Raw genomic sequence first — 57,671 nt, 5'->3', positions numbered from 1 at the left:
GCGCTCACCGGCTTGACGTTTTACGACGAGCCGGTTGCTTCGCGCATGCTGCTCGGCACTGCGCTCTATCCCTCACCCCAAGTCATGGCTGATGCCGTCGAAGCATCAGCGTGCGGTATCGTCACCGTTTCTTTGCGCCGAGAGGCCGCACGTGGCCGCATGGGCGAAAGGTTCTTGGAGCTTATTAAGCGTCTGGGTGTTCACGTACTCCCGAACACGGCTGGGTGTCGCACAGCGAAAGACGCCGTGACCACGGCGATGATGGCGCGCGAGCTCTTTGGCACAGATTGGATCAAGCTCGAGGTCATCGCCAACGATGACACGTTGCAGCCGGACCTCTTCGGACTCGTGGAAGCGGCAACCACCCTCAATGCCGAAGGCTTCAAAGTCTTCCCCTACACCACGGAAGATTTAGGCGCAGCCGATCGCCTAGTCGCTTCTGGCTGCCGCGTTCTGATGCCATGGGGTGCCCCGATTGGTACTGGCCGAGGGCTGGCCAATCCGTACGCCTTGAGAACTATGCGCAATTATTTCCCGGATATTCCGCTGGTCGTGGATGCCGGAATTGGGGCTCCATCTCATGCCGCTCAGGCCATGGAGATGGGGTTCGACGCCGTCCTTCTGAATACCGCCGTCGCCAAGGCTATCGATCCGGTACGCATGGCGCGCGCCTTCGCCCGTGCCATAGAATGTGGTCGGGAAGCTTACGAGGCCGGGCTGATGGAGATGCGCGACATGGCCGCCCCCTCAACGCCCGTCGCAGGAACAGCTTTTTTTGATTTGGAGCCTTCCGGTTCCTTGCCGCGCGGAGCTGGTAACAACTGATGACGCGTGAATCCGCTGCAGGGCTGGATGCCTTCTATCCGATCGCACCTGATGTTCATTGGCTGCGCAGGCTGGTACCTCTAGGGGTGCGCACAATTCAGCTCCGTCTCAAGGATACTGCGCCCGACGAAGTAAAGCGGCAGATTGCAGAGAGCATCGAAATCACCCGCCAATACGCGTGCCAGCTGATTGTCAACGACTACTGGGCGGACGCGATCGCGTTGGGCGCCGATTATGTTCACCTAGGTCAGGAAGACTTGGCGGTCGCGGATATCGCTTCCATTCGTGCCGCCGGCCTCCGAATTGGAATTTCGACACACGATCATTCCGAATTGGAAACGGCATTGCGTATAGAGCCGGATTATGTGGCGCTGGGGCCGATATACGAAACCAAGCTCAAAGTGATGAAATGGGCCCCGCAGGGATTGGATCGCATCACGGAATGGCGCAACCGTATCGGTGATGTTGCACTCGTCGCCATTGGTGGTTTGACGCCGGAGCGCGCGACACTCGCGCATAAGCAGGGCGCCGACAGTATTGCAGTCATTACCGATTTCATCACACATCCGGATCCGGAAGACCGTGTCCGAGAATGGCTGAGCTGGTCACAGCGGCTGGGATCTGTACTTTCATCCAATTAATAGCGATATTACTTTTTGCGATGCACCTGCGAAAACGCAGGCATATCTATAACTTGGCAAACGTTGATTTAGAGCAGAAATGGCATTTTGCTTCCGGACGAAAGAAAGCGCCGCGGCAGGTTTCCGGCGTCTCGCCATAAGCCAGATTAGCCGCGCCCGTCGAGAACTCGCTGAAGGTCAGGATCACGGCGTTGCCGTCCATGAGGCGCGCAAATGCCTGAAACGCGTGCGAGCCCTTCTTCGGCTTGTGCGCCCGGCGCTGAGCGACGAGCGATATCGTCGGGAAAACGCCCGCTTCCGCGATATCGGCCGCATGCTGTCGGCTTCGCGCGATCGGCAGGTTATGCGCGAAACTGTGGCGAGCCTTGCGGGAGATTCTGATGTCCAACATCAAAAGGCGCTTCAAGCTTTGGCCGAAGTGCTCTCCAAAGACATGGAGGACGGCACAGACACGGTAGCGGATCAGTCAGTTGCCACAGCCATCGCCGCGCTGGATGAGGCGAAGAAAGACCTAAAGGGCAAGAGCGTCCAGTTCCGGATTAAGGACCCGCTTCCGGTCGGTTTGAAGCGCAGTTACAAGTCGGGCCAGCGCGCACTGGCGGCCGCTAAGGAGCGGCCCAACGATGACGCGATGCACGACTGGAGAAAGACCGTTCAGGCTCACTGGCGGCACGCTCTTCTGCTCTCGGAAGCGTGGCCGGCCTACTTAACCGTACGCGCGAATTTGGCCAAGGAGCTCTCAGATTTGCTGGGACTGGATCATGACCTTGCCGTCCTGATCGCCTTTGTTGAGAAGGGTGAAGGAAATGCTATCGGTGCGCGTCGAGTTGAATTGATCTCGGCGCTAGCTAGCGCTCGCCAGCAGGAATTGCGTGCGAAGGCCTTCGCGAAGGGTGAACTCCTTTTCGCGGATGGTGCGAAAGAGTTGGCGGAACGGGTGCAGCGCTACCGGGCAATTTCTGCCCGACGAGCGCAAGTTGAGCAAGAAACTGGCGAGGCGGCCGCCCCAAGCGACCAGAACGCGAGTTCAACGTCAAACCGTACGCTGGCGAAACGCTTAGTCGTATCATAGTCCTGCTTTTGCGAGCCAAAGGCTTCATTATAGGAGGCCTAAGCCTGATCCGGGCACGCAGCTCGTTTCCGCAATGCTGTTTTGATTGAGAAATGGGTACGTTGATGAACGAGATGACCAAGGCCGTTGCGCCGAAGCCTGACCGCGCCACGTGGCCGGCCGGTCACCCCAAGACAAACTGCGGTCGCATTGGTGTTTTGCTTCTCAATCTCGGAACGCCAGACGGCACCGACTATTGGTCGATGCGCCGTTATCTGCATGAATTCCTATCCGACCCACGCGTTATCGAAGTGCCACGCTGGAAATGGTGGCCAATTCTTAATCTAATTATTTTGACGCGCCGGCCCTCCACCAAGGGCAAAGACTACGAGACTATTTGGAACAAAGAACGCGACGAAGGTCCGCTTAAGACGATCACTCGAAATCAGGCAACTGTCCTGGCCGAGCGTCTGTCCGGAGATCCCAGAATTATTGTCGATTGGGCGATGCGCTATGCAAACCCGTCGACCGAAAGCCGCCTAAAGTGGCTGCAGGAGCAAGGTTGCGAGCGCATTCTGCTTGTTCCTCTATACCCGCAGTATGCGGCGGCAACCACCGCGACGGCATGCGATCAAGCTTTTCGCGCCTTGATGAAAATGCGATGGCAGCCGTTTGTGCGGGTTGCGCCCAGTTATCACGACGACCCTGTCTATATCGAGGCGCTCGCCACCAGCATGCAGCGCCATCTCGACGGCCTCGATTTCAAGCCCGAAAGGATCATCGCGACATTCCATGGTATGCCGCAGGAATATCTGGAGAAGGGTGATCCCTATCACTGCCAATGCCAGAAAACATCGCGGCTGTTGCGCGAGAAGATGAATTGGCCCGCGGAGACTTGGCTGACCACATTTCAATCCCGTTTCGGAAACGATCCCTGGCTGCAGCCCTATACGGACAAAACGGTTGAGGCGTTGGCAAAGGAAGGCGTGAAAAACATTCTGCTCATCGCCCCCGGATTTTCTGCTGATTGCCTCGAAACCCTGGAAGAACTCGAAGTCGAAAATCGTGACATCTTCCGCGAGAATGGTGGGCGACGCTTCTCTTACGTTCCTGCGCTCAACGACAGCGAAGAAGGCCTGAAGGTCATCGAAGCGGTCGTGCGTCGTGAATTGATGGGCTGGATCTAAACAAAAGCGCCTTAATTCATGAGCCGGCCGCTGGGACCGGGGGGCTACCCCCCAGAGAGAGGGAATTTTTATCAGGAATTTAATAGCTTATAGACGCTTTATTAACCAAGACTTTGCACGCCGTGCCGTAAAAAAGCTCTGACTGCAGAGCTAAAGTCGCCTCACGACGCCTCGTTTTGGAGAAAAAGCATGTTGGACGGACTGGGCCTCCTTGGAGCCCTTTTGATCTTGGCGGCCATTGCGGCGCTTTGGTCGACTGTGAAGATCGTACCTCAGGGGTACAATTATACTGTCGAGAGTTTTGGACGTTACACCCGCACGCTACAGCCGGGACTGCATATTCTGGTTCCGGTTATGGAGCGTATCGGTACCCGTATGAATATGAAGGAACAGGTGCTCGATATTCCTTCGCAGGATGTCATCACCCGCGATAACGCTATGGTGCGCGTCAACGGCGTCACGTTCTATCAGGTCATCAACGCTGCTAACGCCGCATATGAAGTCGATATGCTCGAACATTCGATCATCAATCTGACGATGACGAACATTCGTACCGTTATGGGTTCGATGGACCTCGATGAGCTCCTGTCCAACCGTGACCACATCAACGCGCAGCTACTCCACGTCGTGGACGCGGCGACTGAATCTTGGGGCATCAAAGTCACCCGCATCGAAATCAAGGATATCGATCCCCCGCGTGACCTCGTCGACTCGATGGCCCGCCAGATGAAAGCCGAACGCGAAAAGCGGGCCCAGATTTTGGAAGCTCAAGGCGCACGGGAAGCCGCCATCCTTGAAGCCGAAGGCGAGAAGCAAGCAGCGGTGCTAGAGGCGGAAGGACGCCGTGAGGCTGCATTCAAGGACGCCGAGGCACGCGAGCGCCAAGCCGAGGCCGAAGCCAAGGCCACGCAGATGGTGTCTGAAGCGATTGCCAATGGGAACGTCCAGGCCATCAACTACTTCGTCGCCAACAATTACGTGAAGGCGCTGGAGAAGTTGGCGGCCTCTCCGAACCAGAAAGTGATCATGATGCCGTTAGAAGCGTCATCGGTGATTGGCTCCATCGCCGGGCTCGCGGAGATTACAGGACAGGCCTTCAAGAAGGATCAGTCTCCTCCGTCCACGCCTGCGTCACGCGGCTCGGTGCCCCGCACCTGAGGCTAAGCAGGCTCGCGCACGGACGAAGGAGATTGTGCCTTCGTCCGTTTGATCTAGACTTGTGTTCGGGTGCAATGGGGGTAACCCAAGATGGCTGGATTAACAGATTTCTTCGGCAGCCTTGGTCCTTGGAATTGGGTGATACTCGGCGTTGCGTTGTTCGTCATGGAAACCCTTCTGCCAGGGGTCTATTTGATCTGGTTCGGGCTCGCCGCGATGATTATCGGCGCGGTCACGTTGGCATTTGCTAATTTTGTTCCAGAAGCCGCCGAGCTTTTTACCTGGCAACTTCAACTCGTTGCGTTTGCATTGTTGTCAATGGCAGCCGTACTTTTCGTCCGGCGCTATTCGAGTCCCGATTTGGACCCTAGCGATGAGCCTGGCCTTAATACGCGCGCGCTTCGTTACGTAGGACGCACCTTCACTGTCGTCGAACCCATCGTTGATGGGCGCGGCAAGGTCCAGGTGGGAGATAGCTTGTGGCAAGCGGAAGGCCCAGATTTACCTGCCGGAACCAGAGTGAAGGTTGTCGGCGTCAATGCGACTGTTTTGATCGTACAGCGCACCGCCGAGTAGCCCTCGCAAAATTAATTAGTCTCCGCAAAAATCACGGTGCGTCACACCCCGGTGAAACGCGCGTATTCGCTCTTGGCGGATCATCTCCACTGCCTAAATCCAGATAAGCGTCAGAATAAAAGGCGCTTTTAAAAAGTGGAGATGATGATGAAAGCCATCGCAAAGACACTGATCGTAGCAGCTGCCATAACGACGATGTCGCTGGGCGTCATGGGGGCTGCTCAAGCGCATACCAAGCACGCACCCTTCGGAAGCCAGGGCATCGATAGTCCTGTTTTCCAGGGCAACTGATCCCTGACTTCGCATAAATCGATCGGAGACGGTACGGCGGTTCCATTGGGACCGCCGTATTCATTGAGAATGACGTTGGAGTTGGGCGGCATACGTCACACTCTCGTGAACCTACCAGAGAATGTTCCCTGAGAAACATGCGAATGGCGGAGCTCGGAGCATTGTCCCTTCAGTCACAACGGGTGACGTAAACACATGGAGACAATGAGATGAACATGATCGCAAAGACCTTCGGACTGGCTGCCCTTTCCCTCGTAGTTCTCGCTGGCGCATTCGGTGCAGCGCAAGCAGCTCCACTGTCGTACAGCGGTCAGGGATGCGATAACCCCATCTTCCAGGGCGACTGAGTTTAGAGACACAATAGAACGAATTACCGAACGGCGGTCCCCTGCGGGCCGCCGTTATTGCGCTCAGACAACGCCTGCGCGCAGCATGTCGTGGACATGCACGATCCCGACCGGCCGTCCCTTCTCGACGACGAACAATGCCGTAATGCGTTTTGAGTTCATAAGCTCAAGCGCGGCAGAGGCCAACATCCCTGGTTCGACGGTCTTGGGGTTTTTAGTCATCACATCGCGGGTAACCGCATCGACCAGACTTGCCCCCATGTGGCGCCGCAAATCACCATCGGTGACGATACCGACCATTTTACCCTTCCCGTTCACGATCCCAAGGCATCCGAACGCCTTGGCTGTCATCGTAACGAGAGCGGCGGCCATCGGCTCGTCACTGCGGGCCAGTGGAAGCTTTTCGCCGCTGTGCATCAGGTCGCCGACGTATTTCAACGACGCACCGAGCGAACCACCCGGGTGAAACACCTTAAAGTCATGGGCCGTAAAGCCCTTGGCCTCCAAGAGCGCAACCGCCAGACAATCACCCATCGCCAGTTGCATGGTCGTGGACGTGGTTGGAGCCAATCCGTGTGGGCAGGCTTCTTTAGCCCGCGGCAACTCCAGGCAGACATCGCTTTGCCCGCCGAGCGCCGAAGTTTTCCGTGATGTAATTGCGATCAACGGCACGGAAAAGCGCCGCGAATACGTAATGATATTCTTGAGTTCGACGGTCTCGCCAGACCATGAGATCGCGAGGATCACATCATCTGGCGTAATCATCCCAAGGTCACCGTGGGAGGCTTCGCTCGGATGCACGAAGAACGATGGCGTACCAGTCGAGGCAAACGTCGCGGCAACTTTCTGGCCGACATGCCCTGATTTGCCGATGCCGGAAACGATCACGCGGCCACGTGCGGCGGCGAGCAGCTTAACCGCTTGGCTAAACGGCTTTCCAAGTCCGTTCTGCAGCGCTTCATCAAGAGCGGCAAGCCCTTCGACTTCTAGCCGCACCGTGCGTGTAGCGGCTTCCACCGATGCCAAGGTCTTGGATTTCGACTTGGTCGGCTTTTTCGCAGGTGCGCGCCCGGCGCCGCCCTCGATAGCCCTCAGCTTGACCCGTTGTTGCGCCATCCTATCCGCCCCCGTGGCGGCTCCCTCTTTCGCAGCCGATGGTTGCCCGCGGCTGCAGCCCCTTGTAGGTCCCAATCCCTCTGGGTCATGTCTGTGTATCAGACACATTTTGATCCGCCAATGCGGGCGGTGATGTGACCAACGCTAAACGGATGGTTAACCACAACCTCCTAGCTTTGGCGCTGGCGTATTGCGTTTTTCGTTGCTTGATCCAGGAGCGTTGCTGCAGTGCGTCATTTTGCACAGGTCGTCCGACCTCGAGCCGGTCGTGCGCTAGTCGCCTGTGCGGCTGCGATGGTGCTTGTCGCCACGCCAGCGTTCGGCCAGGCGCCGAATGTCGATTCCCGAGATCAAACTGCGGGTGATCCCAGCGACACAATTATTCCAAGTGCGGGATTACGCGGCACAATTCCCTCCGGCAGGCCTATCGTACAAGATGGTGATCTTAACTACCCGCCCGAGCCCCAAGATGTTCAAGATGGCATCTTAACGGCGCCTGCGCCCGAGGAGGCTGGCGCTGTTGACGACCCAGCCCTTGTGGATCAGCGTGCGCCGGAAGCTATAGCGGCATTTGAAAACCCGCCGGCTGGCTACGATCCGCTATTGTTTCAGATTGAGGACATCGCCCCCTCAAACCCTATCCTCAACCGGCGGCCTCGCCGCTTGTTCGAGATCGAGCCTTACGATCCCATCGGTATCCGGCTGGGATCTTTCGTGCTGTTCCCGGAGGTAGAGCTCAGCGGCGCAAGATTTTCCAACGTATTCGCCTCGCCCAACGCAGAGTCGGACTGGGCTCTCGACATTCTGCCGACAGGGCGCCTGGTGTCCGATTGGTCCAACCACGCGTTGGAACTGCGAGCAGCTGGTGATTTCAGTTTTTACAACGAGTTCACGAGCGAGAACGACCGTGGCTATCTCTTAGAGGGACGTGGTCGCCTGGATGTCACACGTCGGACGAACCTGCAGGCCGTCCTGACCCGGCAACATGCAAAAGAGAGCCGGTCTGCCATCGACGCTTCGTCGGTCGGTCCCGCTTCTTACGTCACGCAGGACCTGGCGGCTTCGACACTCACCCACCGGTTCAACCGCCTGACCGTTCAATTGAACGGAACGCTCACCGATACTCAGTACGACACGCCCGGCATAAGCAATCCTGACGATCGTGACTTTACGGAGCGAGCCGCGGGCGCGCGTGTATCATGGGAGTTCAAACCGACGCTGTCCGTGTTTGCCGCGGTTGACGGCAATACGCGCAAGTTCGAACAAGTCGCGACGACCGACGGATTGAGCCGGGATTCCCATGGTAGCCGTTACCGCGGCGGTATTTCCTTCGGTGAGACGGGGCAGGTTCTGCGCGGCGAGGTCAGCGTCGGATACGGCAGCCAGGATTTTGACGCCGCAGATCTCGCAGATGTTGACGGTACGATCCTGGAAGCCAACCTCGCTTACCGTTTCAACGCACTAACGTCTTTCCTCTTCACGGCGGGAACCAATTTTTCGGAAACCACGACCGTTGGCTCCGGCGGCGTCCTGGAACACCGTGCGGGCGTAGAAATGCGTCATGCCTTCATGACAAGCCTCGTTGGTTCAGCGGGTATCGAGGGAACCCGCCGAAGCTACGCCGGTATAGATGTCGATGAGCGCCAATTGGCACTGAGGCTGGGGCTTGAATATTTCATGACCCGAGAAGCGATTGTCTTCTCGCGCTATGAGCACGTCGCGTTCCGCTCGGATTTCCCCGATAGCAACTACAATTCTGACGAATTCCGGATTGGCTTGCGGCTGAGGCGTTAGAGGTTGATCAGCCGTCAGATCATATGAACTTTTTGAGCTCTGCGCGGAACGTATCGGCGAGATCTTCACGCTCCAGGGCGTAGGCGACGTTGGCGAGCAGAAAGCCCATCTTCGAGCCGCAGTCGTAAATCGTCCCGTCGAAGCGCACGGCGTGGAAAGACTGTTCGTGTTGCAACTTTATCATCGCGTCCGTGAGCTGAATTTCGTTGCCGGCGCCGCGTTCCTGATCGGCGAGAATGCTGAAAATTTCCGGCTGCAGAATATAACGGCCGGTGATGTGCAGGTTGGAGGGCGCAGTCCCCGGCTTGGGCTTCTCGATCATTGCGGTGATTTCGCTCACGGGAGCCGATGCGTCTTTGACACCGACGATGCCGTAGTTTTGCGTCTGGTCCTCGGGGACTGGCGACACCGCGATATGGTTCCCGCCGCACGCGTTATAGGCTGTGATCATGTCCGCGAGGCATGGCGTATCGGCCAGATGAAGCATGTCCGGTAAGAGCAAAGCGAAGGGTTCGTCGCCGACGATGTTCCGTGCACACCATACGGCATGGCCAAGACCCAGAGGCGCTTGTTGGCGCGTAAAGCTCGTCTGTCCGGGCTTGGGCATTTCCGCGCGCAATTTCTCCAGTTCGCGCTCTTTACCGCGATCCTGTAGCGTCCATTCCAGCTCGAACTGGCTGTCGAAATGATCCTCGATAACTGCTTTATTGCGACCAGTTACGAAAACCAGATGCTCGATGCCCGCCGCGAGAGCTTCGTCCACCACGTGTTGGATAACGGGACGATCGACGACCGTCAGCATCTCCTTTGGAACCGCTTTCGTAGCCGGTAGGAATCGGGTTCCAAGTCCAGCGACAGGGAGTACGGCCTTTCGGATTGGGCGGTGTGGTGAAGCCATTCGCGGATTCCCGTAGTTCTGTTAATGAGTTGAAAAGGACAACCGAAGCGCTGATATCACGTTAATTCGGAATTTGCTGCGCCTTGATATCAAAGGCTAAAGGACGCCGGCGGTTACTAGGCGGGACATTGTGTCGATTTTTTTGCACTTCCTGATCGCCGGGAACATAGTCCTTAATTAGCAAGAGGATTGAGTCGAAAATGACGATTTTGGTAACAGGCGGGGCGGGTTACATCGGGAGTCACATGGTTCTTGAGCTGCGCGACGCGGGCGAAAGCGTCGTTGTACTCGACAACCTTTCAACCGGGTTCCGCTGGGCCGTTCCCGACGACGTACCTTTGATCGTCGGCGATGTCGGCGACATGGATCTCGTTTGCCGGATCGCGAAAGAGTGGAACGTAGAAGCGATCATCCACTTCGCTGGATCCATCATCGTTCCTGAATCCGTCAGCAATCCTCTGAAGTACTATCAGAATAATACTGGCAACTCGCGCAATCTCATCGAGGCCGCCGTACGTTCAGGGATCGACAAATTCATCTTCTCCTCGACAGCAGCCGTATACGGCATGCCGGAAGAAAACCCTGTAAGCGAGACCGCGACGCTGCGGCCGATGTCGCCCTACGGCACGTCCAAGATGATGACGGAATTTATGCTCGCTGATGTTGCGCGGGCTCACGATTTCAACTACGTGGCGCTGCGCTATTTCAACGTGGCTGGTGCGGACCCGGACGGCCGCACTGGCCAATCCACTCCGCAGGCGACGCATTTGATCAAGGTCGCCTGTGAAACGGCGTTAGGTATGCGTCCCTACATGCAAGTATTTGGAACGGACTATCCGACCCCAGATGGCACTTGCATCCGCGATTTTATCCATGTGAAGGATCTGGCGCGCGCTCACATGAAGGCGCTCGCGCATTTGCGGAGCGGCGGCGCGTCGGAAATCTTCAACTGCGGCTACTCGCGCGGCGCTTCGGTGCTCGAGGTGGTTGAGGCCGTAAAGCGTGCATCCGGAGCGAACTTCGACGTGCGAATGACCGCGCGGCGTCCCGGAGATCCCGCGGCGATCGTTGCGGCATCCGCCAAAATCCGCGAAGCACTCGGCTGGCAGCCCGAATATGATGACCTCGATGTGATTGTCGCCCAGGCCTTCGCCTGGGAACGCCATCTCGTTGGGCTCCGCGAGGCCTCGTAGTTGGGCTCAAAAGTCCTAAAATCGCCGCGAATCCTCGCAGACTGCCTAGCCAGTAGGAGTGCCCGAAAGCGTTTTTGAAACTGGGCCCGACAAATAAAGGCAGATGCGGTGCAACGCATGACAATCGGTAGGCCGGCAGACAAGCTTGGCGCGCGCCCCTTCGCGTTCCAAGCTTTGGTCGTATGCATGATGCTCGCCAGCTTCTGGAGCTGGTCAGCTCCGGCTCAAGCTCGTGAGGATTTCAAGACCTTCCTGGAGAGCCTCTGGCCGGAAGCGCGCGATAAATACGGAGTTTCGCGACAGACCTTCGACAAGGTGGTCAAAAGCCTGAAGCCGGATCTGTCCCTGCCCGATTTGGAGATCCCAGGCCGCCAGAAAACGCAGGTGCGCCAGTCTGAGTTCACCAGCGAACCAAGCGACTACATCGATGCGGCCTATCTTGCCCGTCTCGCCAACACGGGACAGAGGCTAGCCTCTGAACACAAGGCCGCGCTTGACCGCATTGAGCAGGAATTCGGTGTCGATCGCTATTCGGTGCTGGCGATTTTCGGCCGCGAAACAGCATTCGGCGCGTACACACCAAAACATGATGCGATCACTGTGCTTGCCACCCAAGCCTGGACCGGCCGGCGCAAGGAAATGTTTCGCGACGAGTTCCTTTACGCTTTGAAATTGCTGGAAAAGGGCGTGCCCCGGAACAAAATGCGCGCTTCTTGGGCTGGCGCGATGGGGCTGACTCAGTTCATGCCCTCGGAATTCTTCGCGCATGTGCATGACATGGGCGGCGATGGTTATGCAGATCTTTTCGATTCCGTTCCCGACGCCTTAGCTTCCGCTGCACGCCAGCTAAAGAACAAGGGCTGGCAGCGTGGTCAGACGTGGGGCTATGAGGTCGCCATCCCAGAAACGTCAGATTGTTCCCTCGAAGGCCCTCCAGGCCTGCGTCCGCTGCGCGAGTGGGTGGCGTTGGGATACCGCCGCACGGGCGGCCGCGAATTTCCAGACGCCATGCTGAATGAAAATGCGTATCTCATGTCACCGGCGGGCGCTCATGGCCCGTCCTTCCTGGCGTTGGAAAATTTCCAGGTAATTCGTCGCTACAACACATCGGACCTCTACGCGACATTCGTCGGTAATTTGGCCGACCGCATTGCTGGAGGCGGCGATTTCCATACGCGGTGGGAAGCGATCGGACCGCAACGCACGGCATTGATCCGTGGTATACAGCAGGGATTGAAAGACCGCGGCTATGGCATCGAGATCGTCGATGGCTTTATCGGCTCCAATACGCGGCGTCAGGTTGGGCGATACCAGAAAGACAATGGCCTGCGCGTTGATTGCTGGCCGTCCGATGCTGTTTTGAACCACCTGCAAAAGACTTCCGGATGACGCGCAGAGTTGGCTAACATCCAGCTTTAACGCGAGACGACCACGCGGTATCTTACCCGCGATCCGCCGGTTCCGTCCCAACCCGTGCCGGGTCAGGGACACAGGTGGCGCATGCGCCGATTCGATGGAGCAACTCCGACGTGACAATGTCGAAGCGTTTGACTTGGGCACTGACGTTTTGCGTGACCATTGCGGTCATGACGCCGATGGCGGTGCGTGCGCAAATGGGCGCAGGGGCGAGCTACATCACGCCGTTTCCGGAAGGCGACACGTATCAGATCCGGGTTGTGGGAGACACGCTCGCAGAAGGGCTGTTGGGAGCCATGGTCGACTCCGACACCCTGGCGAGGGAAGCGCGCGTAAACGTCAACCGTAAATTGTGGACCCTGAGTCGAATAACGACCAATCGCTTCCCGTCCGAGTTGAAGGAGCTGGTCTCTGATCTTGAGCGAGACAAGGTGCACATCGCGGTCATCATGCTCGGCGTGAACGACCGCCGGTCCGTCCGCGCGCCAAATGGCAATAGCTATCGGTTCGGTTCGCAGGATTGGCGCACAGAGTACGGCCGCCGAGTTGATCAACTCATGAAAGAGCTGAAAAACAAGAGTATCGCTGTCTATTGGATGGGTGCGCCGACCATGCGCTCCACGAGTGCCGATGCTGAAACCCAGATCATCAACGAAATCATTCGTGAGCGGGCCTACCTCAACAGCCTGAAATTTATCGACACGGTCGCAAATTTCTCAGACGGTGAAGAAGGCTATAGCGCTTATGGGCCCGACCTTAGCGGTAAGATCAGCTTGTTGCGTTGGCGCGATGGCATCCATTTTACCTACCGCGGTTATGAGAAGCTCGCGCACTTCTTGGAGCGCGAACTCAAGCGGGATCTGGCGCAGGCCAAAGCTGATCGGTCCATTCCACTTGCGGGCGCTGAGGAAGAGCAAAAGCGCGTGAGCGCCATGGTCAAACAGGACGAGCAGGCCAACCTGACAGGGTGGCGCGCTTCTATTGATCGGGCAAAGGCCAAAGCCGCCACGCAAAGCAGCGAAGGCTCATTTTTCCTGCGCGCCGGGGGCGGCGAACAGAAGGAAGACAACAGCCGCATCAACTTGAAGACCATCGGACCCAACGGTCGCGAAAACATCGTGCCGTTGGAGATCGTGCGTCCCGCTATTCCAGGCTCCGTGGTTGCCCTTGTCACCCGCAAGCAGAGCCCGGATCGTCCGACTCCTATGGGTGCGGTGCTCGTCGATCAGATCGCCGGAGGCCTCAACATCATGAGCTCCGTGACAGCTGCCAGCGATGCTTCGATCGACGGTCAAATGCGGAAGTTCTCGCCGGCGCAAGCCCCCTTCTTCCGTGTACTCGTTAAAGGAGAACGGCTCGAAGCGCGTGCGGGTCGCGCCGATGACTTTGCATGGCCGCGCCCTGAGCCGCCACCTTTGAAGCGCCCAAGCGATTCCAAACCGGACCAAGACGGAGAGAATGGCGGAACGCCGCTGCCGGACGTCAGCCCGTTCCGGCCCAGGGCTTAACCCAGGCCGGAATATCTCGGCATAAATCCTAAAATCAGGACGCTGCGTTTAGCGCGGCAGGACCGTTGAGCCCATCAGGAACTTGTCGATGGCGTGCGCGGCCTGGCGGCCTTCGCGGATCGCCCAGACGACCAGAGACTGACCGCGGCGAATATCCCCGGCAGCAAACAGAGCATTGTCGCCAGGAAGCTTGTAGTTCTGTTCGTCGGCATCGAGGCCTTTGAAGCGGCCGCGCGGCACGGCAGAAAGCTCAAGTTCGTTGACGAGACCGTCCTCGATGGGGCCGGAAAAGCCCATCGCGAGCAACACGAGATCCGCATCGAGTGAAGCTTCGCTGCCCGGGATCGGCTGCAGTTTTTCGTCCACTTGGACGTAGTTGAGTTTCTTCACCTTGCCGTCTTCGCCGGAAAACCCGGTCGTCGAAACGGAGTAAACGGTTTCCGCACCTTCCGCCTGACTGCTCGATATCCGCAACTTCATCGGCCAGTTGGGCCAGCTCATCGCCTTGTTCTCCTTCACAGGAGGCTTCGGCATAATTTCAAGCTGAGTGACGGACTTCGCACCTTGACGGATCGACGTGCCAATGCAGTCCGAGCCCGTGTCGCCACCGCCAATAACGATCACATGCTTATCCTTCGCCGAGATTTCGTTGATCGTCGGCGGGATAGTCTCGCCGGCAACGCGCCGGTTCTGCTGAGGCAGGAAATCCATGGCGAAGTGGATGCCGTCGAGGTTCCGGCCGGGCGCATCCGCGAAGAAATCAAACGGGCGCTCCGAGCCAATGGCGAGCAGGACGGCGTCGTGCGAACTATCCAGGCTCTTCGCCGTCACGTCGACGCCAACATTGACGTTGCAGTGAAAGGTGACACCTTCGGCTTCCATCTGGCGAACGCGTCGGGCGATCACGCTCTTTTCCATTTTGAAATCGGGAATGCCGTAAACGAGAAGTCCGCCGGGGCGAGCGTTCTTCTCATAGACATGCACATCATGACCCGCACGCGCCAGCTGCTGCGCGGCAGCCAGCCCAGCCGGACCGGAGCCGATAACAGCAATTTTCTTTCCGGTTTTCTTGTCGGCCGGCTTCGGTACGATCCAACCTTCCTCAAAGCCGCGATCGGCAATGGCGCACTCGATCGCTTTGATCGTGACCGGCGTGTCATCGATGTTAAGCGTGCAGGCTGCTTCGCAGGGTGCCGGGCAAACGCGTCCCGTCACTTCAGGGAAGTTATTGGTTGAGTGCAGGTTGACTGCCGCCCTCTGCCAATCGCTATGATAGACGAGGTCGTTCCAGTCAGGGATCTGGTTGTTGACCGGGCAGCCCGTCTGACAATACGGAATCCCGCAATCCATGCAGCGTGCGGCCTGAGTTTTGGTTTCGTCCTCAGCCATCGGCAGCACGAATTCATGCCAATGCTGTATGCGCTCTTCGACTGGCGCATATTTCCGCTCAGCGCGCGCAAATTCCAGAAAACCCGTAACCTTGCCCATTCTTCAGTCCGTTTCTCTGCCCTGTCGTGGCGTTCTATTTACTGCCTGCGTCGAACATTCGAGGAGCCGGCCGGGATCATTTCCAGCCGGCCCTAGCCGTGTAACGGCTTAATCCGCTTTGGCGCGTGTTACACCGATCTCAAGCACACCAAGTCCCGTCTTATCGGCTTGCTGAGCCTTGGCCATATCGGCCAGAGCGCGGCGATATTCGACGGGCATCACCTTGCGGAACTTAGGCAGATACTCGGACCACTTCGCGAGGATCTGCTGAGCCTTCTGCGAGTTCGTGTAGTGTGCGTGCCGCGTGATGAGCTGATGTAGCCGTTCGACGTCGTGGCTGGTCATGTCTTCCATGACCTCGACGAGGCCGTGGCTCTCAAGTTCACCCTTCTGATCTGTCAGGCGTGCCATCACGGCATCTTCTGCGGTGACGGGTTCCAGATCGACCATGGCCAAATTGCATTTCGCTTCGAAGTCGCCAGCCTCGTCAAGGACGTAGGCGATGCCGCCGGACATGCCCGCCGCGAAGTTACGCCCCGTCGGACCAAGGACCACGACCACGCCACCCGTCATGTATTCGCAGCCATGATCGCCCGTGCCTTCAACAACCGCATAAGCGCCCGAGTTGCGCACGGCGAAGCGCTCGCCCGCAATGCCGCGGAAATAGCATTCACCTTCGATTGCGCCGTAAAGCACGGTGTTGCCGACGATGATCGACTCTTCCGGAATGATGCCTGAGAGCGCATCCGGACGTACGATCAGCTTGCCGCCCGACAACCCCTTGCCGACATAGTCGTTACCTTCGCCGATAAGATCTAACGTCACGCCACGGGCAACCCACGCGCCGAAGCTCTGTCCGGCGGTGCCCTTGAGTGTTAGCCAGATGGTGTCTTCCGGCAGGCCTGCATGACCATACGCTTTCGCGATGACGCCCGAGAGCATCGTGCCGACAGACCGGTCCGTGTTCTTGACCGCGATCTCCTTCGACACCCGTTCCTTGGAGTCGATAGCAGGGCGGCAGAACTCGATAAGCTTGTTGTCCAACAGCTTCTCAAGCCCGTGGTCCTGTCGCTCACAATTGTAGATCGCGACGGACTTCGGCACGTTCGGCTTGTGGAAGAGCTTGGTGAAGTCCAGGCCCTTGGCCTTCCAATGCGCAATCGCTCGTTCTTTATCGAGGAGGTCAGATTGCCCGACCAGTTCGTTGAACGTCCGCACACCCAACGCCGCCATATACTCGCGCACTTCCTCAGCGACGAAGAAGAAATAGTTGATGACGTGCTCTGGCGTGCCCGTGAACTTCGCGCGGAGCCGCTCATCCTGCGTGGCGATGCCGACCGGGCAGGTGTTGAGATGGCACTTGCGCATCATGATGCAGCCCGCCGCGATAAGCGGAGCCGTGGCGAAGCCGAATTCATCCGCGCCCAGAAGTGCGCCGATGATAACGTCCCGGCCTGTCCGCAAGCCGCCATCAACCTGCACCGCGATACGCCCGCGCAACCGGTTGCCAACGAGAGTCTGATGCGTTTCCGCCAGGCCGATTTCCCATGGCGACCCCGCGTGCTTGATAGACGTCAATGGCGACGCGCCGGTGCCACCTTCGAAGCCCGAGATAGTGACGTGGTCGGCACGTGCCTTAGCCACACCAGCCGCCACCGTACCCACACCGACTTCCGAGACCAGCTTGACGGAGACGTCCGCTGCCGGGTTGGTGTTCTTCAGGTCGAAGATGAGCTGAGCCAAATCTTCGATCGAATAGATGTCGTGGTGTGGTGGTGGAGAGATCAGGCCGACGCCTGGGGTCGCGTGCCGGACCTTGGCGATAGTCGCATCCACCTTGTGACCAGGCAGCTGACCGCCTTCACCGGGCTTAGCACCCTGCGCCATCTTGATCTGAATCATGTCCGAGTTGGCGAGATACTCGGTCGTCACGCCAAACCGGCCGGAAGCCACCTGCTTGATGGCTGAGCGCATGGAGTCGCCGTTCGGCATTGGCTTGAACCGATCCGGTTCCTCACCGCCTTCACCGGTGTTCGACCGTCCGCCAATTCTATTCATGGCGATCGCGAGCGTCGTATGAGCCTCGCGTGAGATGGAGCCAAAGCTCATCGCGCCTGTCGCAAACCGCTTTACGATTTCGGATGCAGGCTCAACTTCATCCAGCGGCACGGGCTTGCGTCCCGCTTCATCGGCAGACTTAATGCGGAATAGACCCCGCATAGTCAGAAGCTGCTCCGACTGCTCGTTCACGGCCTTCGCGAAGGAGCGATACTTATCGGGCAGGTTGCCGCGTACGGCGTGCTGCAGGTCGGCAACCGTACCAGGACGCCACATGTGTGCTTCGCCACGCGTGCGGTAGGCATATTCGCCGCCAACATCGAGCATGCTGGAAAGCACAGGAGAATCGCCGAATGCAGACGCGTGCCGTTCCACTGTCTCCCGCGCAATTTCCCTCAGGCCTACACCCTCGATCTGAGTATGCGTACCGGTGAAATAGCGATCCACGAACGAAGACTTGAGGCCCACGGCATCGAAAATCTGCGCGCCGCAGTACGACTGATAGGTGGAGATACCCATCTTCGCCATCACCTTGAGCATCGCCTTGCCGATGGCCTTGATGTAGCGGTTCTTGACTTCCTTCTCGGTCAGTTCCTCGTCGAGATCTGGCAGCATTGCTTCCAGCGTCTCAAACGCGAGATAGGGGTTGATGGCTTCTGCGCCATAGCCGGCGAGCGTGCAGAACTGGTGGACTTCGTGGGCTTCACCCGTTTCCACCACGAGCCCGACGCGGGTCCGCAGGCCTTGGCGGATCAGGTGGTGATGTACCGCCGAAGTCGCCAGCAGAGACGGCACCGGAATCCGGTCACGTCCGGCGCTGCGGTCAGACAGAATGATGATGTTGTACTCGCCGGAGCGAACGGCTTCCTCAGCTTCCGCACAGGCGGAATCGACAGCCGGCCCCATACCCGCGGCACCGCGTTCGACCGGGTACGTAATATCGATTGTGATCGATGAGAAGTTGTTGTCCTTGACCTCGCCGATACCTCGAATGCGCTCAAGGTCCTCGTTGGTAAGGATCGGCTGGTAGACCTCCAGCCGCTTCTGGCGTGATGTCCCCTCGAGATCGAGAATGTTCGGGCGAGGTCCAATGAACGAGACGAGGCTCATCACTAGTTCCTCGCGGATCGAATCGATCGGCGGGTTAGTCACCTGTGCGAAGTTCTGCTTGAAGTAGGTGTGCAGCAGTTTCGACTTCGATGACAGAGCCGAAATAGGCGTATCGGTTCCCATCGAGCCAATGGCTTCTTGTCCCGTAGCCGCCATCGGCGACATGAGGAACTTGGCGCTTTCTTGCGTGTAGCCGAACGCTTGCTGCAGGTCGAGGAGGGCGACGTTGGTGCGGCGCGCAACGACCGGCCTCTGCGGCAGAGGGAGGTCCGACACCATGATCTGGGTGCGCTTGAGCCAGCCTTCATACGGATGGCTGCCGCAGATCTCGGCCTTGAGTTCGTCATCGGAGATGATGCGTCCTAGCTCAAGGTCGATCAGAAGCATTTTGCCGGGCTGCAAGCGCCACTTGCGTACAATGTTTTCCTCAGCCACGGGCAGCACGCCCGACTCCGAAGACATAATGACGATATCGTCCTTGGTGATGAGATAACGTGCGGGCCGCAGACCGTTGCGGTCGAGCGTCGCGCCAATCTGCCGGCCATCGGTAAAGGCGACGGCGGCGGGGCCGTCCCACGGCTCCATCAGCGCGGCGTGATACTCATAGAAAGCGCGCCGCTTCTGATCCATGAGGGGATTGCCGGCCCAGGCTTCAGGAATCAACATCATTGCTGCGTGGGCGAGGCTGTAACCTCCCATCACCAAAAATTCGAGCGCATTGTCGAAGCAGGCCGTGTCGGATTGCCCTTCATAAGAGATGGGCCAGAGCTTCGTAATGTCGTCGCCAAAGTGCGTGCTGGAAACGGAAGCTTGCCGCGCCGCCATCCAGTTCACATTGCCCCGCAACGTGTTGATCTCGCCGTTATGCGCGACCATTCGATAAGGGTGTGCGAGCTTCCAGGACGGGAAGGTGTTCGTCGAAAAGCGTTGGTGAACCACCGCCATCGCACTGGTGAAGCGCGGGTCGGAAAGGTCGTTGTAGTAGGCCTTCACCTGATACGACAGGAACATGCCCTTGTAGACGAGCGTGCGCGTTGAAAGCGACACGGTGTAATGACCGATGTCACGGCCCTTGTACGCGTTCTCGATCGCGTTCGACACGCGCTTGCGCACCAGATAAAGCCGGCGCTCGAAATCGTCTTGATCGCCGCTGAACGAACCGCGCCCGACAAACACCTGACGGTGTACCGGTTCGGTCCCGACGACCATTTCGGACAGGCATGAATTGTCGACAGGAACAGAGCGCCAGCCAAGCAGGCTGAGCCCTTCTTCCTTTATGATGCGGGCCCAGACCCTCTCGCAATGCGCGCGCAGCCGCTCGTCGCGTGGCATGAAAACATGGCCAACGGAGTAGTTGCCGGGTTGCGGTAGCGAAAAGCCCTGGAGCTGGCATTCCTGCGCGAGAAAGGCATGCGGAATCTGTACGAGGATGCCACCGCCATCACCAGCCAGAGGATCGGCGCCTGTTGCGCCGCGATGCTCGAGGTTAGCGAGGATCTGTAGCGCATCCTGTACGATTTTATGCGAGCGGCGGCCTTTCATGTCGGCGATGAAACCAACGCCGCATGCATCGAACTCGCGTTTGGGATCAAACAAGCCCTCGGCGTCTGGAGGCGCGAGCTCAATTTGTCTCGTCGCGCTGCTCTTTGCCAGGGTGTGTTCGTTCATGGTTCGGCCTTGTCTCTCGTGGCGTTATTGAGAAGGCTTACGTCGGCTGCGGCAGCCGAAACGTAAGAGGCCACAGGCATGACAACACCGGCGGCCACCCGAGTACCGGCCTCAAAAAGGTCACGGCACACGTCGCCCGTATTTGACGATAGTCAGAGTGGAGGAGTAAGCCGGAAACGGCAAGCGTGTCGCCGCATTATAATGGTCTGAGGTCATCCAACATGACGACCGCGACCACCGCCCGGTTTCCCCTGGTTACTGCCCCTCGAACTTCCCTGGTCGTACGGCACAAACCATGCTCGGGTTCACCGCAACAGCCCTTGGAAAGCACGCAAAACAATCTCCACTCAGGTCGCACACTCTCTGCAAAAGAAGGACAGGAGTGCTGACCTAATGCACTTATGTTGCAGATTTCGGAAAATCGCACAAGAAAAAATCTAACTGCCCAAACCTTCCGGACGCGCTGTGCCCGCCGGCATTGGGCTAAGGCCGTTTACGATAAAAAAAAATCGGCCGCCACTGATGACGGTGGCGGCCGAGTTGGGAAGATAGGGGAACGAACGGAAGAACCAGATTTAGGCGTGAGCCTCAATCTGCTTTGCGGTGTCACCGGTATTGCCGTCCGATATGCTGATGGTACGCGGCTTCATCCGCTCCGGCAGATTGCGGACAAGGTCAACGTGCAGCATGCCATCCTTCAGATCGGCCCCGGTGACCTCAACATGGTCAGCAACCTGGAAACGGCGCTCAAAGGACCGGGCGGCGATGCCGCGATGTAGGAATTGTCGTTCTGTACTCTCCGCAGCCTTTTGGCCACGCACACTAAGCGTCTGTTCCTTGACCTCTACTTCCAATTCATCGCGCGTAAAGCCGGCGACCGCCATCGAGATGCGGTACTCATTCTCGGCGAGACGTTCGATGTTGTAAGGGGGGTACCCGCTGTCCTCTCCGGAAACCTGGTCTAGCAACTGTGCGAGCCGGTCAAAGCCAACGGTAGAACGATAAAGAGACGGAAAATCGATGTGTCGCATGACATATCCTCCTGAAGAAGCGACATGTGAACTCCCGGCCGCATTTGCTTTTGCCGGCCGGAGACATAACCGTGCACACCCAACAAGCGGCGAGCGCACGAGCTTGATTTAGGAGGCCATACGCCCCTTTCAAGAGGGGTGAAGCACACATGCCTCTCTTTCCTGAGATTTAACCCAGGGCACTGTTTTCATTGAAAGTATACGGATGCGATCCCGGGTAAGCCGTGTTACGGTCAACGCTTCTGTAGACGGATTTGATGGGGCCGTTTGCAGTTAGTCCGGGCTATAGTCCGGAGAGTTTGGCGGATGGAGCGCTAAGGGGCCGGGGGGACGCGCGCCTCAGTTTATGGAGTGACCTGAACATGACGCACTTAACGCGTTTCTTCCTCCCGCCCGTGATGTTGGCCGCTGCCGCGGTGGGCACCGTGCCAGCCACTGCCGCAGACTTATATGATGGTGGCGAGCGCAGGCCGTACGCTTACGAAGATCAGCGCTATCGTGAGATCTATGAGTACCCCCCGCCTAGAGCTCAAGTTCGCCATTACGAGGAGCGAGAGGAGCGGCACTACCGCGTGCGCGAGCGCTATGTCAGCGAGCCAGCGCCCTGTCTGAGCCCTCAAGAGATCGAGCGGGTGCTGTATGAGGATGGCTGGCACGACATCGAAGATGTCGAGTTCGAGGGCCGGTTCATGCAGCTGGAGGCCCGGCGCGTGGACACCGATCGAGAGTTTGATTTGGTGCTCGACGCCTGCTCAGGAAACATCGTCGATGCGAAACCCGAAGACCGCCGTTGGGCTCGGCGGTATGGCTCTCGCTACTAAGATCTCATGAGTGGCGAGCGCTGCGCTATCAGGCAGCGGCGCTCGCCACTCCAAGATATGCATCAAAGGCAGCCCAGAATTTCTGACGGAAGCGGTCTTGCTCCTGCAAAATCTCATGACGTGATCCGGCAATGAGAATATGGCTGCCCATCTTCAGCCGCACGCCAAGCTCCTCGATAGCCCGAGTTGAGACAACGGTGTCTTCACCGGCCGCAAACATCAAAATCGGAAGATTAATCCGCCGAATGTAATCTGGGTTGGAGATTTTGGCGCAAGAGCGCAAAGCAGCGCGCAGCCAGCCGTTGGTGGGAGAGCCGAGCCCAAGCTGCGGAGCAACTTGGATGATAGCTTTGTTGCGCGACCACCGCTCCCGGTCCGAGGTCAGCGGATTGCCTTCAAACCTCTCCGTTCCGACGATCGCGTCGCTGCCGCCGTAGATATATGATGTCGAAAGGCCAGCCAGCACGCTGAGTTCGGCATAAAGGCGTACCAATCGGCGCCTGTGGCGTAGTTCTTCCTCTGAAATGGCAATCATGGGCGCGGCAAGGACCATCCGCTCGAACCACGAACCCTGCATGCTCGCCATACGCATCATGACGTTGCCACCCATGGAATGAGCCAACGCGATGTAAGGCGGTGGACAGTCCGGCAGCACAACATCCTTCATGAACCGCAGAACATCTCTTTCATATTCGGAAAAGTCGTTGATATGGCCCTTCCTGAAATTGTCGAGGCTGCGATAGGAAGCGCCTTGGCCACGCCAATCGAAGGTCGCGACGGCAAAGCCGCGGCGCCGGAGATCGGCAACCGTCTCGAAGTACTTCTCTATGAATTCGCTACGGCCATGGAATAGGCAAACAGTGCCACGTCGCGGCCCTTGGGTTGCGTCCCAGCGGGCAAAGCGCAGGGGCTGTCCGTCATATCCCCGAAAGGCGCCGACGACGGGACCGCTTGGGACCGGGTTCTTTGCTTGGGACTTAAGCTCCATCCTGCCCTCGCGGATTGCCACGCTGTGATTCGGGATCGCCGAGCGCCACCTTATGACATGGAGTTTGTGTGAGCCACGTGGCGTTGCATCCAGAGCCCAGCGTTGGAGCGGTCAGCGCGACAATAGGGCCACGGCTTCTGCATGCACTTTTGCATCTCCGGCAGCGACAATGTTGCCGCCGTTGCTGGCTGGATCACCCGCCCACGTCGTGATCACCCCGCCGGCCCTTTCTATGATCGGAATAAGTGCGGCGATATCGTGCGGTTTCAGCCCCGCCTCGACAACGAGATCGCAATGACCTGCCGCCAGCATCGCATAGGCGTAGCAGTCTCCCCCGAAACGAGTCATGCGGACTTCAGACTTGATCCGTCCAAAACCATCGGCCTCTTCTCCGGGGGCGAACAGGTCTGGGTGCGTGGTGGAGAGTACTGCGGTTCCCAGTCCGCCGCAGGCCCTCGTTCTCAGTTCGCCGGTCGTCCCGTCGCCATAGCGAAAGTGTGCCGCGTCCTTCGTGGACCAAAAGCGTTCTTTGGTGAACGGCTGATCCATGAGGCCCAGGTAGGGCATGTCGTCATGCATAAGTCCGATCAGCATGCCCCACATTGGCCAACCCATAATGAAGGCGCGGGTGCCATCGATCGGATCTATAACCCAGCGAAATCGCGCCTCGATGCCTGTGTCGGCAAACTCTTCTCCGATAACCCCGTGGCTCGCAAAGCGCCGGGAGATTTCCTGGCGCATCACCTCTTCCGCTGCCCGATCGGCGGCCGTCACAGGGTCAAAATCGCTCTCGCTCGCCTTGTTGTCGATCGACATAGGGGTACGGAAATACTGGAGGGTGAGCGGAGCAGCGAGGTCCGCAAGGCTATGCGCACAGGCTAGTAATTCCAGAAATTCATCTGGGGAGGGTGCAGTAGAGTGTGTTGTTATGGGCACAGCGATAAAGTACCTGTGGATGAAGCTAGAGGAGGTGAAAGCGGATTAGGCGCTACATCGGTGCTTGCGTAGCCGGAAAGTCTACGAAAGTCACGAGGATGATCGGATTTGCTCATACGCAACGGCGGAGTGGCTCAACGGCAACGAAATCCTGCGTGTTAGGCAAAGATGGAATGACCGAATTGCGCGATCCCACGAATAAGCGCATAACAGCATGCAACGGCAAGCTGAACTTTTTCGCATCTGCCGTTTTTGCCCGCTTCGGGTGCTTCCTCCCTAGACTTGGGCCGCTGCGGCGTCGCACGGCCCCTTTTACGCTGCGTATAGCCTGTTTAATTGGCTTGGATCGCGTAGGCGGAAGCTGATCACTTCTTAAACCTTATAAATTTCAGCCTGCGGCAATTCGGCCCGACTTTATCGTCAGCGATCGAGCTCGGCAGCGATAGCTAGCACCTTGCAGACGTTCAAAAACGCCCCATATCTCAAAGCGCTCAAGGCGTTTCGTGACACTGCGGTTCATTGATGAGCTTTACCGGTCACGAGATGCCCGCGCTCCGCAGGGCAGCAATGCAAAAAAGGCGCTTGATTGTTGTGCGGTGCAGCGCTATTTGTGCAATGCGACATCGATGACATATGCTCTCGATGCCGCAGCCCTCCTTGGGCGTTTCCTCCCTAGACTTGGGCCGTTCGTTTTCGAGCGGCCCCTTTTCTTTTTGGGGCGGACATCGACGCTACGGCGCAACCCAAAGCCGACAAAGCGCACTAAACCCGGGTGATTTCAGAAAATTACTGCTCGCTGGTATGCCAACGCGCTGGCGTAGGCAGACTTATGCGTGCCGTCTGAGTTCTGATGTTGCGCTGCAGCATATTATTGCCGCGGTGCAGTTATTCGGCCGCCTGCCGGCTTTCGAGCAGGAGCGGCAACGCAAAGAGAAGCCGCGACGTCACCACCTCGAGATCCCGACGCAAGGCTTCGAATCCGCTCGTGGGCGATAGCTTCGCCTCGTCGCAATAAAGGCCGCGATTGATCTCTATCTGCAACGCATGAGAGCGCTGCAACGGTTGGCCGTAGTGTTCGGTAATGAACCCGCCGGCATAAGGCCGATTGATCTGTACGTTATACCCAAGGTTGGCAAATGTTTCCTTGGTAAAGGCCGTGATACGACCGTCACAAGACGCGCCAAAGCGGTCGCCAAGAACGATGTCCGGTCGGCGTCCAGAGACGGCTGTCATCGAAGAAGACGGCATTGAATGGCAATCAATCAGGATTGAGTGCCCAAACTTTTCCCGCGCATCGTCGATAAGGCCGTTCAATGCACGGTGAAATGGCTTGTACAATCTTTCGATCCGCTCAAGCCCTGCGGCGAGCGACATCCGCTGTGCATAGATCTCTTCGCCGTCAGCGACGATACGTGCGATAGTGCCCAGCCCGCCGACAACCCGTGTTGACTGGCAGTTGGCATAATCGGGTACGGGTTCGGTAAACAGGTACGGATCAAGCTCATACGGCTCACGGTTAACGTCCAGATACGCACGCGGGAACCGCGCAGCGATCAGCGGCGCACCATGCCGGGGGACCCCAGCAAACAACTCATCGACATAGTAATCTTCGGACTTGCGTAATGCGTGAGGGCTGAGCCGCGACTGCCGCAGGAAGTTGCGCGGATACACGCGCCCCGAGTGCGGTGAGCAAAATACGAACGGCGAATTCAGTTCCTGCGGCGGATCAATAGTGAATGCAGGCGTCAATTCGGCCAGAATTGCGTTCCGTTCGTTTGCGGGCATCGTAGGCGTAATTCCGTGTTGTTCGATTGAAGCAGGGTGGCGGGTTGCGGCCGCCCACACTCTGCCAACGCCATTGCGGTATGTCTATGCTCGTTGAGCCCGCTGGGCAAAGCTATGCACGTTCAAGTGTCTTTACCGTGCCACGCTCGTCGCGGAAGTGTCTCCGCCTCAACCTTACCTTTACCAAACTCGCGACAAGTTGGCAGGTAACGCGCTATTGGTTCTGAATGCGAGACGCTGTGGACATTTCCCGATGCCGGGAAAAATGCGAGCTGCGTGGCCGTAATTTCGACCGATGGCGGGTATGGACTGTCGCCTGTCCGAGCATCGGATGCCTTACAAACGTAGCAGATTAGTCTGGTAAAATCGAACATGACCGCCAAGCCATCGCGCCTTCCCCTGAGCCGCATTCTTCTCGCTGAAGACGATGACTCTATGCGGGGCTTTCTCGAACGCGCATTGACGAAAGCCGGCTACGACGTCGCCTCATTCGCAAACGGCGCCGAGGCGTATGAGCGTTTGAAGGAAGAGCCATTCTCTCTGCTGCTGACCGATATCGTGATGCCGCACATGGATGGGATCGAGCTGGCCCGCCGTGCCAGTGAACTGGATCCCGACCTAAAAATTATGTTCATCACGGGCTTTGCTGCCGTCACGCTGAATAATGCAGCGGATGCGCTTGAGGATGCCCGCGTCCTCTCCAAGCCGTTTCATCTCAAAGACCTGGTCACGCAGGTCGAGACGCTGTTGGAGGCTTGATCTTTCTTCGGCTGCGATCTCAGATCTATTTGCCGCCATCGAAATGTCTATGATTGGCTTGCCTCCCGGCCGCAATGTCGATATAGGAGGCCTTCCTCAGGCGCCGAGCGCCAACGGGCACTTAGCTCAGCGGTAGAGCACTACCTTGACATGGTAGGGGTCAGAGGTTCGATCCCTCTAGTGCCCACCATCCCAACCGCGGCCAACAGTAGGGCGGCACGAAGCAACCGAGGCGGTAACAGCCGTCCGGAAAGCATTGCCACTGTTGACATATGCGCTGGGATGAATAGGGTCGCGCAATCTTTCGAAAGGGCGCGCGGCTGACTACACCGCATCGGTTGATGTATCGGTGCGGCGGTCCTTTCCTGATGGCCCCGTAGTAAGGCCATATCGAAGAGCAGCTTTTATAAATATACCGGTGTCACCATGAAGGTCCGCAATTCTCTGAAATCGCTTCGCTCGCGTCATCGCGACAACCGTCTTGTTCGCCGTAAGGGTAAGCTTTACGTGATCAACAAGACGCAGCGTCGGTTCAAGGCGCGTCAGGGCTAAGCCACTGATCTCCTGCATGTCGCGCGAGCTAGATTTCGCGTATACGCTGGCGAGAAGCCGGCGCGATTAAGGCTGAAATATCAGCTTTGACATCGCGCATGGTGCAAGCCTATCGTGGCGGGATGCATATCAAAACCTCCACATTCTTCGCGGTGATCCTGCTCGCCTTTTCAGGCGTTACAGCCTCGGCGCAGGAGCTCGCGCAAGATCAGCCCAAAGCTGAGAAGCCTTATTTCAAGCAGGTCCGTGAAGGGCTGCCAAAGACGCCGGCTGACCGCGCGAAGGTTTTAGCAAACCTCTACGCCCATTTGGCAGCCGCGCCGGATGCGCAGTCGGCCTCGATGATAACCGAAACCATCGAACAGGTATGGTCGCTGTCCTACAGCGATACCATCGCCGTGCTCATGGATCGTTCCGTAAAGGCGATGGCGGAAAAGAACAGCGGCCTTGCCTTGAAGCTGCTCGACGCGGTTGTGGATTTGGCTCCGGACTATGCGGAAGGGTGGAATCGGCGCGCCATCGTCTATTACGCCAACAACGATTACATGCGAGCGCTGGGAGACTTGCGCCGGGTGCTGGCTTTGGATCCCAACCACTACAAGGCGCTTGATGGGCTCGCCCAGATTCTTCGGGAACTGGATCGAGATAAGCAGGCCTTGCAGGCCTATCGTCAGATTATGAGCATCAATCCCTACTGGCCCGGTGCCAGTGATGCTGTGAAAGAGCTTGAGCGTGAAGTCGAGGGGCAGGGAATTTAAGCGGGCGCCCCGTTAGTCTCCACTGAAAGAAAATGCGGCCGTGGGAGCTTCCATCTCCACGGCCGCATTCATGTCGCCGATTAGGACGCGTGCAAGGGATTACCCTTTAGCCATCGGCTCACCATCCTCATTGATGTATGCGATGCGGATCATGTTCGTGGTGCCCGGCGTCCCCAGCGGTACGCCGCCCGTGATCAGCACACCTTCTCCAGGCTTTGCAAAGCCCTGACTGAATGCGATCTGACACGCCTTGCGCGTCATGTCTGACGTCGTATCCGGATCAGCATCGAGCACAATGGAGTGCAGCCCCCAAACGACGGATAGCTGATGCGCCGTTTCTGGCACAGGCGTCAATGCGATCACCGGCAAATTCGGCCGTTCGCGCGCGACCCGCCGGGCTGTCGAGCCCGTTGCGGTGTAGCAGACGATCGCTGCGAGCTGCACCGTGTTGGCGATGGCGTGTGCGGCCGCAGCGATGGCGTCCGCCGCTGTTGGCTGTGGTTCGGTTTGCCAAGCGTACAGGATCGCCTGATAGCCCTTATCGTTTTCGACCTCGACGGCAATCCGATTCATCATCTCGATTGCTTCGACAGGGTACTTGCCGACGGCAGACTCCGCCGAGAGCATGACGGCATCTGCGCCCTCGAACACGGCCGTTGCCACGTCGGACACCTCGGCACGCGTTGGGACCGGCGAGGAGATCATGCTCTCCAGCATCTGCGTCGCGATTACGACGGGCTTACCCGCGGCGCGAGCCTTGCGGGTGATCTTCTTCTGCAGGCCGGGTACCTTCTCGATCGGCATCTCGACGCCGAGATCGCCACGGGCCACCATGAAGCCGTCAGCGGCAGCGATGATAGCGTTGAGGTCGTCGATGGCCTGAGGCTTCTCGACTTTGACCATGACCGAAGCGCGCCCGGCGACGATCTCGTTTGCTTCCTCGACATCGACACCGCGTTGCACGAACGACAATGCCACCCAATCGACACCAAGCTGCAAAGCAAAATCGAGATCCAGACGATCTTTGTCCGTCAGCGGACCGACAGGGAGAAGCGTATCAGGAAGAGAAATGCCTTTACGGCTGGCCAGCATGCCGCCGACAAGCACTTCCGCGACGATTTTGTCGTCGCTGGCTTTGTCGACGCGCATCCTGAGTTTGCCGTCGTCTAGGAGCAGCGTGTGTCCGGCTTCGACAGCTTCGAAAATCTGAGGATGCGGCAGGTAGACCTGATCCGCCTTCCCGGGGCTCTCGTAGCGCAGAAATGTGAATGTTGAGCCTGGCTCCAGCTTCACGCGTTCATCTTGGAAAGCGCCTAGGCGGAACTTGGGACCCTGTAAGTCGGCAAGAATACCTATTGGGAAGCTGTGTTTTGCCGATAGTTCGCGAATCCGCAGATGCAGCTCGCGCGCCAACTCATGGCTGGCATGGCTCATGTTGATACGAAAGACATCGACGCCGGCCTGAAATAGCTTTTCAAGCATTTGCGGTGATGAAGACGCCGGTCCTACAGTGGCAACCAGCTTTACACGTCTATTGCGCCTCATTCCCCCTCCGCTTCCGGATCGGCCAGACGGATCGTCCATTCTTTTGCCTCTCCGGTGTCCACCTCAAAGAATCCTGTCCGCTTGTAGCCTCGGCTACGACAATTCTGCACGCCGCGAATCGCAAACGATTTGTCGTGCGTACACATGAAGTGCTTGCCGACCCAAGCGCCACCGCGATCGTAGTCGACCGCATGCACATACACAAAGCGGCTCGGCACTGCACCTCTGAGCAGTGTCTCACATGTTTGCGACGCTATGTTCCACCATCCTTCGGTGGTCCAGCCCGTGTCATCTTGGTAGCCGACAGCAACGCCTACGCGGCTCGTTGTCCCGTTACAGAGTTTGAGATCCGCGCGCGCTGCGCTGCTTATGCTGCCAAGGGCCACCATGGCAACAGCTAAGATCACCAGCCATCGCGCAGAGCGCGGCACACGAAAACGGACCGATCCCTCATATGACACAGTCATAGGTCCCCGCGGACACCAATCGAAAAGCGCTGTCTCCGCCGCAAAGCGGCGGAGTAAAAGGCAGGTCGCAGCCGCGCCGGTCTCAGGGCTCGACAAGTATCACGCGAAAATCGTTCACGTTCGTCTGGGTCGGGCCGCACAAAATGAGATCGTCGGTCGTGCGAAAGAAGCCTGTAGAGTCGTTGTTCTGCAGAAAGGTGACCGGATCGAGGTCTTTCGCTTTAGCGCGTGCTAGAATATCGGGCAAAACCAGGGCACCCGCCGGGTCATCTGCTGAGCCGACGCCACCGTCAGTGCCATCGGTATCTGCCGCGAGGCCGGCTATTCCTTCTGCGCCATTGAGGGCGGCGGCCAACCCCAGAGCATATTCTTGGTTGGGCCCGCCTTTACCGTTGCCCCGTACCGTGACCGTCAGTTCGCCACCCGACATGAGCGCTAGGCGTTCGCCACGGCGTTTCGCATCCATAGCCATTTCCGCGTGAAAACGCGCGACGTCGCGTGCCTCGCCTTCCAGCGAGTCGCCAAGGATATCGACGCGGAATCCCTGGTCACGCGCAAGGGCTGCGGCTGCTTCTAGCGAAGCCTTGGGAGCCGCCACAAGAATGTATTCCGAGCGCGACAATGCCTCGTCGTTTGGCTTGGGTGTTTCATTGGCAGGATCGTTTAACGCCGCCATGACCTGAGGGGACGGCGTAATCCGATAATGTTCGATAACCGCCCTTGCCTGAGCCAGGGTGGTCTTGTCCGCGACAGTCGGCCCCGAACCGATAGCGTCCGGATCGTCCTTGGGAACGTCGGAGATGGCCAGCGTGATGAAACGTGCTGGATAGGCTGCAGCGGCAAGTCGTCCGCCCTTGATGCGCGAGAGGTGCTTACGGACGCAGTTGATTTCTGAAATCCGGGCCCCCGAGGCCAAGAGCTGCTTTGTCAGCATTTGCTTGGCTTCGAAATCGATTCCATCGACAGGAGCCGACCAGAGTGCAGAGGCGCCGCCGGAAAGCAGACACAACACGAGATCGTTCGGCCCGGCACTCTTTGCCAGCTCCATGGCGCGCTTGGCGCCGGCTACGCTGTTGGCGTCAGGTACCGGGTGTCCAGCTTCGACAACTTCGATGGCATTCGTGGGTAGGCCGTACCCGTGCCGCGTTACAACAAAACCACTGACGCGATCGATCTGTCCCTTGGCCTCGTAATGCCGTTCCGTGGCTTGCGCCATGGCGGCAGCGGCTTTGCCAGCTCCTACAACTATGATGCGGCCGCCTTCAGGAACTTCTGGAAGATGTGGTGGAACGCAAGCATGTGGATGCGCGGCCTTAACGGCGATATCGAACAGCTGCATGAGAAACGCCCGCGTGTCGCGGACGGGACTGGCGGCCATGGGCGGTCCTTCGTGTTAGCGTTTAGTCGAATTGCCGGGCTGGTTTGCGGGATCGGCGCGAGGCCGTCAAGTCGCTCCGCCACTGTCCGCGTCTTGGCCGCAGGCCGCACCCTCGTTATCCTGATATCCAGCAAGCACCATAACCATATCTAGAAGTGCGAAATCATAACAAGGAAAACGGATTAATGACCGACCGCTCGCAAGAATTCGACGACAAAACCCGCACCGAGCTGGAAGCTGCTGCATTTCGCCGCTTGGTCAGCCATCTCCGCACACGCGCCGATGTCCAGAATATCGATCTCATGAACCTTGCTGGCTTTTGCCGTAACTGCCTGTCCAATTGGTATATGGAGGCGGCAAGCAATCACGGGATTACGTTGAGTAAGGACGAGGCGCGAGAGATCATCTACGGCGAACCCTACAAGCAGTGGCAGGCCAAACATCAAATTGAGGCCTCTTCAGACCAGAAGGCCGCTTTCGAGCAAAACCGCCCGAAGGACCACTGATTTTATTCTGGACCCCTCGAAACCTTTGGATGGTTTTCAACTGTGCCTTGATAGCGCCGCCAGCCCCCGTTAGCGTGAAGTCATGCGCCAGAAGAGAGGGTTTTTGGCAGCAAGCACCGTGCCGCTTCGGCGGGGCGGTGCATTGACCTCCAGTACATCGCGTTCATCGTTTAAGCATTCAGTGGGGTTTGAGCCATGACAACGCTGCAAGCGTCGTCGCAGGCGCAATTGCGCCAGTTCATCGAACAGATCGAGCGGCTTGAAGAAGAGAAAAAGGCCATCGCTGGCGACATCAAGGACAAGTTCCTAGAGGCCAAGGCGACGGGGTTCGATGTCAAAGCAATGCGCAAGATTATATCTCTGCGTAAGAAATCGAAGACCGAGCGCCAGGAAGAGGATGGCATCCTCGAAGTCTACATGCATGCTCTAGGAATGCTCGATGAGTTGCCTTCCGATGAAGCTGTAGACGCCTTGATGGCCGCCGAATAGGCCGGGTGCCCGCGGCCTGAGCCTGATTCGGTTCAGCTTCCGCGACCAAACCGATTTCCGCCTGCAACAGGTGCGACCGCTGGGAAAATAGTCCAGCCGGTGAGCGTCTGTGCGGGCCGTTTGCGGCTGACATGGCGTAGCAGCGGCAAAAAGAATTAGGGCACCCCAACCAACAGTTGGAGCGCCCCATAATTCTAAGCCATAAGCCTCAGATTACTCTGCGGCTTCCTGTGGCGTGGCGTCCGTCACAGGAATAGCGTTGGGATCATACCCTTCGCCAGCGGCTTCAAGCGCCTTCCGTACGCCTGCACCGTATTCAGGATGGATTTGGTCGAAGAGGCGGCACTGCCGCTCCTTGATGACTGGTGGAACGCCGCCCATCGCAGCTGCGATGTTGCTGAATAGACGTGCGCGCTGACCGGCATCGAAGAGTTCGAACAGCGCGCGTGGCTGCGAGAAGTCATCATTGCCGATGCGGTGATTATAACGGTCGCCATCGCCAGAGATCTTGAGCGGCGGTTCATTCACGGAAGGATCTTCCGTTGGACCGTTGAAGCTGTTCGGCTCGTAGTAGACGTCCGGATTGCCCGTATCATTGGGGAAGAAGCGCATCGCCCCATCCTTGTGATAGTGGTGAACCGGGCACTTCGGAGCGTTGACCGGAAGCGCCTCGTAGTGCGTACCAAGACGGTAGCGGTGCGCGTCCGCATACGAGAAGATTCGCGCCTGCAGCATCTTATCTGGGGAATACGAAATGCCCGGAACGACGTTCGAAGGCGAGAACGCTGCCATTTCGATCTCCGCGAAATAGTTATCTGCGTTCCGGTTGAGTTCGAGTTCACCAACCTCAATGAGCGGATAGTCCCCGTGCGGCCAGACCTTGGTCAGGTCAAACGGATTGTAGGACGTCTTCTCAGCATCCGTTTCCGGCATGATCTGCACGCACACGCGCCACTTCGGGAACTCGCCGCGCTCGATGGCGCCGAACAGTTCCTCCTGATAGCTCTCGCGGGTTTTACCGATCAGAGCTTCAGCTTCAGCGTTGGTGTAGTGCTTGTGGCCCTGCAGGGTCTTGAAGTGGAACTTCACCCAGAATCGTTCGCCGTCATTGTTCCAGAAGCTGTAGGTATGGCTGCCGTAACCGTTCATGTACATCGGAGCGACTGGGATACCGCGGTCCGACATCAGGATCGTCACCTGATGAAGGCTTTCGGGTGACAACGACCAGAAATCCCACATGGCGGTGGGTGACCGGAGGTTGGTTTTGGGGTGGCGTTTCTGCGTGTGGATGAAGTCAGGGAACTTCAACGGGTCACGGACGAAGAAGACAGGCGTGTTGTTGCCGACGAGGTCCCAGTTACCTTCCTCTGTGTAAAATTTCAGGGCAAAACCGCGAACGTCGCGCTCGGCGTCTGCCGCGCCCAACTCACCGGCAACCGTTGAGAAGCGGGCAATCATCGGGGTTTTTTGTCCGACCTTCGAGAACAGCTTGGCGCGCGTGTACTTGGAAATATCGTGCGTGACTGTGAGCGTACCATGGGCCCCCCAACCCTTGGCGTGCACGACGCGCTCAGGAATCCGCTCCCGGTTCTGATGCGCAAGCTTTTCAATAAGCTGGTAGTCCTGCAGCAGCACCGGGCCACGTGCACCAGCAGTCATGGAATTTTGATTGTCCGCCACTGGCGCGCCAGCGGAGGTCGTTAGGGTCTTTTTGGTCATGACTACCTCTCAAGTTAGAACGCCTTCAAACTAGACACTTGTTTAGATAAGTTCTAATATGAAGTTGTGGCCGAGGCTATCAGGTTGGCTTATGATCAACATCACCTTGAAACAGTTGCGCTACTTCGATGCGTTGGCGCGCGAGCTGCATTTCGGGCGCGCCGCTGAGGCATGTTCCGTCACCCAACCTGCGCTCTCCATGCAGATTCAGGAGCTTGAGAATAATCTTGGCCTCACGCTTCTTGAGCGGACGAGATCAGGTGTTCAGCTCACCAAACACGGCGTTGAAATCGCCGCGCGCGCTGCACGGATTCTCGCGGATACTCGCGAACTCATTGAGGTGGCACAACACGGCGATCAAGTGCTTACCGGTGAATTGAGATTGGGGGTGATCCCCTCCGTGGCGCCGTATTTGTTGCCGCCCGTCTTGCCGGCTTTGCGCGAGAGCTATCCCGACCTGACTTTGGCAGTCCGCGAGACGCAGACACACACGCTTTTGCAGGAACTCGTCGACGGCAAACTCGACGTTTTGCTGCTCGCATTACCCGTCAAGCATGCTGATATCGAGACGATGGATTTGGTCGAAGATCGGTTCGTCCTGGCGCTGCCTGCGGGCCGCGAGCTGTCAGGGCGCGTGCGTGCTACGCCAGACTTCGTCGAACAGCAGCGTCTCTTGTTGCTGGAGGAAGGGCATTGCCTTCGTGATCAGGCACTGACCTACTGTAACCTGCAGCAAGTCCGGAAGATCAATACTTTTGGAGCTTCCAGTCTGGCCACAATTGTTGAACTGGTCGCCGCCGGATATGGCATCACGCTGCTCCCTGAGATTAGCCTTGGCATTGAAACGCGCGGGCGCTCACTTAAGCTGATGCGCTTCGTCGAACCCGAACCGAGCCGGACGCTTGGATTGGTTTGGCGCGCGACATCGCCACGCAAGCAGGATTTCATCGAACTCGGCGAAATCGTGAAGAAGTCGGCGACGCAATTGCTGGAAGCTGCAGGGACATTCGTGCCAAAGGGCAAGGGCAACGAGGCAGCCTAAACCCCCCCGATATGCATCCAGGGCGCAAGCTCGCGCCGCATGTCTTCCTTTATCTCATAGAGGTTTGAACACGTCTGTTCTCAAGGCCGCCGCGACCGATAGTGGGTGGCGACCCACCGGGAGCGGGTGTGAACTGTTGAGTCCAGAGAAGTTCCGCAATGCCCCCGCCGGGAGTGAAGCGCATAGGTAAGGCGCTGATCTCATCGCTTACGAACTCAAGAGTCGCCGAGACGTCGGGATGCTGCATCTGAGCCAAAGCCGGATCGTCTGCTGATTCTGATGCCGTAAGAAACGGAGCAAGCGGGAAGGGTCGGTAGAACAACTCGTCCGGATGCTCCTCATCGTAAGCCGGCGCGGTCACCCAGCCGTTGCTCCAACCAAAGCGACTGTCGGCGTGTCGAGCTGTTTCGTCCTGAGGCTTCGCTGGCGGGCGTGCGAACGCGGCCCCGATGCCGCGTGCTTCCGCCGGCTCCTTTTTACCCATCGCACTGAACAATCCCATCAGAGGATTGACGGACGCGCGCGCTACGAGATCGGCAAGCTGCCGGCGGTCGGCTTCATCAGGACCAGACCGAAAGTGCGAGGGTCGCTCTGCCAATCTCGGCGCTGGGGGCGCAATAGGACCCAGAGATGCCACTTGGTAGGGCCGCGTCGGCATCTCAGGCGTATCGTGTTGATGAGCTTGTACGTTTGCGTTCCAGCCATTGGCCACGAGCACCGGAGCCGGGGCATGGGGCCGCGCGCGGAAATCGTGAAAGGCTGCGATTTGCGTCGCGAGTGCAGGTTCTTTCTTCCGCGCAATTTGCACATCGGATTTTGTAATCTCGTGCCCGTCGGCCGGTACGTGTTTTGAGTGTCCATTGGGGAACAAGAGCGCGAGTTCATAGCGCGGCATGCGCGGCCAATGCCGAACCCGACCAGTATCGACGTGTACAAACGGAATTGCCGAAGTGGGGTAATATCCCACGCCACCCTTTTCACGCACGAGCGCCGAATAACGCAACTTCTTCAGGGGGACGTCCGGGAAATGCACGTCCGCGGCCATGCCAAGGATGTGTCGGCTCTTCTTCGCCTGGCCACCCCGAGTTTGGCGAAGCATCTTGTTGGTTTTTTCAGACCGGTAACCGGAGATGATGTGGATCGGCTTCGTGGCGCCAAGTTCGGTTTTTAATTCCCAGAGGATATCGATCAACTCTGGGTCCATCTTGGTGGCCTCGTCGCGGCGCCAATCCCGCAACATCCAATTGATCTTGGTCATGGCTTCCGGAATGCGCTTGCCATCGCGCATATAGACGATGTCGAGCGTTTCCTTGGTGTGAATATTGTACAGCGCGATCCGCCGCTCATCCTTGCGGTCAGCCAGCAGATGCGTGCTTGCGAGACCGGCTAAGGCCAGAACGCCAAGCAAGCAAGTCGCGCGCAGTCTCAAGCTGAATTGCACGAGTAAATTTGCCCCGTCGATTTTCGACGTCGCGCCCCCGTTCGCCCCCTAGCGAAGTCAAGGTCCACCGGAATTGTGCCGGTGGGCGAAGCGTCGTCTCCCGAATACCGGCAAATTAACGATTAACGTGGAACCGTTAAAATGTCGTAAGGGTGAATCTAGAAGCGAGTTGCGGCATGAGCATGGCAAACCATCGCGTGCATTTGTTCCAGCACGCGATGGCTCTGGCTCACTATGAATAGTACGGCTGCGGGTCCCTAGAAGCCGCCGAACACGGCCTTGAAGATATCAGTTACAGGCTCATAGGATTTCTTCATGCCGGCATATTTCGCGCGGTCGTAGGTGACCGGCGCAAGATGATCCCGATGCCGTGCGATCTGGTCAAACTTGCCAGCGAGCGCAAGCTTGATGCGCTTCTCGTGACCGTAAATGTCCTTGAACGCGTGGACGCTACCATCATCGTTCGCAACAACGGTGAAGTACGTCATGTGCACGGGCGTCTTCTTTTCCAGGCTCACGTGATTGTTCTGCGGACCACCACGCACGATGCTCTGGACCTTTGCTTCGTCCCACCCATTGTCTTCCGCGAGAATGAATCCAGCAAGTTTCAGCGGATCGCGAATTCTCATGCAACCATGGCTGAATGTACGCTGCGTAGAGTTGAACAGGTTCTTCGTCGGCGTATCGTGCATGTAGACTTGGTGATGATTGGGGAACAGGAATTTCACCTGACCCAGCACGTTGCCACCGCCCGGAGGCTGATACACATGGAACCTACGGATGTCCGCCTGACTCCAGTCGACGGAATTAGGATCGACGTCCCGCCCATTGTACTGAAGCCGCAAATTATGCCGGGACATAGCGTTCCCGCCGCGCGCTAGGCTAGGAAGGATCTCATTGACCTTTATGGAATTGGGCACGCCCCAGAAGGGGTGGAACACCACCGTTTCCATTTCATCTGAAAATATGGGGGTCTGCTTTGCGATTTCGCCGATGATGACCCGCTCGCTGTGAATGACATCACCGTCGCGCACCACACGGATCGTATACTCGGGGAGGTTCACGGTCACATAAAAGCGCCCGAGGTCTTCCGGCATCCAGCGCCACTGTTCCATGTTGGCGATAATCGCAGCTTCGGTTATTTCCGCTGGCGTATCGCCATTCAACGCTGCACGCGTCCCGCTGCCGACAACACCGTCGGCGGAGATGCCTGCTTCGCGCTGGAACGCGACGACCGCGTCTTCGACGTCTTTGTCAAACAATTCCGCAGGGGTTTCTTCGCCATCACCTGTTGGCGGGGGCACTTCAAGGCGTTGACGAAGCAGGGCAACATCGGGATGTCGTTTGCCAACACTCAAGAGGGGGCCTTCGCTCGGCAGGCGAACGATCTTTTCTTCTTCAGCTTCCGCCCCACCACCGCGCATCTTCAAGAGCGCAGCGCGAAGCTTGGCAAACTGCGGGTGCTGAGGATGCAGCCCGCGCAGGTAAGCATCTGCTTCCGATGCAGCCGCAATATCTTCGAGGACAGCAGCCGGGTCTTTAAGCTGGGGCTTACGATCAAGGTAGGAACTCAGATCCCCCGCCGGATCCATAATCCGACCACCACGCGCATGCCGTGCATACTTCAACACCGCAAGTGACAGCGTCATTTCGGCTTCTGCGAGAGTGTCGCGCTTGTCAGTATCACTGCTCGTCTGAACGCTTGTCCCCGGCAGCGTGAATTCGGCAGGATCGAGCCCCCAGTCAGCGGCCTTTTTGATTTCCCCAATTACGGCCTGGGCTTTCAAGGAGAGATGATCTCCGTCGATCCATAATGGGTGGCTTTCGCGCGCAGTATAGAAGGCGACCAGCGCCTCGCGGTCGGACTTATAGGCACGCGCGGCGACTCCTGAGCCACTTTCCAGCATCTGACGCGCTGAAATTCCGGCCGCCTGATCAACCGAAATCAACCGCTCCGGTGCGTTGGGTTCGATGGCGAGCGCAGGCGTGAGTGAAAAAATTGAGGTAGCAATACTGAGGGCAACCAGGCGGGCGCGCATTATGAATCTCCAAAATCTCAGGCCGCCGGAAAATAATTGACCTGAGGGGCGATGGCCAGACTAAGCGGGCAGAGATGGGTCTGTTGATGCAACGTCGTGCAGAACGTGTGGCGATAATGCCATTCGCAAGGATGTTACTGCTGAATTTGACCGCAAATAGTCGAAGCTGCGCCCACGGATGGATTGTTCTGCGCTCAAATTTCGACACGGGACCGCGCATGCATGCCAAAAGGGCCCGGCAACCCACAGGTGGCCGAGCCCTTCTGGCAAACTCGAAAGAGGGCTTTCGAGAGTTCTGGGAGTTTGGAGTGCCCTAGTTGGCCCTGGGCTCCAGTCCGTATTCCTGCATTTTCCGGTAGAGCGTCGAGCGACCGATCTTCAACCGCTTAGCAACTTCCGTCATGTGACCGCGATAGCGTCCGAGTGCCAGGCGGATCATATCGGCTTCGATTTCATCAAGCGGCCGCACATTGCCGCCTGGGTCCATCGCCGGGATACCGAGCGCGCCTGGCTTTACTTCGATAGTCTGTGGGATCGTGTTCTCCGCGCCGAGCAACGCCGGACCCGTATAAGTGGGCGTGGTTGAGATCGGTGCTGCCGGAGCTTCCGGCGGTTGAACCTTGAAGCCCTCGACGTGGGCAGCAATCTGCGGGAACTCGCTGACCGTAAGTTCAGCGCCATCCGTCAACACGACAGCGCGGAACAGGGCGTTTTCGAGCTGGCGCACGTTGCCCGGCCAGGAATAGGATTTGAGCAGACGAAGCGCGTCTTCGCTGATCGAGGTGACCCGTTTACCCTCTTCAGCCGCGAACCGGGCCAGGAAGTGGTGGGCGAGTTCGGGGATGTCATCCGCACGTTCTCTCAGGGGCGGCACCCAGATTGGGAAGACGTTGAGCCGGTAATACAGGTCCTCGCGGAATTTACCTTCCTTGACGAGCTGGATCATGTCGCGATTGGTCGCCGAGATCAGGCGGAAGTCCACCTTGACTGGACGCTTGCTGCCGACCGGGTCAACTTCGCCCTCTTGCAGAGCGCGGAGGAGTTTGACCTGAGCTTCAAGTGGCAGCTCACCGACTTCATCCAGGAACAGCGTTCCGCCGTCGGCTTCTTGGAACTTACCGATGCGCTTATCGACGGCACCCGTGAACGAGCCCTTTTCGTGCCCGAACAGGACGGATTCTACGAGGTTCTCGGGAATTGCGCCGCAGTTGACCGTGATGAACGGCTTGCCTGCGCGATCGGATTCACCCTGCACGGCCCGTGCGATCAACTCTTTACCGACACCCGACTCCCCCTCGATGAGGACCGGAATGTTGGAAGCTGCGGCACGCTTACCGAGTGCGACTACGCGGTTCATGGCATCGCCACGCATGACCAGATCGGCGAAAGTCATAGTCCCCTCGACGGTCTTGCGCATCCGGGAGATTTCACCCGAAAGGGCTTCAATCTTGAGCGCGCTCTTGATGGAAACCTCAAGGCGTTCCGGGCTTGCCGGCTTGATCACGAAATCGACGGCGCCGGCGCGCATGGCGTTGATGGCTGCATCGATAGAACCATGAGCCGTTTGAACGATCACCGGCGGCATGCCTGGCTTTTCGCGCATCCGGTCAAGAACGGCCATGCCGTCTACTTCCGGCATCACCAGATCGAGCAGAACGAGCCCAATGGCGTTCGTTTCACGGTCATCAAGAAGGGATAGGGCTTGTTCGCCGGATGCGGCGGTCTTCGTCTCATAACCGAGGCGTTTAATGACTTCCTCAAGGAGACGGCGCTGTACTGGGTCGTCATCGACAACAAGGACGCGTTTTGCCATGGGGGCACTCGTACTCAAACTCGACTAAAACGATGCTGCAGAGCGCGATACACATCGGCGCCATGGACAGGCGCTCCGAGTACCAACGCAGCAAGCAGCTACTCGACTTGCGGGATGAGAATTGCCCGATAAGGGTAAAGAAGCCGTTTCCGAATTTGCCGTCTTGGTGCTTTTTTCTCGAAAGTGGCACAAGGGCATGCCCCTTATGTTGTCCCGCCGTGAAACGTCGACCTTGAAGTTCGACACCATGATCGGCACATTAACACCGATTTCCCTGCCATTTGCCGGAGCACGATATGACGTTGACGCCGCGTGCGAAATTCGCCGACTTGATGACTGTAACGATGTCTCCGCCTGAGGCCGCGTCCGCGGCGACGGCCCAACTTGGCGATCTGCCGAACTGGAGACTTGATGATCTTTATACGGCTCCAACTGCGCCAGAGGTTCAGCGCGACCTGGAAGCAGCAGCTGCGGCCGCGGCACGCATCAAAGAGACGTGCCAAGGCAAGCTTGCGACCATGGCTGCCGACGGCGCTATTCTAGCGAAGGCGGTAAAGTCCTATGAAGATTTGGCGGATGTTTTGGGACGCCTGGGCTCCTATGCCGGTCTGCTTTACGCCGCCGACCAGTCCGACCCGACAATTGCGAAGTTCTACGGCGACGTTTCAGAGAAGCTGACCGCGATTTGGACGGATCTCATTTTCTTTGAGCTGGAACTCAACCAGATCGATGACGCTGTTCTTGATAAGGCCCTGACACACCCGGACCTGATGCACTACAAACCGTGGTTCGAGGATCTGCGCAAAGAGAAGCCATATCAGCTCTCCGAAGACATCGAGCGTTTGTTCACCGAAAAGGGCCAGACTGGACGGAGCGCTTGGACGCGTCACTTCAATGAAACGATGTCCGCCCTCCGCTTCGACGTCGAAGGCGAAGACGAGCCTCTAGCATTGGAACCGACGCTCAATCTGATGTCGGATTCAGATCGGGCGCGCCGGCAAGCTGGCTCGGAAGCGCTGGCGAAAGTCTTCAAGGACAATGTGCGTGTCTTCACGCTGATCACGAACACTCTCGCCAAGGACAAGGAAATCTCGGATCGTTGGCGCGGTTTCAAGGACGTTGCGGACAGCCGCCACCTGTCCAACCGCGTTGAAGCCCCTGTGGTCGACGCCCTCGTACAGTCCGTGCGCGAGGCCTACCCCAGACTGTCCCACCGCTATTATGCGATGAAAGCGAAGTGGCTCGGTCTCGACAAGTTGGCCCACTGGGATCGCAACGCACCGCTTCCGGACCGTCCTGAGCGTGTGATTTCATGGCCGGAGGCACGTGAGATGGTGCTCTCTGCCTATGGCGGGTTCGCGCCCGAGATGGCTGAGATCGCCGACCGCTTCTTCGAGAATAATTGGATCGATGCGCCGGTCCGGCCCGGCAAGGCCCCTGGGGCATTTTCTGCGGCCACGGTTCCCTCAGCCCACCCGTACGTGCTGATGAACTATCTCGGCAAGCCGCGTTGCGTCATGACGTTGGCGCATGAGCTAGGCCACGGTGTTCACCAGTGGCTTGCGCGCGATCAGGGTCCCTTGCTCGCACCGACACCGTTGACGCTTGCAGAAACCGCATCGGTCTTCGGCGAGATGCTCACATTCCGTAAACTGCTGGCCGACACGACCGACCCGAAAGAGCGTAAAGCGATGATGGCCGGCAAAGTCGAGGACATGTTGAATACGGTCGTCCGTCAGATCGCGTTCTACACATTCGAGCGCAAGGTGCATGAAGCACGACGCAGCGGTGAGCTGACCTCGGATCAGATCAACGCTATTTGGATGGAAGTTCAGGCCGAAAGCCTGGGGCCTGCGATCGAATTCAAGGATGGATATGAGGTCTTCTGGACCTATGTGCCACACTTCATCCATTCGCCGTTCTACGTTTACGCATATGCGTTCGGCGACTGCCTCGTGAATTCGCTCTACGGTCTGTATCAAGAAGCGCATCCGGGCTTCGTCGAAAAGTATTTCGACATGCTGAAAGCCGGTGGCTCGAAGCATCACTCAGAGATGCTCGCACCCTTCGGCCTAGATGCCCGCGATCCGCAATTCTGGAAGAAGGGCCTCAAGGTCATCGAAGGCATGATCGACGAACTCGAGGCGATGGATCGCGCGGCTTAGAAGTATACGAGGACGGCGGGAGCCTATGAGCCTATGCCTCCGCCGTCACTCTCGATCAGATGCGGCCCGGTGTGGCCTGGTACGTCGGGTTGCGGGGGTAACGCGCTCGCACCCACACATCGGTCATCCCGCGACTTGTTCGCGGGAGCTTCGGCGATCTCGCTCAGCGTTACCCTCGACGAAGGCACAATGAACCGCTGAGAACTACTGGTTCTGCTTCGACCAGACTTCGCTCGTGCCGTCACGCTTGATGAGAAGCACCTCGTACGGCTCGCGCGTGTCGCCCGCTTCCATTCCGGGTGATCCGATCGGCATCCCCGGAACCGCAAGCCCAACGGCATCTGGCTTTTCCGCAAGCAACCGCTTCACATCGGCGGCCGGTACGTGACCTTCGATGGAATAGCCGCCGATCTTGGCCGTGTGGCAGGAGGCGTGCTGCGGTCCGATGCCAGCGGATTGCTTGATCCGCGCCAGTTCACCTGCGGCAACGTCCTGCGCCTCAGCTGTAAAGCCGTGTTGGGTCATATGCTTGATCCAGGCTGAACAGCAGCTGCATGTGGCAGACTTGAAGACCTGCAATGGCGGGGCTTGAGTTTCGGCGGCAAGAGCAACGCCGCCCCAAACCAGGCCCATGATGGCGACTAAGACGGGGGCTCGGAAGAACATAGGTGTAATCCGTTTCTATCGCTTCGCACGTTGAATAAAAGGCGGCCTCTTGTATTGGGGCTGCGATAGCATGAAATGCCGGTGAAGCCGATCTCACGTTGGCATAACATCATGTTGAAGCGCGCCACGGGCGTGGCGATATCCGTTGAGAGAAGTCCTAAGCCGGAAAGCTACATGAGCAACGAAGAAAATCGCTTTTCAGCGCGCGCTGCGCGATATGCCCGTGTTGGCTCCAACGTCGGCTCCGTGGCCGCGCGGTTTGCGGGGCAACGCTTTCTTGGTCTTGAGTTTGACCGATCAAAGGCAGCGCAGGATCTTGCCGCGGCACTCGGAGGACTTAAGGGACCGATTATGAAAGTGGCCCAGCTGCTTTCAACCATTCCAGAGGCTCTCCCAAAGGAATATGCCAGAGAGCTGGCGCAGCTTCAAAGCCAGGCACCGCCGATGGGCCCCGGATTCGTGCGTCGGCGCATGGTCGCGGAGCTTGGGCCGGAATGGCGTGACCGGTTCAAGGACTTCTCGACGGAAGCTGCAGCTTCGGCCTCGCTAGGGCAAGTCCATCGCTCTGTCGCAGCCGATGGCCGCGATCTGGCGGTCAAGCTGCAGTATCCCGATATGCAATCGGCCGTGGAGGCGGATCTCAATCAGCTCTGGGTCATCTTCCAGCTTCACGCCCGGATGGATCCAGGCATCGATACGAAAGAAATCTATCAGGAGATCTCACTGCGCCTGCGCGAGGAACTCGATTACGAACTCGAAGCTTGCCACATCGCGCTCTACGATTTGATCTTCCGAGACGACGCGGCGATCCGGGTGCCCGAGGTCGTGCCGGAGCTGTCGACCAAACGGCTGCTATCCATGACGTGGCTGGAAGGGCGCCCACTGCTGGAGTTCAAGGAGCACGCACTCGAAGACCGCAATACGATTGCGCGCGCGATGTTCCGAGCATGGTGGTACCCCTTCAGTCATTTCGGGGCCATTCATGGCGATCCGCATCTGGGCAACTACACGATCTTCCCATCCTCCGAGGCTGACGCGAAACCCGGCGGCGTGAACCTCCTGGATTACGGATGCATCCGGACCTTTCCGATCTCGTTCATCAGCGGCGTCATCGATCTTTATACGGGATTGCAACGCAACGACCGCGACCTCATCGTCCATGCCTACGAAAGGTGGGGCTTTCGGGGCCTCAACGACGAACTAATCGAGGCGCTGACGATCTGGGCGCGGTTCATCTACGGCCCCTTACTCGATGATCGCGAGCGCACCATCGCCGAGGATACCGCTCCGGGCGAGTATGGCCGCAAGGAAGCCTTCACTGTGAGCAAGATGCTGAAGGAAAAGGGGCCAGTGACCGTCCCGCGCGAGTTCGTCTTCATGGATCGCGCTGCGATTGGCCTAGGTGGCGTATTCCTGCATCTTGGCGCCAAGCTCAACTGGTACGAGCTGTTTAATGAAACCATTCAAGACTTCGACCCTGCAGTCGTCGAGGCGCGTCAGGCAGAAGCGTTCAAAACTGCAGGTGTACCTCTGCCCGCGAAGACCCGGGTACAGAATGAGAGCACACCGGTTCCCAAGTGAAGCTCACCAGCCGCGATAGTGCTGCCAGATGCTTTGCAGAGTGCGGTGCACCGTCTCGGGGGACTGCTTGAATGAGTCCAACTCGACGTGGAGCGTGTTGTCATCAGGAGTTATAACCCAGGGAAGGCGCATCAGCCGGCGGTAAAGTGGCATGCGGCGCCAATCGACGAGCAGTGCTCTTGAGACCGGTTGGCTAAGCTGGATTTGCAACTCGTGGAGGATGATACTCCTCACGGAAGTGGGAACGAGCTCGATACGCCGGATGGATCGCCAGTCGATAAGGCCGAAACCCTCTATGAAGATGCCGTATTCATTGGCCCCCAGCCGGGCGCGGCGTGCTTCCAGAAACGGATAGAAATAATAAGCCGTGGCGAGAGCGCCGAGGCCAAGGGCAATCAAAATTTCGCTGCCCAGCAAAATAGCGGCGGCGCACACGCCCACGCCGATCGCTGCCATTGCATAAACGCGGGTACCCGCTTTCGCGCTATCGTAGCGGACGATGTAACCTTCGGCGTGTTCAATATCTCGCGCGGGAATGCCCATTCTGCCCTCAAGTACTGTTTGGCTAGCCGCCCGGTCCGCATTGTCCCCTATGACGCAGCAAATGGTCGGCAAGTACGATTGCCATCATGGCTTCCCCGATTGGCACGGCCCGAATTCCAACACACGGGTCGTGCCGGCCTTTTGTGACGATTTCCGTCTCGTTGCCGTCGGCATCAATCGTCAAGCGCGGCTTGAGAATTGACGACGTCGGTTTTACCGCGAACCGGCAGACGATGGGCTGCCCCGTTGAAATGCCGCCCAGAATGCCGCCTGCATGGTTTGATAGGAACACTGGTTGCCCATCCCTGTCGAGACGGATTTCATCAGCGTTCTCTTCTCCCGTAAGCGTCGCCGCCATCATGCCGTCACCGATTTCGACGGCCTTAACGGCGTTGATGCTCATCATCGCTGACGCGAGATCTTGATCGAGTTTTCCGTAGAGCGGGGCGCCGAGGCCTGCCGGCACACCCTCCGCGATCACCTCGACGACTGCGCCGATGGAGGAACCATCCTTGCGGATGCCGTCGAGATAGGTCGACCAGAAGTCGACCACGCTCGGATCGGGGCAGAAGAAGGGGTTGTCATCGACGGTACCCCAGTCAATCCGGTCACGGTTGATCTTGTGTGGGCCGATCTGGACCAATCCGCCTTTGAATGTCACGCCGTCGAGGATCTTGCGCGCGACGGCACCCCCCGCGACCCGCACAGCCGTTTCGCGCGCAGACGAACGGCCGCCGCCGCGATAATCGCGAATTCCGTACTTCTGCTGGTATGTGAAGTCGGCATGTCCCGGGCGGAATGTGCGGGCAATCTCACCATAGTCTTTCGACCGCTGATCGACGTTTCGGATCATCAGGGAAATAGGTGTTCCGGTCGTGACCTGTCGACCGGATTGATCCTGAAAAACACCCGAAAGGATTTCGACTGTATCCGGCTCTTTACGTTGCGTCGTAAAGCGCGATTGCCCCGGTTTACGTTTGTCGAGGTAGGTCTGAATTTCCGAGGCCTCAAGGGGAATTCCTGGTGGACAGCCATCAACGACGCCGCCGATCGCCGGACCGTGGCTTTCGCCCCAGGTCGTAAGGCGGAAAAGATGACCGAATGAGTTGTGTGACATGGGCCTCGTACGGCAAAAGGGACGACGAGAATGATACATCCTCGGTGTCGGTTGCCCGCTGATTCTATAGCGGAGTGTGTTGCAAAAGACATTTACGGGGCCGGCAAGCGCGTCGCAACCCACCCGTAGCGGGCATTCTGGATGACAATGCCCCGCAACGCAGCTTATGACTCAGATTCAGTAACAGCGTGATTCCCGTCGACACAGCCCACCCAAGGCGTGTCTTCGGCAAACTCCGGGTTTTCAACCTCAATGACCGAGCCGAAGATTCCACAGGGAACCGGCTGGCATTTACATGCTTAGGATGAGGAACGCTAAGCCGGAACACGCAGCCGCGTAGGTAAAGAGTCCGTCGCGCCTTCGTTTGTTCAGCCAAGCTGAACGACATACAACGAAGGGAGCGTCGTGATTACCATGCAAAAGGAGTTTCTCTTGTAGGTCTGAGCAACCCGTAAGAGCGATTCTTTAACCAGCGTTGGAAAGAGCTGAGGCGGCCGCTGCTTCAGCTCTTTCTGCTTTTATGAGGCGGTAGAGGTGTGGGAGCGCGCACGGCTCGCTAGAGCCACTGCATTTCACCGTTGCGGATAATCAGGACCTGGTCTTGAGGCACAGGCACACGTAAGACACCGCCCATGTCCGCACCGAGTAGATACCCCCGGAGCGATCGGCTGACGCCGCCATGCGCCGCAATAACTGTATCCCGCTTAACGGTCTCCAGCCATTCCGCGACACGCTCCATGAGGTCTGAATAGCTCTCGCCCCCGTCGGGACGCCATTTGAAGGGATCTGCCCGCCGGTCCGCCACGCCCACCGGATCGAGCTCAGGAAGCTCGGTGAGCAGCTTACCTTCCCAATGTCCATAGTGAACTTCGCGCAATCTGTCTTCGAGACGGAAGTCGTCTTCTGGAAGCTCCAGCGCGCGGCGCACGATACGCATGGTCTCATACGCGCGGTCGAGCGGGCTGGCGACGAAGTCCGCGTCGGCGATCTGGGGGAGAAATTGCCGAAGTGCTTCGCCGTTGCGCTTGGCCTGCGCGCGCCCTCGCGCGTTTAGGGGAATATTGGCCTGGCCTTGATAGCGCGACTCTGCATTCCAATCCGTTTCACCGTGTCGGATGCAGTATATTGTGACATCTTCAAGCATGGTCCCCATCGTAATGCTTCGTGCCCGCCACCTCAGGCATATGGTAGCTCACAACACGCGCGCAATGCATCGATAGGCTGATGCTGTAGATCCCGAATGATCCGATAAGCGGGATAAAGGCGGCCGCGGAAGGCCGCAACCAGCTAATCCCCTTTAGCCACTGTAATATCGGGCGCGTCCTCGTTCTTCATGCCTTGCACGTGATAGCCGGAGTCGACGTGATGGACCTCACCGGTTACGCCACGTGAGAGATCCGACAAAAGATAGAGCCCCGCAGAGCCCACTTCTTCAATCGTTACAGTCCGGCGTAGCGGCGAATTATACTCGTTCCACTTCAAGATATACCGGAAGTCCGAGATTCCCGATGCCGCTAGCGTTTTGATCGGCCCGGCAGAAATAGCGTTGACGCGGATTCCCGTACGCCCGAGGTCGGCGGCGAGATAGCGGACGGACGCTTCCAGGGCGGCCTTGGCAACGCCCATCACGTTGTAATGGGGCATGACCTTTTCAGCGCCATAGTAGGTAAGCGTGAGGATTGATCCCCCTGACGGCATTAACTTTTCAGCGCGCTGGGCCAATGCCGTGAGCGAAAAGCACGACACCAGCATCGTTTGTGAGAAGTTTTTTTCCGTGGTGTCGACATAACGGCCGTCGAGCTCGGATTTGTCGGAAAACGCGATGGCGTGGACCAGGAAGTCAAGGCCACCCCAGGCATTGCCTAGAGATTCAAATACGGCATCCATCGAAGCCGCATTGGTGACATCGCACGGGAGCACGAGGTTGGAGCCAAGCTCAGCAGCCAATGGCTCAACGCGTTTTTTAAGCGCGTCGCCTTGATAAGTCAGAGCGACTTCAGCGCCCTGCGCCACACATGCTTTGGCGATACCCCAGGCGATTGAACGATTGTTGGCAACCCCCATGATAAGGCCGCGCTTGCCAGTCATCAGAGTGCCAGTGGCGGCGCCCGTGCCCGGCGCAGGTTCGGTCATAAGCCCTAAGCCCTTTTTAAGTTTCTATGATGTTTCGCGCGCATCCTACACAAAAGGGCCCCGTGGTCCAGATGGCCATGTGATAGGAAGTCGGCGGCTAAGTGACACGAAGGGGCGCCCGCGGGGTGGCGAGCGCCGAAATATCAAAAAAGCCAATGATTTCTTAGCCGTCGAGCTGCCAGATGCCATCCTCCGTCCGACACGCGACAGTTTCCGTGCGTTTTGTATAGGTGCCCGAGGCGAGCATGACGACGAAATGACGGCATATTTTGCCATTCGCGTCCTTGAATGACTGGGTCGGCTGCACGACACCGGAGAGTTTACCATGACCACGATGCCAGACATAGCTAGCCCCGTCACTGATTTCAGTCAGGGCATACTGCACACTTTCGAGCGCCGCGCGCTGATCAGAGACGTCGAATACGGTAACTGCGGGAGCGGAAAGCCCAGCAAACTTGGGACGCAGCGTTTGCCCACCGTTTTGCGTATCTTTGCACTCGGTGTTTGCAGATGATGTTTGCGCATCCGCAGCAGTTGCTGAAGCCGCGCCCATAATAGAGGCGGCGGCAATGACCACAAATATGGCCAGCAATGAAGGCAAGCAATTACAATGACGCATGACGCTCACATCAAGCAGAACGCAAAGACAAGACAATCGGCCCACAAACTTAAGCCGCGAGATTCCAAGTGTGCACGTTACGCGTTAAGAGCAACTAAACGGTCGCGTCATTCGTGCGATTCGGGAAATTGAGGCGTTAACCATGATCGGTGGCGAAGTGAAATCGAAAGAGGACGGCAATTTCAAGACGGAGCCGGGGCAAGCGGCCAGTGAAGACTTTCTCGGAGCGGATGATCCTTTTGCTTTGTTCTCCGCGTGGCTGACGGAAGCGGAAGCGAGCGAGCCAGCCGATCCCAATGCAATGGCGCTGGCGACGGTCGATCAGCGCGGCATGCCGAATGTGCGCATGGTGCTGCTTAAGGGTCTCGATGACGAGGTCGGTCCAGACCAAGGTTTTGTTTTCTACACCAACCTCACCAGTGCAAAGTCCCAAGAGCTCAAGGCACACCCGCAGGCCGCGCTTTTGTTTCACTGGAAATCTCTGCAGCGCCAAATCCGCGTGCGCGGTATTCTTTCAACCGTCACGCCCGATGAGGCCGACGCCTATTTTGCAATGCGCCCGCGGGGGAGTCAGATCGGGGCATGGTCGTCTGATCAATCGCGCAGGCTACCCTCGCGCGAGGTTCTCGAAAGTCGCGTTGCGGAACAGGAAGCCCGGTTTTCTGGCTCCGACGTCGCGCGTCCTCCCCATTGGTCGGGCTTCCGTCTGGTCCCCCTGGAGATAGAGTTCTGGCACGAGCGGCCTTACCGTCTCCACGATCGTCTGGTGTTTCGTCGAGCCACAGCCGATGTGGAATGGCACAAGCAGTGCCTCTTCCCATAGAGCGGCGCGCAGGCTCAGTCGTCATGAGCTAATTTTGCACGGTGACGATGTGCGTCACGCGACCACTTCGCAAGGGGAATGACCTCACGATGCCGCTTACTGAGGATGCGAGTGAGACCACACCAGTGTCAGCACGCTGGACAACGCGCATCGCGCTCTTCAGCGCGGCGCTTGTTTTGTCTGCCTTGTTCCTTCACAGGCTGTTTTCTATTCCGACACCCGTGGCGCTCAATCTCGTCAAGCTTTCAATTCTCGGCGGGTTTATCTCGCTCGCGTTGGCTTTCATCGCCAGCGTTCGAATATGGCGGGTCGGCGCTGCCGGGGGCGCGCGGGTCTTTGTGGGGGGTCTGATTGCACTGGCCGTCATTGGCTGGCCGCTGCCGCAGTTGGCGACGATTAGAGACAAGCCCGAAATCAATGATTTGACGACGGATACGAAGTCCCCACCACCCTTCAAGAAGTTGGCTGCCGCCCGCGCGCGTGATGCGAACAACCCTAAGTATCCAGGGGCGGCATTTGCGGAAGCGCAGATGCGGGCTTATCCGGACCTGCGCCCACTGCAGATCAATCGCTCCGTAGCGGAGGCCTACGAAATTTCCGCTGACGCCCTGCGCCGTCAGCGTTTGTCCCTCGTTAATGAAGAACCGCCTGGCGAGGATTTTCCGGCTACCGGATTGATTGAAGCCTATGACCGCACACCTATCTGGGGGTTTTACGATGACGTCGCGATCCGCGTGACCGGCAACAGCCAGACTGCGCAAATCGATGTGCGGTCGGCCTCGCGCTACGGCGCCCATGATCTCGGACGCAATACGGAACGCATCCGGCGAATACTGAAGGAGATCGTTGTTCGGCTGGAAGCGACAGTACCGACTGCGGAGGGCGACACGCTACGCCGCAGCAGCGCTAGGCGCGAGCGCTGAGCGGCGTATCGAAATCGAGCGGCGTTTGCTTTTCGATTTCACCTTTGTCCATCAGATGCTCGACATGCGCCTGGACGGACAGCGAGGCTGCGGTAATCAGCTTGTCTGAAAGGTCGGGATAGATAAGCCGGACGATATCGCGAATGCTGCCAACTCCACCGCGCACGGCGCGGAGCACGGCTTGCTCGCGCCATTGCCGGTGCAGCAGATAGGCTTTCACGGCGCGTTGCGGCGTTTCGATTTGGCCACCGTGACCCGGCAGATAAATCTCGCCCTGCCGTTCAAGCAGACGTTCCAGAGACGCCAAGTATGACGCCATATGGCCTTCGGGTGGTGCGATAACCGTCGTGTTCCAGCCCATGACGTGGTCACCGGAAAAGATTACGCCTTGGTCGCGGAGCTCAAAACAGAGATGGTCCGGTGCATGGCCGGGCGTGTAGAGCCCCAGCAAAGCCCAATCGGGTCCCGAGATCACATCGCCATCTTGCACCACCACATCCGGCGCAAAGTCCTGATCGATGAATTCAGTGCCCGAAGGGCTTGTGCCTTTCATCTGCGTCGCAAACTGCCGGCGGCCATAGCCATAGCTCCTCGCGCCCGTCGCCTCCTGCAATGCGGCAAGACCATCTACGTGGTCGCGATGGGTATGGGTAATGAGAACGTGCGTGATCGGCCGTCCCTTAGCCGCCGCAAGAATGGCGTCGCGATGGGCTGGGTCGTCCGGGCCCGGGTCGATGACGGCAAGAGTCTCGGTCCCCACTAGGTAGGTATTCGTCCCCTTGAACGTGAATGGGCCTGGGTTGTTCGCAACGATCCGCTGCACGCCCGGTGCCATTGGCGCCGGCTCGCCGTACGAAAACGTCATGTCTGTATTGAATGTCAGTTTGGCGCTCATGATCGAAAAAGGTGAGAGTGAGCGGTTGCCCGCTGGTTCTGTTTGGCCGATCGAAGGCCGCGCAATGGTGCGCTGAGATCTAACGCGCTCCAACATAGCATAAATGGGGAAGTCGACGGATCTGTTGGACGATTGACCTAAGCAGAGTTCGATGAGGTCGACCGTCCACACCACGGTCATGGCCGGAGCCGCCTCAAGTCCTTCGAGAATGAAAAGCGCGGGATCACCATAGAACCGGATACCTTGTGCGCCTCAGCCGCCCTGTAGGCCTCAGCAACTTGATCGCGTGGGCAGCGCGCGCAAACGGGGTAAGCTAGCTTAAAACAGTCGGTATAGGCTCCGGTGCTAGCGTTCATCTACGCTCTCCATCGCAATGATTCCGAGAGGCTGCAATGACCATATTCCTCCGTTTGTTCTTCACCTTCGCGTTCATAGTTCTGATAGTCACGTCGTCCTCACTCAGTTCAGCTCCAGCGGCGCAGGCCCTTGATGTCTCCAAGGCGACGATCGTCGACCTCACCCATCCTATCGACGCCAATACAATCTATTGGCCGACGGAGACGAAAACCTTTCAGCTCGACGAAGTACACAAAGGCGTCACCGAGCGGGGCTTCTTTTATGCGTCCTACAGATTTTGCTCACCCGAGCACGGGGGCACGCACGTCGACGCACCCTTTCACTTTGCCGAACGTGGCCAGACGACCGCTGTAATTCCCATCGATCGCTTAAGCGGGCCAGCGGTCGTTATCGACGTGTCGACAAAGGCCGCAGAGGATACGGACTACACGTTAAGCGCACAGGATGTGAGCGACTGGGAACATGCCCACGGCAAGATTCCAGACGGCGCCATCGTTCTATTACGGACCGGCTGGAGCAGCCGCTGGCCCAATAAACGCGCATATCTCGGCGACGACACGCCGGGCGATGCCAGCAACCTGCATTTTCCCTCGTATGGACCTGAGGCCGCGCGCCTCCTTGTCGACCGTGGCGTCGCGGTCCTCGCCGTCGACACCGCCAGCATTGACAACGGGCCTTCGAAGGACTTCCTCGTCCACCGCATCGCAGGCGCCGCCAATGTGGTCGGCTTGGAAAATGTGACAAATCTCGACCAACTGCCCGCCACCGGAGCGTGGGCCATCGTGCTGCCGATGAAGATCGCGAAGGGGTCCGGCGCACCGGCGCGGGCAATCGCGTTCGTGCCATAGCGGACGCATCAACGCTCACCCGCCGTGTCGGAGCCCCCTTTGGCCGGGAGCGGGGAAAGTTCGAACCCCGCCCATGAGGCGTACGTTGATACGAACGTTGCCTACGGCGTGATCACGATAGCGCCGGTTACGCTGCGTGCCTCGGCGGCTCTATGGGCGTCGGCGACCTGCTCAAGTGGAAAGCGCGCACCGATGTCGACGGTGACATGTCCTTTGCCGATGGCATCGAACAGATCGGCCGCGTTAGCGCGGAACGTCTCCGGATCGGCATTGTGCGGGAAGACGGACGGGCGCGTCAGGAAGAGGCAGCCTTTCTTGTTCAGCAATTCGGGATCGATGGCAGGTGCGCGTCCCGAGGCGGCACCGTAAATGACGACGAGACCGAAAGGCGCTGCGCAGTCCAGGGACTTGAGAAGCGTGTCTTTGCCAACGGCATCATAGACAACGCGGGCCTTGCGGCCGCCTGCTGCTTTCACAAATGCCTCTGGCCAATTCTCATCATTCGTGTCGATGACCGCGACGGCTCCGGCCGCCAGCGCCTGATCGCGCTTGTGGGGAGAGCTCGTCGTTCCGATCACGGTCGCACCAAGCGCGGTAGCCCAGCGGGTCAGGATCTGCCCAACGCCGCCAGCAGCGCTATGAACAAGCAGCAGGTCGCCCGGCTGGACAGCATGCGTTTTGCGGACGAGATACTGCGCAGTCATTCCCTTGAACAACAGCGAAGCGGCAGCTTCATCGCTCACGTTGTCCGACAAGACGACGAGTTTTGCTGCGGGGACATTGCGCAGTTCGGAGTAGGCGCCCACGCCCGCGTTCATGTACGCAACCCGGTCGCCGACTTTGATCCCGATCACGCTGTCCCCGACCGCCTCAACGCGCCCGGCCGCCTCAAAGCCGAGACCGCTCGGCAAGTCGAGCGGATAGCTGCCGCTACGCTGGTAGGTGTCGATGAAATTGAAGCCGATCGCGGAGTGTCGGACTGTCACCTCTCCCGCGGCAGGCGGTGGCACGTCTACGGATACAAGCGATAGAACCTCTGGCCCACCGTGGGCCTCGACAACGATTCTGCGGGCGGTTGGCATGCAGCAATCTCCTGGTCTCATCCGGAACTGGAACCAAACGGATCGTCGTATAGCGCGAGGAAAAAAGCGCAAGTCCTGAAACCAGGAGTGGCGACGCTGCGATCTTCTTGAGGGCGGCTATGCGGGACAAAGCCATCTTTTGGGTGCTAAGCGCCTCACGAGAAGCGAGGCGACCAATGCAGACGAGACCAGAACAAGCCGAGCAGACACAAAGAGCGGTAGCGGCTTTGCGCGCCATCCTTGGGGAGACGTTGCTTGCTGTTTATCTGCATGGGTCGGCGGGTTTAAACCGGCTTCAGCGGCAGAGCGACATTGACCTTCTGGCGGTCGTGGAGCGCGACCTGACCGACGATCAGCGTGATGAACTGTTGACGGCTCTGCTGCGACTATCCGGCCGCCATCCTGCAACGCCGGGAGGCCCGCGCTGCCTCGAGATCATGGTATTCCGTCGATCCGACTTTGCTGAAGTGGCCTTCCCGGCGCGGGCAGAATTCATCTATGGCGAATGGTTGCGGGACGCTTTCGAGGCTGGTGATAGACCGATGCCCGCACATGATCCCGAACATACGCTGGTTCTCGCGCAAGCCCGTCAGGCGGCTCTGCCCCTGTTCGGCCCGCGCGCACCCGAGCTGCTGCCTGTAATCCCCCCAGAGCAGGTCCGGCAGGCCATGCGGGATGCACTCCCGGCGCTGCTGGACAGTTTTGAAGGAGACGAGCGGAACGTCCTTTTGACACTTGCGAGGATGTGGCGAACCGCCAGCACGGGTGAGTTCGTCACGAAAGATGCAGCCGCTGAATGGGCCATCCCACAAATCCGGAATCAGGATGCCGCGATCCTCGAGGATGTGCGCAGGGCGTATCTGGGCGAAACCGTCGATGAACGGGGAATTCGGAGCGGCGATGCGCGGCGGCTGGCGGAGCGTCTGCGCGAGTACGTCGTAGAGCTTTTGTGACCGTTATAGCTCAAAAGCCGAAGCACCAATTTAATGAAGTCGTGCCCCGCGCAGCGGGTGCAGGCAATGCCCTCTAACGGCGAGCAAACCGAGCCAGGGAGGTACCCGGCCCTCACGGGACAACTTATGACGCGAAGGGGCTGCCCTGACTATCCGAAAGATAAATAATGGTCGGAGCGGGGAGATGCGAACTCCCAATCCCTTGCTCCCGAAGCAAGCGCCCTACCAAGTAGCGCGAAAGCAACGTCGTTGAGGCTGCAACAATCAGGGGTGGTAAGGGTGCGACTTCAAGCAAGCAATCTTTTGGGATTGGGCTGTGCACCAGTAACCGAGGCAAGGCAAAGCTCGTAGCGGATCAGTCGACACAGCAAATGTTGTTAAATAGACTTTGTAGAAAGAATAAGTATCTTTAAAATATTTAATCGAAAATATTTGCAAGTATATTTGTGTCAGCGCTGACAAATTTAGTATTTAAGCTTTTATTTCTGCGATCGGCATTGTTTTGTCGAATGTATTATCCATATGTATGTTTGGAAGTTCGAATTCATCGAGTTTCAAAATCTAGATTTTCAATATTGTATAATTTGGAGATACATCATGACTGACAACGCACAAGCCCAGAAAAACACCCAGACCAACACAGCTTCACCGAGCGGTATGAGGGGCGAGATTGAGCAGAAGTGGGGCAAGTTCTCACATCAGGAAATCAGAGCCCTAAAAGACAATGCGGATTTGGTTACCCAGGTTCAGTCAAAATACTCGCTAGATCACGAGGAAGCCAAACGTGAGGTTGATGCCTTTGCGAACGGGCGCCAGCTCTAACCAGCTCTAAAAAGTCCTTACCTAACTGACATGTCCGCCGCTCCGGGAGACTTTCGGGGCGGCGAACCGGTGATACGGCATAAATCACAGCTGTCTCGTGTTTGCAGGGCGCGCCAGTTACGCCGAGCACATACCTCGGCGAGCAGAAAGATGAACCACTATGGCTTTGATACTCTCAAGTTTTATGCCTGAAGCTGAGGCTCGACGCCTGCTCATGTCATTCCACGCCACACTAATGGTGGGCGCATTTATCTTTATCCTCTGCGTCACCTTCTTGAGGTGACTCTGAGGCTGGCCCATAGCGCGCTCGGCTACGAATATACGCGCATCGGTCTGGCGGGGCTGTATATGATGATGTGGACGGAGTGCGTGGCAAATCACAACCGAAATAATGGTCGGAGCGGGGAGATTCGAACTCCCGACCCCTTGCTCCCGAAGCAAGTGCGCTACCAGGCTGCGCTACGCTCCGCCCGACCGAGGATATATGATTGCTGCCGCCGAACGTCGGCAAAGGAACTTTGCGCGGAGGTCGGTCGCCAAGCGAAGCGACCTTATAGCTCCAGGGGCGGGACCTCGCAAGCCGCTTTGCCAAGACCCGCCAGCCGTTTGTACATGTACTTACGACAATCCGGCGGGGAGCCCGCCGGCCGTCAAGTCAAGAAACAGGTGCCGACGCCCTTATGTATTATGCTCCGTGAGCCTCGTGAATGTTTGTTGAGGCCCGGTAAGAAGCCGCCATTAATGAACGTTCTGCCGAGCTGATTGTGTTGACCAGAAGCATCGTGACCGTCATCGGCCCCACGCCACCTGGTACCGGCGTGATGTAGGAAGCCCGCTTCCGCACGCCTTCGTAGTCGCAATCGCCGACGAGACGGCCATTTGGCAGACGATTAATCCCCACGTCGATGACAACAGCGTCCTTCTTGACCATCTGTTCAAGGATCAGATTCGGGCAACCGGCCGCGACGACCAGAATATCCGCAAGGATCGTGAACTGTGCCAAGTCGCGGGTACGCGCGTGGCAAACCGAAACCGTGGCCTCATTCTGCATAAGCATGAGCGCCATCGGCTTGCCGACAATGTTGCTGGCGCCAACTACAACCGCGTTACGTCCGGCAACCTCGATGCCTTCGTGCTGGAGGAGACGCATCACGCCAAAGGGTGTGCAAGGCGGGAAGATCGTATTGCCGACGACAAGGCCGCCGACATTATAAAGATGGAAGCCGTCAACGTCCTTTTGCGCACTGATAGCACCCAGAACGCGTTCGATGTCGAACTGCTTGGGCAGCGGCAGCTGAACGAGGATCCCGTGAACAGTTGGATCGATGCTGAGCTGTTCAATGAGATCCAGCACTTCCTCTTGGGAAGCCGTATCGGGAAACAGATACTTGGTCGAATTAATGCCGACCTCTTCGCAAGCACGGATTTTATTGGAGACGTAGACCTTTGAGGCTGGGTTTTCGCCAACCATGATCACTGCCAGTCCAGGAGTAACGCCGTAACGCTCCTTGATGACGTCGACTCGCGTGCGGCACTCTTCGCGTACTGAGGCGGCGACTGCCTTTCCGTCGATAATTTTTGCTGTCATCTCCGAACCTCTTTTCGGCATTCGTCGCCGAACGCCACCGGAAATAAATAAGTGTAAGATGCCGGGGAGAGGCGCTGCTGCGCCCCTCCCCGGCTTTGGGTTAGCTCAGGTTCTCGATATGGCCCTGATCATTGAGGCGGATGGCTTCCGCTGAGGGCACGC

The 57,671-nt window shown here is 58.0% G+C and carries 50 protein-coding genes and 2 tRNA genes (1 of these 52 running past the window's edge); 27 read left to right on the top strand and 25 right to left on the bottom strand.

Features of this window, described 5'->3' with window-relative positions:
• The 8 genes from BLS30_RS00255 to BLS30_RS18070 all read left to right on the top strand — a co-directional run.
• A protein-coding gene (locus BLS30_RS00255; protein ID WP_046480262.1) for a thiazole synthase crosses the window boundary here: on the top strand, nt 1-825 show its 3' portion. The gene continues 21 nt to the left of window position 1, outside the view; 825 of the gene's 846 nt are visible here — the last part of the coding sequence; its start codon lies off the left edge, out of view; its stop codon occupies nt 823-825.
• Complete coding sequence (locus BLS30_RS00250; protein WP_046478272.1) at nt 825-1,466, top strand: thiamine phosphate synthase; 642 nt, start codon at nt 825-827, stop codon at nt 1,464-1,466. Before BLS30_RS00255 ends, BLS30_RS00250 begins: the two co-directional genes overlap by 1 nt.
• 79 nt (nt 1,467-1,545) lie before the next feature.
• Entirely contained in the window at nt 1,546-2,538 is a 993-nt protein-coding gene (locus BLS30_RS00245; RefSeq protein WP_052743855.1) for a CHAD domain-containing protein, read from the top strand.
• A 104-nt stretch (nt 2,539-2,642) separates the two neighbouring features.
• A complete protein-coding gene (gene hemH / locus BLS30_RS00240) occupies nt 2,643-3,704 on the top strand; it encodes a ferrochelatase (RefSeq protein ID WP_090227243.1) in 1,062 nt (353 codons plus the stop codon).
• 189 nt (nt 3,705-3,893) lie between these two features.
• A complete protein-coding gene (locus tag BLS30_RS00235) occupies nt 3,894-4,862 on the top strand; it encodes an SPFH domain-containing protein (protein ID WP_046478273.1) in 969 nt (322 codons plus the stop codon).
• Nucleotides 4,863-4,952: 90 nt separating this feature from the next.
• Nucleotides 4,953-5,438 (top strand): NfeD family protein, encoded by a 486-nt coding sequence (locus BLS30_RS00230; RefSeq protein ID WP_046478274.1) that lies wholly within the window; start codon nt 4,953-4,955, stop codon nt 5,436-5,438.
• Between the two features lie 147 nt (nt 5,439-5,585).
• Nucleotides 5,586-5,729, top strand: a complete 144-nt coding sequence (locus tag BLS30_RS18075) for a hypothetical protein (RefSeq protein WP_170832375.1) — start codon at nt 5,586-5,588, stop codon at nt 5,727-5,729.
• 209 nt (nt 5,730-5,938) lie between these two features.
• A complete protein-coding gene (locus BLS30_RS18070; protein ID WP_160298701.1) occupies nt 5,939-6,076 on the top strand; it encodes a hypothetical protein in 138 nt (45 codons plus the stop codon).
• 63 nt (nt 6,077-6,139) lie between these two features.
• Here BLS30_RS18070 and BLS30_RS00225 read toward each other — a convergent pair whose 3' ends face one another.
• A complete protein-coding gene (locus BLS30_RS00225) occupies nt 6,140-7,192 on the bottom strand; it encodes a KpsF/GutQ family sugar-phosphate isomerase (RefSeq protein WP_082101096.1) in 1,053 nt (350 codons plus the stop codon).
• A gap of 228 nt (nt 7,193-7,420) precedes the next feature.
• Here BLS30_RS00225 and BLS30_RS00220 point away from each other — a divergent pair, with 228 nt between their 5' ends.
• On the top strand, nt 7,421-8,986 hold the full coding sequence (locus tag BLS30_RS00220; protein WP_139165268.1) for an outer membrane beta-barrel protein: 1,566 nt from the start codon (nt 7,421-7,423) through the stop codon (nt 8,984-8,986).
• Between the two features lie 19 nt (nt 8,987-9,005).
• Here the strand turns inward: BLS30_RS00220 and galU are convergent, their stop codons facing one another.
• The gene (gene galU, locus BLS30_RS00215; RefSeq protein ID WP_046478275.1) at nt 9,006-9,884 is read right to left on the bottom strand and encodes a UTP--glucose-1-phosphate uridylyltransferase GalU; all 879 of its coding nucleotides are present in this window, start codon (nt 9,882-9,884) and stop codon (nt 9,006-9,008) included.
• A gap of 200 nt (nt 9,885-10,084) precedes the next feature.
• On the opposite strand from galU, the gene galE reads away from it, so the two are divergent.
• The 3 genes from galE to BLS30_RS00200 all read left to right on the top strand — a co-directional run bounded on the left by galE (nt 10,085) and on the right by BLS30_RS00200 (nt 14,001).
• On the top strand, nt 10,085-11,077 hold the full coding sequence (gene galE, locus BLS30_RS00210; RefSeq protein WP_046478276.1) for a UDP-glucose 4-epimerase GalE: 993 nt from the start codon (nt 10,085-10,087) through the stop codon (nt 11,075-11,077).
• 117 nt (nt 11,078-11,194) lie between these two features.
• Complete coding sequence (locus BLS30_RS00205; RefSeq protein WP_244512326.1) at nt 11,195-12,466, top strand: lytic murein transglycosylase; 1,272 nt, start codon at nt 11,195-11,197, stop codon at nt 12,464-12,466.
• A gap of 146 nt (nt 12,467-12,612) precedes the next feature.
• A complete protein-coding gene (locus BLS30_RS00200) occupies nt 12,613-14,001 on the top strand; it encodes an SGNH/GDSL hydrolase family protein (protein WP_052743857.1) in 1,389 nt (462 codons plus the stop codon).
• A 48-nt stretch (nt 14,002-14,049) separates the two neighbouring features.
• Here the strand turns inward: BLS30_RS00200 and BLS30_RS00195 are convergent, their stop codons facing one another.
• The 3 genes from BLS30_RS00195 to BLS30_RS00185 form a co-directional block, all read right to left on the bottom strand.
• Nucleotides 14,050-15,489, bottom strand: a complete 1,440-nt coding sequence (locus tag BLS30_RS00195; RefSeq protein ID WP_046478277.1) for a glutamate synthase subunit beta — start codon at nt 15,487-15,489, stop codon at nt 14,050-14,052.
• Nucleotides 15,490-15,597: 108 nt separating this feature from the next.
• On the bottom strand, nt 15,598-20,325 hold the full coding sequence (gene gltB / locus BLS30_RS00190) for a glutamate synthase large subunit (RefSeq protein ID WP_046478278.1): 4,728 nt from the start codon (nt 20,323-20,325) through the stop codon (nt 15,598-15,600).
• A gap of 575 nt (nt 20,326-20,900) precedes the next feature.
• On the bottom strand, nt 20,901-21,356 hold the full coding sequence (locus BLS30_RS00185) for an Hsp20 family protein (protein WP_046478279.1): 456 nt from the start codon (nt 21,354-21,356) through the stop codon (nt 20,901-20,903).
• A 362-nt stretch (nt 21,357-21,718) separates the two neighbouring features.
• On the opposite strand from BLS30_RS00185, the gene BLS30_RS00180 reads away from it, so the two are divergent.
• On the top strand, nt 21,719-22,177 hold the full coding sequence (locus tag BLS30_RS00180; RefSeq protein WP_090225789.1) for a hypothetical protein: 459 nt from the start codon (nt 21,719-21,721) through the stop codon (nt 22,175-22,177).
• A gap of 28 nt (nt 22,178-22,205) precedes the next feature.
• Here the strand turns inward: BLS30_RS00180 and BLS30_RS00175 are convergent, their stop codons facing one another.
• The 3 genes from BLS30_RS00175 to BLS30_RS00160 all read right to left on the bottom strand — a co-directional run bounded on the left by BLS30_RS00175 (nt 22,206) and on the right by BLS30_RS00160 (nt 25,886).
• Nucleotides 22,206-23,165 (bottom strand): alpha/beta hydrolase, encoded by a 960-nt coding sequence (locus BLS30_RS00175; RefSeq protein WP_090225787.1) that lies wholly within the window; start codon nt 23,163-23,165, stop codon nt 22,206-22,208.
• A 111-nt stretch (nt 23,166-23,276) separates the two neighbouring features.
• A complete protein-coding gene (gene hisN / locus BLS30_RS00170) occupies nt 23,277-24,101 on the bottom strand; it encodes a histidinol-phosphatase (protein ID WP_244464899.1) in 825 nt (274 codons plus the stop codon).
• 885 nt (nt 24,102-24,986) lie between these two features.
• Entirely contained in the window at nt 24,987-25,886 is a 900-nt protein-coding gene (locus BLS30_RS00160; RefSeq protein ID WP_052743858.1) for an N-formylglutamate amidohydrolase, read from the bottom strand.
• 399 nt (nt 25,887-26,285) lie between these two features.
• Between BLS30_RS00160 and cpdR the strand changes: the two genes are divergently transcribed.
• From cpdR to BLS30_RS00140, 4 genes are all read left to right on the top strand, one after another.
• Nucleotides 26,286-26,645: a cell cycle two-component system response regulator CpdR gene (gene cpdR / locus BLS30_RS00155; RefSeq protein ID WP_046480271.1), complete on the top strand. Its 360-nt coding sequence runs from the start codon at nt 26,286-26,288 to the stop codon at nt 26,643-26,645.
• 115 nt (nt 26,646-26,760) lie between these two features.
• Nucleotides 26,761-26,835 (top strand) — tRNA-Val (locus BLS30_RS00150).
• Between the two features lie 236 nt (nt 26,836-27,071).
• Nucleotides 27,072-27,197 (top strand): type B 50S ribosomal protein L36, encoded by a 126-nt coding sequence (ykgO, locus tag BLS30_RS00145; RefSeq protein WP_076605315.1) that lies wholly within the window; start codon nt 27,072-27,074, stop codon nt 27,195-27,197.
• A 98-nt stretch (nt 27,198-27,295) separates the two neighbouring features.
• Nucleotides 27,296-27,955, top strand: coding sequence for a tetratricopeptide repeat protein (locus BLS30_RS00140; RefSeq protein WP_090225775.1), 660 nt, complete (start codon nt 27,296-27,298; stop codon nt 27,953-27,955).
• 99 nt (nt 27,956-28,054) lie between these two features.
• Here BLS30_RS00140 and pyk read toward each other — a convergent pair whose 3' ends face one another.
• The 3 genes from pyk to BLS30_RS00125 form a co-directional block, all read right to left on the bottom strand.
• A complete protein-coding gene (gene pyk, locus BLS30_RS00135; protein ID WP_046478284.1) occupies nt 28,055-29,500 on the bottom strand; it encodes a pyruvate kinase in 1,446 nt (481 codons plus the stop codon).
• Complete coding sequence (locus BLS30_RS00130; RefSeq protein ID WP_046478285.1) at nt 29,497-29,967, bottom strand: DUF1036 domain-containing protein; 471 nt, start codon at nt 29,965-29,967, stop codon at nt 29,497-29,499. Before BLS30_RS00130 ends, pyk begins: the two co-directional genes overlap by 4 nt.
• Nucleotides 29,968-30,049: 82 nt before the next feature.
• Nucleotides 30,050-31,345: a glycerate kinase type-2 family protein gene (locus tag BLS30_RS00125; protein ID WP_090225771.1), complete on the bottom strand. Its 1,296-nt coding sequence runs from the start codon at nt 31,343-31,345 to the stop codon at nt 30,050-30,052.
• A gap of 185 nt (nt 31,346-31,530) precedes the next feature.
• On the opposite strand from BLS30_RS00125, the gene BLS30_RS00120 reads away from it, so the two are divergent.
• On the top strand, nt 31,531-31,851 hold the full coding sequence (locus BLS30_RS00120; RefSeq protein WP_046478287.1) for a DUF1244 domain-containing protein: 321 nt from the start codon (nt 31,531-31,533) through the stop codon (nt 31,849-31,851).
• 195 nt (nt 31,852-32,046) lie between these two features.
• A complete protein-coding gene (locus BLS30_RS00115; RefSeq protein ID WP_046478288.1) occupies nt 32,047-32,340 on the top strand; it encodes a DUF2312 domain-containing protein in 294 nt (97 codons plus the stop codon).
• Between the two features lie 213 nt (nt 32,341-32,553).
• On the opposite strand, the gene BLS30_RS00110 is transcribed toward BLS30_RS00115, so the two are convergent.
• Nucleotides 32,554-34,059 carry a catalase gene (locus BLS30_RS00110; RefSeq protein ID WP_046478289.1) on the bottom strand — a complete coding sequence of 502 codons (1,506 nt, stop codon included), beginning with the start codon at nt 34,057-34,059 and terminating at the stop codon, nt 32,554-32,556.
• Nucleotides 34,060-34,150: 91 nt separating this feature from the next.
• On the opposite strand from BLS30_RS00110, the gene BLS30_RS00105 reads away from it, so the two are divergent.
• Nucleotides 34,151-35,101 carry a hydrogen peroxide-inducible genes activator gene (locus BLS30_RS00105; RefSeq protein WP_046478290.1) on the top strand — a complete coding sequence of 317 codons (951 nt, stop codon included), beginning with the start codon at nt 34,151-34,153 and terminating at the stop codon, nt 35,099-35,101.
• A gap of 49 nt (nt 35,102-35,150) precedes the next feature.
• Here the strand turns inward: BLS30_RS00105 and BLS30_RS00100 are convergent, their stop codons facing one another.
• From BLS30_RS00100 to BLS30_RS00090, 3 genes are all read right to left on the bottom strand, one after another.
• Nucleotides 35,151-36,542, bottom strand: a complete 1,392-nt coding sequence (locus BLS30_RS00100) for a peptidoglycan L,D-endopeptidase MepK (protein ID WP_170832374.1) — start codon at nt 36,540-36,542, stop codon at nt 35,151-35,153.
• 257 nt (nt 36,543-36,799) lie between these two features.
• The gene (locus BLS30_RS00095) at nt 36,800-38,581 is read right to left on the bottom strand and encodes a L,D-transpeptidase family protein (protein WP_090225765.1); all 1,782 of its coding nucleotides are present in this window, start codon (nt 38,579-38,581) and stop codon (nt 36,800-36,802) included.
• 313 nt (nt 38,582-38,894) lie between these two features.
• Nucleotides 38,895-40,394, bottom strand: a complete 1,500-nt coding sequence (locus BLS30_RS00090; RefSeq protein ID WP_046478291.1) for a sigma-54-dependent transcriptional regulator — start codon at nt 40,392-40,394, stop codon at nt 38,895-38,897.
• Nucleotides 40,395-40,726: 332 nt separating this feature from the next.
• Between BLS30_RS00090 and BLS30_RS00085 the strand changes: the two genes are divergently transcribed.
• Complete coding sequence (locus tag BLS30_RS00085; RefSeq protein ID WP_244512368.1) at nt 40,727-42,559, top strand: M3 family oligoendopeptidase; 1,833 nt, start codon at nt 40,727-40,729, stop codon at nt 42,557-42,559.
• A 204-nt stretch (nt 42,560-42,763) separates the two neighbouring features.
• Here the strand turns inward: BLS30_RS00085 and BLS30_RS00080 are convergent, their stop codons facing one another.
• Nucleotides 42,764-43,225: a DUF411 domain-containing protein gene (locus tag BLS30_RS00080; protein ID WP_046478292.1), complete on the bottom strand. Its 462-nt coding sequence runs from the start codon at nt 43,223-43,225 to the stop codon at nt 42,764-42,766.
• A 174-nt stretch (nt 43,226-43,399) separates the two neighbouring features.
• Here BLS30_RS00080 and BLS30_RS00075 point away from each other — a divergent pair, with 174 nt between their 5' ends.
• Entirely contained in the window at nt 43,400-44,806 is a 1,407-nt protein-coding gene (locus tag BLS30_RS00075; RefSeq protein WP_090227237.1) for an ABC1 kinase family protein, read from the top strand.
• Nucleotides 44,807-44,809: 3 nt separating this feature from the next.
• Here the strand turns inward: BLS30_RS00075 and BLS30_RS00070 are convergent, their stop codons facing one another.
• The 5 genes from BLS30_RS00070 to BLS30_RS00050 form a co-directional block, all read right to left on the bottom strand.
• Nucleotides 44,810-45,349 carry a hypothetical protein gene (locus BLS30_RS00070; protein ID WP_090225760.1) on the bottom strand — a complete coding sequence of 180 codons (540 nt, stop codon included), beginning with the start codon at nt 45,347-45,349 and terminating at the stop codon, nt 44,810-44,812.
• Between the two features lie 22 nt (nt 45,350-45,371).
• Nucleotides 45,372-46,466 carry a chorismate synthase gene (gene aroC, locus BLS30_RS00065; protein ID WP_046478295.1) on the bottom strand — a complete coding sequence of 365 codons (1,095 nt, stop codon included), beginning with the start codon at nt 46,464-46,466 and terminating at the stop codon, nt 45,372-45,374.
• Between the two features lie 556 nt (nt 46,467-47,022).
• Nucleotides 47,023-47,610, bottom strand: a complete 588-nt coding sequence (locus tag BLS30_RS00060; protein ID WP_046480276.1) for a histidine phosphatase family protein — start codon at nt 47,608-47,610, stop codon at nt 47,023-47,025.
• A gap of 143 nt (nt 47,611-47,753) precedes the next feature.
• Nucleotides 47,754-48,599: an enoyl-ACP reductase FabI gene (gene fabI, locus BLS30_RS00055; protein ID WP_046478296.1), complete on the bottom strand. Its 846-nt coding sequence runs from the start codon at nt 48,597-48,599 to the stop codon at nt 47,754-47,756.
• Nucleotides 48,600-48,762: 163 nt separating this feature from the next.
• Nucleotides 48,763-49,218 (bottom strand): RT0821/Lpp0805 family surface protein, encoded by a 456-nt coding sequence (locus BLS30_RS00050; RefSeq protein WP_244464900.1) that lies wholly within the window; start codon nt 49,216-49,218, stop codon nt 48,763-48,765.
• A 142-nt stretch (nt 49,219-49,360) separates the two neighbouring features.
• On the opposite strand from BLS30_RS00050, the gene pdxH reads away from it, so the two are divergent.
• On the top strand, nt 49,361-50,041 hold the full coding sequence (gene pdxH, locus BLS30_RS00045) for a pyridoxamine 5'-phosphate oxidase (protein ID WP_046478297.1): 681 nt from the start codon (nt 49,361-49,363) through the stop codon (nt 50,039-50,041).
• Between the two features lie 89 nt (nt 50,042-50,130).
• Nucleotides 50,131-50,964: a DUF1499 domain-containing protein gene (locus BLS30_RS00040; RefSeq protein ID WP_170832373.1), complete on the top strand. Its 834-nt coding sequence runs from the start codon at nt 50,131-50,133 to the stop codon at nt 50,962-50,964.
• Here the strand turns inward: BLS30_RS00040 and BLS30_RS00035 are convergent.
• Nucleotides 50,948-52,039, bottom strand: a complete 1,092-nt coding sequence (locus BLS30_RS00035; protein WP_244512325.1) for an MBL fold metallo-hydrolase — start codon at nt 52,037-52,039, stop codon at nt 50,948-50,950. The two genes, BLS30_RS00040 and BLS30_RS00035, sit on opposite strands and share 17 nt — an antisense overlap.
• 212 nt (nt 52,040-52,251) lie before the next feature.
• Between BLS30_RS00035 and BLS30_RS00030 the strand changes: the two genes are divergently transcribed.
• Nucleotides 52,252-53,064 carry a cyclase family protein gene (locus BLS30_RS00030; protein WP_090225754.1) on the top strand — a complete coding sequence of 271 codons (813 nt, stop codon included), beginning with the start codon at nt 52,252-52,254 and terminating at the stop codon, nt 53,062-53,064.
• 101 nt (nt 53,065-53,165) lie between these two features.
• Here the strand turns inward: BLS30_RS00030 and BLS30_RS00025 are convergent, their stop codons facing one another.
• Nucleotides 53,166-54,146, bottom strand: coding sequence for a quinone oxidoreductase family protein (locus BLS30_RS00025; protein ID WP_090225751.1), 981 nt, complete (start codon nt 54,144-54,146; stop codon nt 53,166-53,168).
• A 176-nt stretch (nt 54,147-54,322) separates the two neighbouring features.
• Between BLS30_RS00025 and BLS30_RS00020 the strand changes: the two genes are divergently transcribed.
• Nucleotides 54,323-55,099: an aminoglycoside adenylyltransferase domain-containing protein gene (locus BLS30_RS00020; RefSeq protein ID WP_090225749.1), complete on the top strand. Its 777-nt coding sequence runs from the start codon at nt 54,323-54,325 to the stop codon at nt 55,097-55,099.
• A 597-nt stretch (nt 55,100-55,696) separates the two neighbouring features.
• Complete coding sequence (locus BLS30_RS00015; RefSeq protein ID WP_090227235.1) at nt 55,697-55,921, top strand: hypothetical protein; 225 nt, start codon at nt 55,697-55,699, stop codon at nt 55,919-55,921.
• A gap of 392 nt (nt 55,922-56,313) precedes the next feature.
• Here BLS30_RS00015 and BLS30_RS00010 read toward each other — a convergent pair.
• Nucleotides 56,314-56,390: transfer RNA gene (locus BLS30_RS00010), tRNA-Pro, on the bottom strand.
• Nucleotides 56,391-56,606: 216 nt separating this feature from the next.
• On the bottom strand, nt 56,607-57,509 hold the full coding sequence (gene folD, locus BLS30_RS00005) for a bifunctional methylenetetrahydrofolate dehydrogenase/methenyltetrahydrofolate cyclohydrolase FolD (RefSeq protein WP_046478302.1): 903 nt from the start codon (nt 57,507-57,509) through the stop codon (nt 56,607-56,609).
• Nucleotides 57,510-57,671: the final 162 nt, after the last annotated feature.

Origin of the sequence: Filomicrobium insigne (genome assembly GCF_900104305.1) — a bacterium.
Lineage (GTDB): Bacteria > Pseudomonadota > Alphaproteobacteria > Rhizobiales > Hyphomicrobiaceae > Filomicrobium > Filomicrobium insigne.
Note: the sequence above shows the minus strand (reverse complement) of the source record. Positions and strands in the feature narration are given on the sequence as shown.

Coding starts and splice junctions, on each gene's coding strand:
- BLS30_RS00230 (WP_046478274.1), top strand. CDS start 4,953: ATGGCTGGATTAACAGATTTCTTCGGCAGCCTTGGTCCTTGGAATTGG.
- BLS30_RS00090 (WP_046478291.1), bottom strand. CDS start 40,394: ATGGCAAAACGCGTCCTTGTTGTCGATGACGACCCAGTACAGCGCCGT.
- BLS30_RS00205 (WP_244512326.1), top strand. CDS start 11,195: ATGACAATCGGTAGGCCGGCAGACAAGCTTGGCGCGCGCCCCTTCGCG.
- folD (WP_046478302.1), bottom strand. CDS start 57,509: ATGACAGCAAAAATTATCGACGGAAAGGCAGTCGCCGCCTCAGTACGC.
- BLS30_RS00105 (WP_046478290.1), top strand. CDS start 34,151: ATGATCAACATCACCTTGAAACAGTTGCGCTACTTCGATGCGTTGGCG.
- BLS30_RS00195 (WP_046478277.1), bottom strand. CDS start 15,489: ATGGGCAAGGTTACGGGTTTTCTGGAATTTGCGCGCGCTGAGCGGAAA.
- BLS30_RS00030 (WP_090225754.1), top strand. CDS start 52,252: ATGACCATATTCCTCCGTTTGTTCTTCACCTTCGCGTTCATAGTTCTG.
- BLS30_RS00110 (WP_046478289.1), bottom strand. CDS start 34,059: ATGACCAAAAAGACCCTAACGACCTCCGCTGGCGCGCCAGTGGCGGAC.
- gltB (WP_046478278.1), bottom strand. CDS start 20,325: ATGAACGAACACACCCTGGCAAAGAGCAGCGCGACGAGACAAATTGAG.
- BLS30_RS00075 (WP_090227237.1), top strand. CDS start 43,400: ATGAGCAACGAAGAAAATCGCTTTTCAGCGCGCGCTGCGCGATATGCC.
- BLS30_RS00085 (WP_244512368.1), top strand. CDS start 40,727: ATGACTGTAACGATGTCTCCGCCTGAGGCCGCGTCCGCGGCGACGGCC.
- hemH (WP_090227243.1), top strand. CDS start 2,643: ATGAACGAGATGACCAAGGCCGTTGCGCCGAAGCCTGACCGCGCCACG.
- BLS30_RS00025 (WP_090225751.1), bottom strand. CDS start 54,146: ATGCCAACCGCCCGCAGAATCGTTGTCGAGGCCCACGGTGGGCCAGAG.
- BLS30_RS00015 (WP_090227235.1), top strand. CDS start 55,697: ATGACTGACAACGCACAAGCCCAGAAAAACACCCAGACCAACACAGCT.
- BLS30_RS00160 (WP_052743858.1), bottom strand. CDS start 25,886: ATGCCCGCAAACGAACGGAACGCAATTCTGGCCGAATTGACGCCTGCA.
- BLS30_RS00245 (WP_052743855.1), top strand. CDS start 1,546: ATGGCATTTTGCTTCCGGACGAAAGAAAGCGCCGCGGCAGGTTTCCGG.
- galU (WP_046478275.1), bottom strand. CDS start 9,884: ATGGCTTCACCACACCGCCCAATCCGAAAGGCCGTACTCCCTGTCGCT.
- BLS30_RS00180 (WP_090225789.1), top strand. CDS start 21,719: ATGACGCACTTAACGCGTTTCTTCCTCCCGCCCGTGATGTTGGCCGCT.
- BLS30_RS00225 (WP_082101096.1), bottom strand. CDS start 7,192: ATGGCGCAACAACGGGTCAAGCTGAGGGCTATCGAGGGCGGCGCCGGG.
- BLS30_RS00175 (WP_090225787.1), bottom strand. CDS start 23,165: ATGGAGCTTAAGTCCCAAGCAAAGAACCCGGTCCCAAGCGGTCCCGTC.
- BLS30_RS18070 (WP_160298701.1), top strand. CDS start 5,939: ATGAACATGATCGCAAAGACCTTCGGACTGGCTGCCCTTTCCCTCGTA.
- pyk (WP_046478284.1), bottom strand. CDS start 29,500: ATGAGGCGCAATAGACGTGTAAAGCTGGTTGCCACTGTAGGACCGGCG.
- BLS30_RS00200 (WP_052743857.1), top strand. CDS start 12,613: ATGTCGAAGCGTTTGACTTGGGCACTGACGTTTTGCGTGACCATTGCG.
- BLS30_RS00040 (WP_170832373.1), top strand. CDS start 50,131: ATGCCGCTTACTGAGGATGCGAGTGAGACCACACCAGTGTCAGCACGC.
- BLS30_RS00060 (WP_046480276.1), bottom strand. CDS start 47,610: ATGCTTGAAGATGTCACAATATACTGCATCCGACACGGTGAAACGGAT.
- BLS30_RS18075 (WP_170832375.1), top strand. CDS start 5,586: ATGAAAGCCATCGCAAAGACACTGATCGTAGCAGCTGCCATAACGACG.
- fabI (WP_046478296.1), bottom strand. CDS start 48,599: ATGACCGAACCTGCGCCGGGCACGGGCGCCGCCACTGGCACTCTGATG.
- BLS30_RS00115 (WP_046478288.1), top strand. CDS start 32,047: ATGACAACGCTGCAAGCGTCGTCGCAGGCGCAATTGCGCCAGTTCATC.
- BLS30_RS00050 (WP_244464900.1), bottom strand. CDS start 49,218: ATGCGTCATTGTAATTGCTTGCCTTCATTGCTGGCCATATTTGTGGTC.
- pdxH (WP_046478297.1), top strand. CDS start 49,361: ATGATCGGTGGCGAAGTGAAATCGAAAGAGGACGGCAATTTCAAGACG.
- BLS30_RS00185 (WP_046478279.1), bottom strand. CDS start 21,356: ATGCGACACATCGATTTTCCGTCTCTTTATCGTTCTACCGTTGGCTTT.
- BLS30_RS00020 (WP_090225749.1), top strand. CDS start 54,323: ATGCAGACGAGACCAGAACAAGCCGAGCAGACACAAAGAGCGGTAGCG.
- BLS30_RS00250 (WP_046478272.1), top strand. CDS start 825: ATGACGCGTGAATCCGCTGCAGGGCTGGATGCCTTCTATCCGATCGCA.
- BLS30_RS00235 (WP_046478273.1), top strand. CDS start 3,894: ATGTTGGACGGACTGGGCCTCCTTGGAGCCCTTTTGATCTTGGCGGCC.
- BLS30_RS00080 (WP_046478292.1), bottom strand. CDS start 43,225: ATGTTCTTCCGAGCCCCCGTCTTAGTCGCCATCATGGGCCTGGTTTGG.
- aroC (WP_046478295.1), bottom strand. CDS start 46,466: ATGTCACACAACTCATTCGGTCATCTTTTCCGCCTTACGACCTGGGGC.
- ykgO (WP_076605315.1), top strand. CDS start 27,072: ATGAAGGTCCGCAATTCTCTGAAATCGCTTCGCTCGCGTCATCGCGAC.
- BLS30_RS00140 (WP_090225775.1), top strand. CDS start 27,296: ATGGTGCAAGCCTATCGTGGCGGGATGCATATCAAAACCTCCACATTC.
- BLS30_RS00095 (WP_090225765.1), bottom strand. CDS start 38,581: ATGCGCGCCCGCCTGGTTGCCCTCAGTATTGCTACCTCAATTTTTTCA.
- BLS30_RS00130 (WP_046478285.1), bottom strand. CDS start 29,967: ATGACTGTGTCATATGAGGGATCGGTCCGTTTTCGTGTGCCGCGCTCT.
- BLS30_RS00120 (WP_046478287.1), top strand. CDS start 31,531: ATGACCGACCGCTCGCAAGAATTCGACGACAAAACCCGCACCGAGCTG.
- BLS30_RS00035 (WP_244512325.1), bottom strand. CDS start 52,039: ATGACCGTGGTGTGGACGGTCGACCTCATCGAACTCTGCTTAGGTCAA.
- BLS30_RS00070 (WP_090225760.1), bottom strand. CDS start 45,349: ATGGGCATTCCCGCGCGAGATATTGAACACGCCGAAGGTTACATCGTC.
- galE (WP_046478276.1), top strand. CDS start 10,085: ATGACGATTTTGGTAACAGGCGGGGCGGGTTACATCGGGAGTCACATG.
- BLS30_RS00125 (WP_090225771.1), bottom strand. CDS start 31,345: ATGGCCGCCAGTCCCGTCCGCGACACGCGGGCGTTTCTCATGCAGCTG.